The 57,671-nt window shown below is 34.4% G+C and carries 59 protein-coding genes, 3 pseudogenes and 2 riboswitches (2 of these 64 only partly in view); of the genes and pseudogenes, 6 read left to right on the plus strand and 56 right to left on the minus strand.

Annotation, left to right across the window (positions count from 1 at the left end):
* On the minus strand, window positions 1-73 hold the start of the coding sequence (locus tag MWJ95_RS09520; RefSeq protein ID WP_249073619.1) for a hypothetical protein. 353 nt of this gene lie to the left of the window's left edge; 73 of the gene's 426 nt are visible here — the first part of the coding sequence; the start codon lies at window positions 71-73; the stop codon falls past the left edge of the window.
* A 132-nt stretch (window positions 74-205) separates the two neighbouring features.
* On the opposite strand from MWJ95_RS09520, the gene MWJ95_RS09525 reads away from it, so the two are divergent.
* A complete protein-coding gene (locus MWJ95_RS09525; RefSeq protein ID WP_374110126.1) occupies window positions 206-1,177 on the plus strand; it encodes a DUF1385 domain-containing protein in 972 nt (323 codons plus the stop codon).
* Between the two features lie 100 nt (window positions 1,178-1,277).
* On the opposite strand, the gene MWJ95_RS09530 is transcribed toward MWJ95_RS09525, so the two are convergent.
* Window positions 1,278-2,186 carry an NAD(P)H-dependent flavin oxidoreductase gene (locus tag MWJ95_RS09530; protein WP_249073617.1) on the minus strand — a complete coding sequence of 303 codons (909 nt, stop codon included), beginning with the start codon at window positions 2,184-2,186 and terminating at the stop codon, window positions 1,278-1,280.
* Between the two features lie 324 nt (window positions 2,187-2,510).
* Here MWJ95_RS09530 and MWJ95_RS09535 point away from each other — a divergent pair, with 324 nt between their 5' ends.
* Window positions 2,511-3,194, plus strand: a complete 684-nt coding sequence (locus MWJ95_RS09535; protein WP_249105184.1) for a DNA alkylation repair protein — start codon at window positions 2,511-2,513, stop codon at window positions 3,192-3,194.
* 275 nt (window positions 3,195-3,469) lie between these two features.
* Here MWJ95_RS09535 and MWJ95_RS09540 read toward each other — a convergent pair whose 3' ends face one another.
* From MWJ95_RS09540 to MWJ95_RS09555, 4 genes are all read right to left on the minus strand, one after another.
* On the minus strand, window positions 3,470-4,288 hold the full coding sequence (locus MWJ95_RS09540; RefSeq protein ID WP_249105186.1) for an SPL family radical SAM protein: 819 nt from the start codon (window positions 4,286-4,288) through the stop codon (window positions 3,470-3,472).
* A gap of 14 nt (window positions 4,289-4,302) precedes the next feature.
* Window positions 4,303-4,836 (minus strand): methylated-DNA--[protein]-cysteine S-methyltransferase, encoded by a 534-nt coding sequence (adaB, locus tag MWJ95_RS09545; RefSeq protein WP_249073615.1) that lies wholly within the window; start codon window positions 4,834-4,836, stop codon window positions 4,303-4,305.
* Window positions 4,820-5,458, minus strand: a complete 639-nt coding sequence (locus MWJ95_RS09550) for a bifunctional transcriptional activator/DNA repair enzyme AdaA (protein ID WP_249105188.1) — start codon at window positions 5,456-5,458, stop codon at window positions 4,820-4,822. Before MWJ95_RS09550 ends, adaB begins: the two co-directional genes overlap by 17 nt.
* A gap of 242 nt (window positions 5,459-5,700) precedes the next feature.
* Window positions 5,701-6,414 (minus strand): 2OG-Fe(II) oxygenase, encoded by a 714-nt coding sequence (locus MWJ95_RS09555; RefSeq protein WP_249105189.1) that lies wholly within the window; start codon window positions 6,412-6,414, stop codon window positions 5,701-5,703.
* A gap of 165 nt (window positions 6,415-6,579) precedes the next feature.
* Between MWJ95_RS09555 and MWJ95_RS09560 the strand changes: the two genes are divergently transcribed.
* Window positions 6,580-7,491: a DNA glycosylase gene (locus MWJ95_RS09560; protein WP_249105191.1), complete on the plus strand. Its 912-nt coding sequence runs from the start codon at window positions 6,580-6,582 to the stop codon at window positions 7,489-7,491.
* Window positions 7,492-7,655: 164 nt separating this feature from the next.
* Here MWJ95_RS09560 and MWJ95_RS09565 read toward each other — a convergent pair.
* From MWJ95_RS09565 to MWJ95_RS09575, 3 genes and pseudogenes are all read right to left on the minus strand, one after another.
* Window positions 7,656-9,437, minus strand: a pseudogene (locus MWJ95_RS09565) (vitamin B12-dependent ribonucleotide reductase); the annotation flags it as partial.
* Between the two features lie 410 nt (window positions 9,438-9,847).
* Window positions 9,848-10,642: pseudogene (locus MWJ95_RS09570) on the minus strand (ribonucleotide reductase N-terminal alpha domain-containing protein); the annotation flags it as partial.
* Between the two features lie 452 nt (window positions 10,643-11,094).
* Window positions 11,095-11,925, minus strand: coding sequence for a lipoate--protein ligase family protein (locus MWJ95_RS09575; protein ID WP_249073610.1), 831 nt, complete (start codon window positions 11,923-11,925; stop codon window positions 11,095-11,097).
* A 282-nt stretch (window positions 11,926-12,207) separates the two neighbouring features.
* On the opposite strand from MWJ95_RS09575, the gene MWJ95_RS09580 reads away from it, so the two are divergent.
* Together MWJ95_RS09580 and MWJ95_RS09585 are read left to right on the plus strand one after the other, a co-directional pair.
* Window positions 12,208-12,591, plus strand: coding sequence for a rhodanese-like domain-containing protein (locus MWJ95_RS09580; RefSeq protein ID WP_249074084.1), 384 nt, complete (start codon window positions 12,208-12,210; stop codon window positions 12,589-12,591).
* A 574-nt stretch (window positions 12,592-13,165) separates the two neighbouring features.
* A riboswitch (glycine riboswitch) is annotated at window positions 13,166-13,242 on the plus strand.
* Between the two features lie 162 nt (window positions 13,243-13,404).
* On the plus strand, window positions 13,405-14,754 hold the full coding sequence (locus MWJ95_RS09585; RefSeq protein ID WP_249105193.1) for an amino acid permease: 1,350 nt from the start codon (window positions 13,405-13,407) through the stop codon (window positions 14,752-14,754).
* 189 nt (window positions 14,755-14,943) lie between these two features.
* On the opposite strand, the gene MWJ95_RS09590 is transcribed toward MWJ95_RS09585, so the two are convergent.
* The 9 genes from MWJ95_RS09590 to comX form a co-directional block, all read right to left on the minus strand.
* Entirely contained in the window at window positions 14,944-15,912 is a 969-nt protein-coding gene (locus MWJ95_RS09590; protein ID WP_249105195.1) for a glutaminase, read from the minus strand.
* A gap of 140 nt (window positions 15,913-16,052) precedes the next feature.
* Window positions 16,053-17,468 (minus strand): M20 family metallopeptidase, encoded by a 1,416-nt coding sequence (locus tag MWJ95_RS09595; protein ID WP_249105198.1) that lies wholly within the window; start codon window positions 17,466-17,468, stop codon window positions 16,053-16,055.
* Between the two features lie 16 nt (window positions 17,469-17,484).
* Window positions 17,485-18,711: an MFS transporter gene (locus MWJ95_RS09600; protein ID WP_249105200.1), complete on the minus strand. Its 1,227-nt coding sequence runs from the start codon at window positions 18,709-18,711 to the stop codon at window positions 17,485-17,487.
* Window positions 18,712-19,158: 447 nt separating this feature from the next.
* Window positions 19,159-20,463, minus strand: coding sequence for a hypothetical protein (locus tag MWJ95_RS09605; RefSeq protein ID WP_249074083.1), 1,305 nt, complete (start codon window positions 20,461-20,463; stop codon window positions 19,159-19,161).
* A 271-nt stretch (window positions 20,464-20,734) separates the two neighbouring features.
* Entirely contained in the window at window positions 20,735-23,602 is a 2,868-nt protein-coding gene (locus MWJ95_RS09610; RefSeq protein WP_249105202.1) for a hypothetical protein, read from the minus strand.
* A 405-nt stretch (window positions 23,603-24,007) separates the two neighbouring features.
* On the minus strand, window positions 24,008-24,547 hold the full coding sequence (locus tag MWJ95_RS09615) for an SMI1/KNR4 family protein (protein ID WP_249105203.1): 540 nt from the start codon (window positions 24,545-24,547) through the stop codon (window positions 24,008-24,010).
* A 2-nt stretch (window positions 24,548-24,549) separates the two neighbouring features.
* A complete protein-coding gene (locus MWJ95_RS09620; RefSeq protein ID WP_249105205.1) occupies window positions 24,550-25,257 on the minus strand; it encodes an endonuclease V in 708 nt (235 codons plus the stop codon).
* A gap of 143 nt (window positions 25,258-25,400) precedes the next feature.
* Window positions 25,401-27,719, minus strand: coding sequence for a sensor histidine kinase (locus MWJ95_RS09625; RefSeq protein ID WP_249073602.1), 2,319 nt, complete (start codon window positions 27,717-27,719; stop codon window positions 25,401-25,403).
* Window positions 27,710-27,871, minus strand: a complete 162-nt coding sequence (comX, locus tag MWJ95_RS09630; RefSeq protein ID WP_249105207.1) for a competence pheromone ComX — start codon at window positions 27,869-27,871, stop codon at window positions 27,710-27,712. The genes MWJ95_RS09625 and comX overlap by 10 nt, the downstream gene beginning before the upstream one ends.
* Window positions 27,872-28,339: 468 nt before the next feature.
* Here comX and MWJ95_RS09635 point away from each other — a divergent pair, with 468 nt between their 5' ends.
* Window positions 28,340-29,569: a DUF418 domain-containing protein gene (locus MWJ95_RS09635; protein ID WP_249105209.1), complete on the plus strand. Its 1,230-nt coding sequence runs from the start codon at window positions 28,340-28,342 to the stop codon at window positions 29,567-29,569.
* 316 nt (window positions 29,570-29,885) lie between these two features.
* On the opposite strand, the gene gcvPB is transcribed toward MWJ95_RS09635, so the two are convergent.
* The 38 genes and pseudogenes from gcvPB to MWJ95_RS24625 all read right to left on the minus strand — a co-directional run.
* Complete coding sequence (gene gcvPB / locus MWJ95_RS09640; protein ID WP_249073599.1) at window positions 29,886-31,349, minus strand: aminomethyl-transferring glycine dehydrogenase subunit GcvPB; 1,464 nt, start codon at window positions 31,347-31,349, stop codon at window positions 29,886-29,888.
* Window positions 31,342-32,688, minus strand: coding sequence for an aminomethyl-transferring glycine dehydrogenase subunit GcvPA (gene gcvPA / locus MWJ95_RS09645; protein WP_249073598.1), 1,347 nt, complete (start codon window positions 32,686-32,688; stop codon window positions 31,342-31,344). The genes gcvPB and gcvPA overlap by 8 nt, the downstream gene beginning before the upstream one ends.
* A gap of 25 nt (window positions 32,689-32,713) precedes the next feature.
* On the minus strand, window positions 32,714-33,817 hold the full coding sequence (gene gcvT / locus MWJ95_RS09650) for a glycine cleavage system aminomethyltransferase GcvT (protein WP_249073597.1): 1,104 nt from the start codon (window positions 33,815-33,817) through the stop codon (window positions 32,714-32,716).
* Between the two features lie 274 nt (window positions 33,818-34,091).
* A riboswitch (glycine riboswitch) is annotated at window positions 34,092-34,184 on the minus strand.
* Between the two features lie 141 nt (window positions 34,185-34,325).
* Window positions 34,326-34,844 (minus strand): shikimate kinase, encoded by a 519-nt coding sequence (locus tag MWJ95_RS09655; RefSeq protein ID WP_249073596.1) that lies wholly within the window; start codon window positions 34,842-34,844, stop codon window positions 34,326-34,328.
* A gap of 19 nt (window positions 34,845-34,863) precedes the next feature.
* A complete protein-coding gene (locus MWJ95_RS09660; protein WP_249073595.1) occupies window positions 34,864-35,064 on the minus strand; it encodes a hypothetical protein in 201 nt (66 codons plus the stop codon).
* On the minus strand, window positions 35,042-35,467 hold the full coding sequence (gene comGF, locus MWJ95_RS09665; protein ID WP_249073594.1) for a competence type IV pilus minor pilin ComGF: 426 nt from the start codon (window positions 35,465-35,467) through the stop codon (window positions 35,042-35,044). The genes MWJ95_RS09660 and comGF overlap by 23 nt, the downstream gene beginning before the upstream one ends.
* On the minus strand, window positions 35,460-35,777 hold the full coding sequence (locus tag MWJ95_RS09670) for a type II secretion system protein (RefSeq protein WP_249073593.1): 318 nt from the start codon (window positions 35,775-35,777) through the stop codon (window positions 35,460-35,462). The genes comGF and MWJ95_RS09670 overlap by 8 nt, the downstream gene beginning before the upstream one ends.
* Window positions 35,770-36,210: a competence type IV pilus minor pilin ComGD gene (gene comGD, locus MWJ95_RS09675; protein WP_249073592.1), complete on the minus strand. Its 441-nt coding sequence runs from the start codon at window positions 36,208-36,210 to the stop codon at window positions 35,770-35,772. Before comGD ends, MWJ95_RS09670 begins: the two co-directional genes overlap by 8 nt.
* On the minus strand, window positions 36,210-36,398 hold the full coding sequence (locus tag MWJ95_RS09680; RefSeq protein ID WP_249105211.1) for a competence type IV pilus major pilin ComGC: 189 nt from the start codon (window positions 36,396-36,398) through the stop codon (window positions 36,210-36,212). The genes comGD and MWJ95_RS09680 overlap by 1 nt, the downstream gene beginning before the upstream one ends.
* A gap of 44 nt (window positions 36,399-36,442) precedes the next feature.
* A complete protein-coding gene (locus tag MWJ95_RS09685) occupies window positions 36,443-38,086 on the minus strand; it encodes a recombinase family protein (RefSeq protein WP_249105213.1) in 1,644 nt (547 codons plus the stop codon).
* Window positions 38,087-38,206: 120 nt separating this feature from the next.
* Window positions 38,207-38,719, minus strand: coding sequence for a dihydrofolate reductase (locus tag MWJ95_RS09690; RefSeq protein WP_249105215.1), 513 nt, complete (start codon window positions 38,717-38,719; stop codon window positions 38,207-38,209).
* Between the two features lie 136 nt (window positions 38,720-38,855).
* On the minus strand, window positions 38,856-39,161 hold the full coding sequence (locus MWJ95_RS09695) for a hypothetical protein (protein WP_249105217.1): 306 nt from the start codon (window positions 39,159-39,161) through the stop codon (window positions 38,856-38,858).
* A 31-nt stretch (window positions 39,162-39,192) separates the two neighbouring features.
* Window positions 39,193-40,056: a thymidylate synthase gene (locus tag MWJ95_RS09700; protein WP_249105219.1), complete on the minus strand. Its 864-nt coding sequence runs from the start codon at window positions 40,054-40,056 to the stop codon at window positions 39,193-39,195.
* Between the two features lie 71 nt (window positions 40,057-40,127).
* Entirely contained in the window at window positions 40,128-40,430 is a 303-nt protein-coding gene (locus MWJ95_RS09705; RefSeq protein ID WP_249105221.1) for a hypothetical protein, read from the minus strand.
* A 1-nt stretch (window position 40,431) separates the two neighbouring features.
* A complete protein-coding gene (locus MWJ95_RS24455; RefSeq protein WP_283175737.1) occupies window positions 40,432-40,560 on the minus strand; it encodes a hypothetical protein in 129 nt (42 codons plus the stop codon).
* A gap of 34 nt (window positions 40,561-40,594) precedes the next feature.
* The gene (locus MWJ95_RS09710) at window positions 40,595-41,008 is read right to left on the minus strand and encodes a hypothetical protein (RefSeq protein WP_249105223.1); all 414 of its coding nucleotides are present in this window, start codon (window positions 41,006-41,008) and stop codon (window positions 40,595-40,597) included.
* A 61-nt stretch (window positions 41,009-41,069) separates the two neighbouring features.
* A complete protein-coding gene (locus MWJ95_RS09715; RefSeq protein WP_249105224.1) occupies window positions 41,070-42,734 on the minus strand; it encodes a zinc-ribbon domain-containing protein in 1,665 nt (554 codons plus the stop codon).
* A 222-nt stretch (window positions 42,735-42,956) separates the two neighbouring features.
* Window positions 42,957-43,394: a dUTP diphosphatase gene (locus tag MWJ95_RS09720; protein ID WP_249105226.1), complete on the minus strand. Its 438-nt coding sequence runs from the start codon at window positions 43,392-43,394 to the stop codon at window positions 42,957-42,959.
* 61 nt (window positions 43,395-43,455) lie between these two features.
* Window positions 43,456-43,692, minus strand: a complete 237-nt coding sequence (locus MWJ95_RS09725; protein ID WP_249105227.1) for a glutaredoxin family protein — start codon at window positions 43,690-43,692, stop codon at window positions 43,456-43,458.
* Between the two features lie 13 nt (window positions 43,693-43,705).
* Window positions 43,706-45,094: pseudogene (locus MWJ95_RS09730) on the minus strand (glycyl radical enzyme family protein); the annotation flags it as partial.
* Window positions 45,095-45,265: 171 nt separating this feature from the next.
* On the minus strand, window positions 45,266-46,006 hold the full coding sequence (locus MWJ95_RS09735) for an NUMOD3 domain-containing DNA-binding protein (RefSeq protein ID WP_249105229.1): 741 nt from the start codon (window positions 46,004-46,006) through the stop codon (window positions 45,266-45,268).
* Window positions 46,007-46,117: 111 nt separating this feature from the next.
* A complete protein-coding gene (locus MWJ95_RS09740; RefSeq protein WP_481817347.1) occupies window positions 46,118-47,047 on the minus strand; it encodes a glycyl radical enzyme family protein in 930 nt (309 codons plus the stop codon).
* 53 nt (window positions 47,048-47,100) lie between these two features.
* Window positions 47,101-47,604 (minus strand): hypothetical protein, encoded by a 504-nt coding sequence (locus tag MWJ95_RS09745; protein WP_249105231.1) that lies wholly within the window; start codon window positions 47,602-47,604, stop codon window positions 47,101-47,103.
* A gap of 242 nt (window positions 47,605-47,846) precedes the next feature.
* Window positions 47,847-48,605, minus strand: coding sequence for a 3D domain-containing protein (locus MWJ95_RS09750; RefSeq protein ID WP_249105233.1), 759 nt, complete (start codon window positions 48,603-48,605; stop codon window positions 47,847-47,849).
* Window positions 48,606-48,732: 127 nt separating this feature from the next.
* Window positions 48,733-49,167, minus strand: a complete 435-nt coding sequence (locus tag MWJ95_RS09755; protein ID WP_249105234.1) for a hypothetical protein — start codon at window positions 49,165-49,167, stop codon at window positions 48,733-48,735.
* Window positions 49,168-49,216: 49 nt separating this feature from the next.
* On the minus strand, window positions 49,217-49,861 hold the full coding sequence (locus MWJ95_RS09760) for a hypothetical protein (protein WP_249105236.1): 645 nt from the start codon (window positions 49,859-49,861) through the stop codon (window positions 49,217-49,219).
* Window positions 49,862-49,914: 53 nt separating this feature from the next.
* Window positions 49,915-50,541 (minus strand): Bax inhibitor-1/YccA family protein, encoded by a 627-nt coding sequence (locus MWJ95_RS09765; protein ID WP_249105238.1) that lies wholly within the window; start codon window positions 50,539-50,541, stop codon window positions 49,915-49,917.
* A 41-nt stretch (window positions 50,542-50,582) separates the two neighbouring features.
* Window positions 50,583-50,867 carry a hypothetical protein gene (locus MWJ95_RS09770; RefSeq protein ID WP_249105239.1) on the minus strand — a complete coding sequence of 95 codons (285 nt, stop codon included), beginning with the start codon at window positions 50,865-50,867 and terminating at the stop codon, window positions 50,583-50,585.
* Between the two features lie 40 nt (window positions 50,868-50,907).
* Entirely contained in the window at window positions 50,908-51,375 is a 468-nt protein-coding gene (locus tag MWJ95_RS09775; protein ID WP_249105241.1) for a hypothetical protein, read from the minus strand.
* Window positions 51,376-51,386: 11 nt separating this feature from the next.
* The gene (locus tag MWJ95_RS09780) at window positions 51,387-51,596 is read right to left on the minus strand and encodes a hypothetical protein (protein ID WP_249105243.1); all 210 of its coding nucleotides are present in this window, start codon (window positions 51,594-51,596) and stop codon (window positions 51,387-51,389) included.
* 44 nt (window positions 51,597-51,640) lie between these two features.
* Window positions 51,641-52,024 (minus strand): hypothetical protein, encoded by a 384-nt coding sequence (locus MWJ95_RS09785; protein WP_249105246.1) that lies wholly within the window; start codon window positions 52,022-52,024, stop codon window positions 51,641-51,643.
* A 36-nt stretch (window positions 52,025-52,060) separates the two neighbouring features.
* Complete coding sequence (locus MWJ95_RS09790) at window positions 52,061-52,276, minus strand: hypothetical protein (protein WP_249074027.1); 216 nt, start codon at window positions 52,274-52,276, stop codon at window positions 52,061-52,063.
* A 16-nt stretch (window positions 52,277-52,292) separates the two neighbouring features.
* Window positions 52,293-52,745: a YopX family protein gene (locus MWJ95_RS09795; protein WP_249074026.1), complete on the minus strand. Its 453-nt coding sequence runs from the start codon at window positions 52,743-52,745 to the stop codon at window positions 52,293-52,295.
* A gap of 92 nt (window positions 52,746-52,837) precedes the next feature.
* Window positions 52,838-53,071 carry a hypothetical protein gene (locus MWJ95_RS09800; protein ID WP_249074025.1) on the minus strand — a complete coding sequence of 78 codons (234 nt, stop codon included), beginning with the start codon at window positions 53,069-53,071 and terminating at the stop codon, window positions 52,838-52,840.
* 63 nt (window positions 53,072-53,134) lie between these two features.
* The gene (locus MWJ95_RS09805) at window positions 53,135-55,054 is read right to left on the minus strand and encodes a hypothetical protein (RefSeq protein ID WP_249074024.1); all 1,920 of its coding nucleotides are present in this window, start codon (window positions 55,052-55,054) and stop codon (window positions 53,135-53,137) included.
* A 12-nt stretch (window positions 55,055-55,066) separates the two neighbouring features.
* Window positions 55,067-56,071 (minus strand): PD-(D/E)XK nuclease family protein, encoded by a 1,005-nt coding sequence (locus MWJ95_RS09810; protein WP_249074023.1) that lies wholly within the window; start codon window positions 56,069-56,071, stop codon window positions 55,067-55,069.
* A 57-nt stretch (window positions 56,072-56,128) separates the two neighbouring features.
* Complete coding sequence (locus MWJ95_RS09815) at window positions 56,129-57,148, minus strand: hypothetical protein (RefSeq protein ID WP_249074022.1); 1,020 nt, start codon at window positions 57,146-57,148, stop codon at window positions 56,129-56,131.
* A gap of 11 nt (window positions 57,149-57,159) precedes the next feature.
* Window positions 57,160-57,671, minus strand: the final stretch of a protein-coding gene (locus tag MWJ95_RS24625; RefSeq protein WP_249074021.1) for a DnaB-like helicase C-terminal domain-containing protein. 955 nt of this gene lie beyond the right edge of the window; the window shows 512 of its 1,467 coding nt (coding positions 956-1,467); its start codon lies beyond the right edge, outside the window; its stop codon occupies window positions 57,160-57,162.

Genomic DNA, 57,671 nt, shown 5'->3' on the forward strand with positions numbered 1-57,671 from the left:
AGTAATGAAGTCCCTTTAAACACAATGCTAAAACAATTGCGCTGATGAGTGATGTTATACTAGCTACTTTCAAGAAAAAGTCCTCCTAACCTGTACCACGAGTTTATGTTCTAACGTAAATCATTTCCTTAATTGTACGATTAGTGTAACCATATAGAAATTTTACTATGCGTAACTCTAGAGGTTTTTCACTAAATTTAGTACAATGGTACAGTTGAAATATATAAAGAGAGTGGTGTTAGCCTTGAGCAATTCACCTGTATACGGGGGACAAGCACAATTAGAGGGTGTAATGTTCGGAGGAAAGGAACATACGATTACTGCTATTCGCCGTAACGATGATTCCATTGATTATTATCATTTCAAAAAAGTTCAAAATCCTATTTTACAAAAACTAAAAAAAATTCCATTGGTACGAGGCGTTGTGGCACTGATTGAATCCGCTGGTTTAGGCTCTCGCCATATGCAATTTTCAGGTGACCGTTACGACGTTACACCTGGCGAAGAAGAAGATCATAAAGAGGAAGGCTCGAAGCTTCAAATGATTTTAGGAGTTGCAGTTGTAGGTATTCTTTCCTTTTTATTTGGTAAATTTGCCTTTACATTAATTCCAGTATTTATTGCAGATTTTTTCTCTAAATGGATAGAAGGCAAAACTGGTCAAATATTACTTGAAAGTGGCATTAAGCTAATTTTATTACTTACCTATTTATATTTTATCTCTTTAACTCCACTAATTAAACGAGTATTCCAATATCATGGTGCTGAACATAAGGTTATAAATTGCTATGAAGCTGGTATGGAAATAACCGTTGAAAATGTACAAGCACAATCACGCTTACATTATCGTTGCGGTAGTAGTTTTATGCTGTTCACTGTGTTTGTCGGCATGTTTTTATATTTCTTCGTACCAACTGATCCACTTTGGTTACGCATTTTGGACCGTATTCTATTAATTCCAGTCGTTCTTGGTATATCATTTGAAGTACTTCAAGCAACAAATGCATGTCGTAATATTCCAGTATTACGCTTCCTTGGTTATCCAGGCTTATGGCTACAATTACTGACAACTCGTGAGCCTAAGGATGACCAAGTAGAAGTAGCCATCGCGTCTTTCAATATGCTGTTACAAGTTGAGCAACAGCCAGAAATCGCAGCTACATTGAATCACGATTAAAAAATGTATGATATCTCGGCATCATTGAGTCTACAATCGATAAGAAGTTAAAAGGCAAGCCCAACTGCATTTTGGTTGGACTTGCCCTTTTTTATAATTTTTACGATGGCTGTACAGAAGTTATTTGCTGCTTTGCTTGCTCGTATTCCTCTTCCAATGTGATGAATATTTCTCGAACGGACTCTTGTTTGACAATATTGGTGATACCATGTCCGGCTGACCAAATATCTCGCCATGCTTTGACATTAACAAGATGTGTTAAATCAACATCCTCTCTTGGCTTCAAAGTTGCTGGATCAATGCCCTCCTTTAATAAGGATGGAATTAATACATTCACATGGACACCACTAAAAGCATCGGTGTATAAAATATCAGAGGTATCACTTTCAATTACCATATGTTTATACGCCTCTGGTGCATTTCCTTCATCACAAGCTAAAAAACGTGTACCCATATAGGCATAATCCGCTCCTATTATTTGAGCAGCTAGTACGTCAGCACCGCTAGAGATAGAGCCCGATAAAATGATTGTCCCCTTGAAGAATTTCTTAACAGCAGATACAAAGCCAAATGGATTCAGTTGCCCGCCATGCCCACCGGCACCTGCACAAACAAGGATTAGTCCGTCTACACCCGTTGCAGCAGACTTTTCGGCATGCTTGACGTTCGCAACATCTGCATAAACCTTTCCTCCATAGCCATGCACAATGTCTATCACTCTCTTTGGATTACCAAGTGACGTTATGACAATTGGTGGCTGAAATTGTTCAATTAACTGCAAATCTTCTTCAAAACGTGTATTCGCAACAGGATGACAAATAAAGTTAACTGCCCATGGCTCTGTAGGTAACGCTTTTTTTATTTCTTCAAGCCACTCAGCACAAGCTGAAGCGGGTCTCGCATTTAATAGTGGAAAAGATCCGATAGCCCCTGCTCTACTAGCTTCAATAACCATCTTAGGATTAGAAACTAAAAACATCGGAGCTACGATAATTGGTAATCTTGACATACAACCTCCCCCTTTATATTTATAACATTTCGCCAATACTTCCTGAAAATCCTACTACATAACATCAATTATTAATTGTGAGCTCGCATCTTCCGTTGAAATAACTCCTACCTGCTTGTCGGTAAAGATTGTTCCAAGTAATAAACCAACTCCAACCATTAAGAGAAAGATATATTGCAAAAAAGCATTTAACGCAAATAGTAATGACCCTTTTGTTTCGATATCTTGCTGTTATATTCAATTCTTGGCTTTTACAGAAAATAATCAGTTATAGTAAGGTTGTCAAATAGGAAAGGTAAAGAAATTATACAAATAGGAGAGCCCATGGAAAAAATAATTAGAAAACAAATATTTGAACTCATTGATACAGACTATCAAAAATTTTCTGCCGCACTTATACCTACAATTAACAATGTATTAGGTGTTCGGCTACCAGAGCTTCGTAAAATAGCTAAAAAAATTGCAAAGGGTGATTGGCGAACGTACCTTAAAACTGCAAAAGATGAATATTTTGAGGAAATCATACTGCAAGGTATGGTTATTGGCTATATTAAGACAGATATTGAAGAACGCCTGTTTTACGTGGCCTCGTTCTTACCAAAAATTGATAATTGGTCGGTATGTGACAGCTTTTGTACAGGTCTTAAATCTACAAAGGAAAATAAAGAGCGTGTATGGGCGTTTTTACAGCCCTATCTTTCTTCTAAGAATGAATATGAGATACGCTTTGGAGTGGTTATGCTCCTAAACTATTATATTGAGACCGAATACATCGAAAGGGTACTCAAGCTCCTGGATCGTGTAAAGCATGAAGGGTTTTATGCCAAAATGGCTGTGGCGTGGGCTGTCTCTATCTGTTATGTGAAACTTCCCGGTCCAACAATGGAATATTTGAGAAACAACACGCTCGATGATTTTACATATAATAAAGCCTTGCAAAAAATTACAGAATCTAATCGTGTGGATAAAGAAACAAAAAGTCTTATCCGCAGTATGAAACGGAGATAAGGAGAAGTAAAGAGGTTAATGAAATTGAAACAACATGAAAAATGTACGGGTATATATCACTGCGATTCTCGTGACACGATGTTTAACGTATCCCCCTTTTGCTATAGCTCTAAGCGCAGAGGGACAATCTAATCTTCCATATAATTTACTCGGTCGATATCCACCAAAAATACCCGGTGTATTACTTTGATACGGATGTATATCGGCACCTATCAGGGTGAATGTCTTTTTTCTATTTTCAGCTACTTTTCATACATGCTATCACTTCCTATTTTTCACGGCTCAAACCCAGCCTGGCTCACATAAACTTGATTTTCCGGAAAGATTTCAATAAATCGGTTATATACTTTTTCAATTACATGTGGTCCATACCATTCTTCTAAACCAAGTTGGGCATACTTTTTCTCCATACCAAGTTTGCTTGTGCGTTTTCCACCACTGCCATCGCCCATGAAGTAGTCATCGATACATATCCGATCGACAAATGGCTTTAATTTCACAGGAAAATATTCCCCACTCGGTAAGATGGGGGCTATAGCAACTTGGGTCGGTATTCCCGCTGCTGCTAATTTTTCCAACGTCTTAAAACGTGACTGGATTGGGGGTGCCTTTGGCGTAAAATATTTGCGTATCGTTTCCGAATCTGTCTCAATTGTCATACTTACTCGAACTTTATCTTTAAAATGTTGCAGCAAATCGATATCTCGACTTACTAGCGGACTTCTAGTCTGTACTAATAGGAAGTCAGGAGGGTCTTCTACCATAACTTCTAGTAAAGATCGCGTCACCTTTTCCTTCTGCTCTATAGGTTGATACGGGTCTGTACTTGATGACATAAAAATCGTTACATTCCCTTTGGTTTTGGCGCGATGAAGCTCCTTTTTTAATAAATTCGCAGCTCCGCTTTTAACATCGACCCAATTTCCCCATTCCCCTTCTCGAAAAAGAGCTACTGGCATTTCGCGTACATAACAATAGGAACATCCAAATGAGCAGCCTGTGTAAGGATTTAGTGAATGTGTATAGCCAGAAAGAAAGCCAGTCCCTTTATTCAAAATGGTTTTCGGATTTTTATAAAATAATTCACTTTTCATGACGGAACCTCCATTTACTCATTGCTACATGAAGCACGTTTTTCCAAATCCAAGAGCAGTGTCTTCATTTCTAATCCACCCCGATAGCCAGTTAATGAGCCATTCTTTCCTATTACACGGTGGCACGGAACAGTAATTAATACCGGATTAGCCCCAATAGCTGCGCCCACAGCACGAACAGCTGCTGGTTTATTTAGATCATTGGCAATGTCAGAATAGGATTTCGTCTGTCCATAAGGAATTTCACAAAGTGCCTGCCACACTGCTAACTGAAATTGCGTACCTACATACTCAAATGGAACAGTAAAGGTTTTTCGCTTTCCTTCTAGGTACTGTGTGATTTCAACAACATAGGGTTCAAGCTTTTCAACATCTTCAACAAATGGACTTCCTGGAAAACGTTTCTTAGCCCATTCGAATAATTCCTCGAATGGTTTGTTCTGTGAACCTACAAACACAAGCCCTTTTTGAGTGCAAGCAAGATAAAAATGCCAATCTTTATACTTTAGTAAAGACCAATAAAGGGTAGGTTTATTCTTTGTTTCCATTGTACTTTTCCTCCAATTTACTCATTTGACGAAATTGTGCCGGTGTCTGTCCCGTTTTCTTTTTAAATAACGTGATAAAATAAGGGGCATTAGCCATACCCACACATATGGCAATATCTGCTATCGTTTTATTTGTCTGAATCAAATACTTTTTAGCGGCGTTTACTCTAACTTGTTGTATATACTCAACCGGCGTAATGCCTTTAATCTTTTTAAATGTTCGATGCATATGATACGGACTTCCATGACAAATAGTTGCTAACGATTCTAGCGTTAATTTTTCTGTGAAATTTTGATCAATGTATTGTGTAATTAAATCAACCCACTCGCTATCAGGCAAATTTTCATTAGTAGGCTTGCAACGTTTACAAGGGCGAAAATTTGCGCGAAGAGCTTGTGCTGCGTTTGGAAAAATGCATACATTTTCTTTTTTCGGAACGCGAGATTTACAGGATGGTTTACAGAATATCCCTGTCGACTTTACAGCGTAGAAAAATTGATTATTGTACGCTGCATCATTATTTAGTATGGCTTGCCACTTTTCATCTGTGATCATTTCAACATCATTCAACATTCTAAAATCATGACTCTCTTTATGTCCATTTTTGATACTATCCGGCATTTATCTCACCTCTTCTTCTTACAATATACTTCCTATGAATTCAGAATGTATAGTTCTGGGAATGAAATAGCAAGATATTGAAGTTTAATTTTTATCCCGCATTAACGGGCTGTAAAACTCCAACCCCAAAACATAGAGAAATCGGAGAAGTTTAGGGGGAGATAACAGCCCGTAAAAGCCCGATTGGTTTAACTAATGATCAGTGGGGGATGAAGAAAACCCCCACTGATCAAAGTTTCACTTTACTTAGAATCGTGAAAAATGATTCCAAGACCGTATCGTTCTCCAGCTGTAACCGTGCTTACTCCATGACGAACCGTATTTTTGTAATATCCTTTTTTACCCAGAACAGGTCTGTGATTAGTAGGAAAAATCAGCGCACTGCCTTGTTCTAAAGTAATGACATGGCCCCTACTCTGAGCACGAGGAATTTGTTCCACTAATAGAGATTCTCCACCGCAAAAGTCTTTATTTCGTTGGTTTAAAACAAATACTACTTGAAACGGGAAAAATACGTCGCCATATAAATCTTGATGCAAACAATTAAAGCCGCCTGATTCATACTTTAATAGTAAAGGTGTCGGTCTAGATTGTTCATATTCTGCACAGGTGTTCAAAAAATCTTGAAGATGAGCTGGAAACTGTTCTGTTTTCTTAAAAAAACGCAACCACCGATTGGCTGTTTTGGCCAATTGTAGATAAAAAGACTCTCTTAAACTTTGGATGATTTCAGGTAATGGATAGGAAAAATATTTGTACTCCCCATTCCCAAAGCGATATCTCGTCATATTGATGGTCGTTCTGTATGGCTCTTCCTCACAATACAAGTCTATGAAGAATTCACATTCCTCTTTTGTTAAAATTACTGGAAGCTTTGCAAATCCTTGCCCATCTAATTCATTTTGAATAGAATCCCAATTTAAGTTTTCAACACGTGTTTTTATATCTTCGATCATTTTTTCAACTCCTAATCAGCATTCTTGATAACTAACACTATAACCTCATAATTAGAAAAAAATAAGATGTTTAGAATGTAATAGCAAGATAACAAAATTAGGTAAGATTATTTTGTGATAAATTAAAGGTATAGAAAATCGTAATACGATGAGGAGAATGAAAAAGTGAAATGGCATGAATTTAATGATGTTATTGTCATTACATTACCTGACAATTTCGACATGAATGCTAACCTAGGCTATCTAACAAGGGAAAAAAATGAATGCATGTATGAAATAGAGAACGATATTATGACAAAAGCTATAGCCATTGGGGAAATTCCGTCCTTAGTACAGGTAAGCGTAATCAATAATAAACAAATGGTTGTTCAATTCCTAAATAATACGAGACCTACGGAAAAGTGGAAACGGGAAGAGATTGTAAAATATATTTATGAATGGTTTGATCTTGATAACGATTTAACGCCATTTTATGAAATGGCAAAAGCAGACCCATACCTAAAAATGCCTGCCCAAAAATTCTATGGATTGCGAGTGATTGGCATTCCCGATTTATTTGAAGCTTTATGTTGGGGAGTTTTAGGACAACAAATTAACTTAGCCTTTGCGTACACCTTAAAGAAGCAATTTGTAGAAGCATTTGGCGATGCCATCGAATGGAATGGTAAAAAGTATTGGGTGTTCCCACAGTACGAACGAATTGCACAGTTAACACCTACCGACCTAGCAGATATTAAAATGACGGTAAAAAAAAGTGAATATATCATTGGAATCGCTAGATTAATGGCAAGCGGAGAATTATCCAAGGAAAAATTAATGAAAATGAACTTTAAAGATGCTGAAAAAAACTTAATGAAAATAAGAGGAATTGGTCCTTGGACAGCCAATTATGTTTTAATGCGCTGCCTCAGGTTCCAGAGTGCTTTTCCAATCGATGATGTGGGTCTTATTAATTCGATAAAAATAGTACGTAATATGGACCGAAAGCCTACAAAAGATGCAATTTTAGAAATATCGATTCCGTGGAAAAACTGGGAATCATACGCTACCTTTTATTTATGGCGTGTCCTTTACTGATCTTTAATATTAAACCAAGACGGATACCACTGCTGCCATTTCCTACCCCTCGTTAATCCACCTATCGATTTTTTTCGACACAAAAACGCCCCTTTAGATAATCATATCCAAAGGGGCAAAGCTTTACGAGTTTATTTTAACATCGCTTCTTTTTTATAATCGGCTTATAGGCCACATTTTAACTGTGCAGCACAGTTTGTACATGTATTACAGCCACCGATTTCTTCTACAGTTCCTTTGCGGCAGACAGGGCAAGTATTCCCTACATCCGAACCAATAACTGTTGTCGATTCTAATGCTTGGATTGTATCTACTAATACAACCGGACGCTTTGTTGGTACTTCTACTAATTCTTCCTCAAATGATAGTTGATCCATATCATTTTCTTCAGCTTTCAGTGTCAGTACTTGTGAATCACGGCTACCATCCACATAGACCGTACCACCTTTAGCGCCACCTTTATATAAGCGCTCGTACACTTTTTCAACTTGTTGTACTGTATAACCTTTTGGTGCGTTTACAGTTTTTGAAATAGATGAATCAATCCATTTTTGGATGATACATTGTACATCAGCATGCGCCTCTGGTTTTAACTCCATCGCTGTAACGAACCATTCAGGAAGTTCATTTTCATTTGCTTCAGGATGACGTTCTAAATATTCTTGTACAATCTCCGCTTTTACTTCGATGAACTTACCTAGACGACCAGAACGGTAATATGTGAACGAGAAGTAAGGCTCAAGACCAGTTGCCACGCCAACCATCGTACCAGTAGAACCAGTTGGAGCTACTGTCAGTAAATGTGAGTTGCGAATACCTGTTGCTAAAATTTGCTCTTTGATGTGCGCAGGCATTTTTTGCATAAAGCCTGTTTCAGTAAATGCTTTACGTAAACGTGCTGTCTCTTCCTCTGTTGCTCCTACAAGGAATGGGAAGCTGCCACGTTCTTTTGCTAGCTCTGTTGACGCCTCATAAGCAGTCTCAGCAATCGTTTTAAAGATTTCATCAACTAGCTCATTACCCGCTTCTGAACCGTATTCTTTCTCACAATAAATTAGTAAGTCCGCTAAGCCCATTACGCCCAAGCCAACACGACGCTCACCAAGAGCTTGTACACGGTTTTCTTCTAAGAAGTATGGTGTAGCATCAATTACATTATCCTGCATACGAACACCAACACGAACTGTTTCACGCAGTGCTTCGTAATCAATTGTTTGATCTTCTTTATTTGCAAACTGTGCTAAGTTCACAGCTGCTAAGTTACACACAGAATATGGTGCAAGTGGTTGTTCACCACACGGATTTGTCGCTACAACGCTTTGACCGTAAGCTTTTGCGTTAGTCATGTCATTGGCGTTGTCGATGAAGAAAATACCTGGTTCTGCAGAGTACGTTGCACAAACGTTGATTAAATTCCATAATTCCTTCGCTTTAATCGTGCGGTAAGTGCGTACTTTATAGCCCATTTTCTCCCATTCGCGCACATCTCCAACTTTATGCCACTCATTGTTGTAAATAGCCATTTCTTCTTTTGTATATTCTTCAACAGCTGGGAAACGAAGCTCGAATTCAGCGTCATTTTCAACTGCTTCCATAAATTCTTTTGTTAATGTTACAGAAATATTTGCACCAGTTAAAAACTCTGGATTGTGAACAGTGTAAGTACCGCCATCGCGAAGTTTGTTCTCTGCTTCGCGAATAATAGCTGTATCAAAACCACCTAAGCCTTCGATACCTTTATAGTTAACAATACCTTGGTACATCGCTTCCTCTTGAGTTGAAAGAGGTTTAAAGTTTAATTTTTCTTTTGCTAGACGAATAATTGTTTTATCCGTTGTATTTTCGATTAGGTATCGTAGAATACGTGGATTTTGCATTTTCGAAATAATAAATTCCACGATATCAGGATGCCAATCTGCCAGCATAATCATTTGTGCCGATTCTCTTACGCGGGTTCGCTATACCCACTCTCTATGTCACCATAGAAGTTGAGACCATATCTTACATCTTATTAGATGTCCTCGCACTTCGGAGTGGCTTCACTCCTACTCTACTCACTTCCGCTAACATAGCGTGCTTTCGATGGTCGTTGAACCTTCCTCTCTGAAAGAGGCTTGGCTGCTGATTGTCTTTATCCCACTGCTATTTTCAAGCATTCACGCTTACCGTTTCCAGTTACGTTGTAGCTAGCAGTGCATTTATGATTTATTGTAAAACCACATATTAAACATGTCTGTGGCTGTTTCGCATCATAAACATCCATATTTCCCACCTCGATTAAAGTGACAATATTTCCGTTAAAGAGTTCCCAGCAATTCACGAGGTTTGTTTACGCAGAAGCACTTAGATTATGTTTACCTCTGCGCGAGCCACCTTGTTCGACAAGATGAGTCAGTTTCGCAATATCATCTAACCATGAAACGGAACCAGATGATTTACCATTTACACCACGTGCTAAAGTGTTACGCGGACGCAATGTCGAACCATTTGTCCCTACACCACCACCGCGGCTCATAATTTCCATTACTTGCTTACGGTGATCACTTATTCCTTCACGTGAATCTGCTACAAATGGCATTACGTAACAGTTGAAGAAAGTTACATCCGTTTCAGATCCAGCTCCGTAAATAACTCGTCCAGCTGGAATGAATTTTAATGATACTAACTGCTCATAAAACTTCTCAAACCATTCTTGGCGTTTCTCTGGTGTTTTTTCTACAGCAGCAAGCCCAGTAGCATTTCGTTTTGCGATTTGTTCATAAAATATTTCAAGAGGCTTTTCTAACACATCAATTGAACGTGTAATCACACCCGTTTCTTGCTCTTTTGGATCATCTATAGCACTACGGTAATCTTCCTCGATCAAAATTTCTGCTGTTTTAGTAGACATATCAAGCTTTTGGATTGTCCCTAAACCACGTGCAGGGAATTTTGGATCTGCCTTCACTGTTAAGACGACGAAATCTCCGGCTTTTAACGTTTTCTTTTCCGTATCCTTAAACGAGTAGCGATCGATCATTACAAGTCTTGATACACCTTTATGTGTAATGTGCATATCAGGCGTTACAGGATGAACCTGTGGAAATTGTTCAATATCTTTGTTTAACTGTTCAAATTTGTTTACTTCGGGTTGATGATTTGTGAGTACCATCGTTTTGCCTCCCTTATTTTCTGCTTTACAAAATATAAATACACAATATCATGTGTCTTTAAACACTACATATTGTGTATAACTCTTTTAAAAAGATACTATATATAGTTTTTTAATTCAACTCTTGCAATTTCGAACAGAATGCGAACTGCTTGTTATCACAAGGATTGAATGATAAAAAAATATTTTTCTTATACTTTTTCAGGCGTGACGATCAACCATTTTTATCCACTCATATTAAAAGACGCTGATCTTTGTTACGGGCTTCTTGTTTTCTCGCGGGCGAGGTCGAGTCGTTTCCTCCACTGCGCTCCGTGCAAGGTCTCGTCTGTCTCCCTTTCCCGCTGGAGTCCAATAGCTCTTCACTATAAACAGCTAAAAATAGAGATATAAAAGTAAAATCAAAATCCTTTACCATTAAATAGAAAAGCAATATATAATACTATTTATTTTTATTTTTTGAAGTTCCAATCATCACATGCATATTTTTTTTCTTCTAATTCATGTACATATTCTAATTGCTCCTCAGAAAGTGTAAATGGTTTTAAATCAATTTGCAACGATTTTGCAAAACCATCACGGAAAGCTGTCACACATTGGTCAATAGTCACAGGTTCTTTCACAAGGCTATTGATAGCAACCGCTTTTTCTGGTAGCTTTCTACGCATTCGTTCCTTCGCTTCTTCACTAGAAAAATTAAAAACAGACAATAATTTCTCCTGATCTAAATCCAGTAAAATGGCTCCGTGCTGTAAAATAACACCTTTTTGACGAGTTTGTGCACTACCAGCTACTTTTTTACCTTCTACAACAAGCTCATACCAGCTCGGTGCATCAAAGCAAACTGCACTTTTAGGTTTCTTTAAGTCCGCTCTTTTTTCTTCTGTATCTGGCACACTAAAATAAGCATCCATACCTAAATTATGAAAGCCCTGCAAAATCCCTTCACTTAACACTCTATAAGCCTCTGTCACTGATTCAGGCATATTTGGATAGCTTTCTGTAACAATGATGCTATATGTCAACTCATGTTCATGTAATACGGCTCTACCACCTGTTGGTCGACGAACAAAGCCTAAACCCTGTTGTTGCACAGCCTCAAAATTAATGTCTCTTTTCGCCTGCTGAAAATAGCCAATCGAAAGTGTTGCTGGCTCCCACTCATAAAAACGAATGACTGGTGGAATTAAACCTTCACTATGCCAATCAAGTAATGCTTCGTCCAATGCCATGTTGAAAGATGGGCTACATTTCCCTGAATTTAGAAAATACCAAGTTGTCATATTTTCATCTCCTACGAATATTAAATTAAACCTTGGCGAACGTGTACAAAATATGTTTCTCAAAATTTTGACACTCTGCGTTTAGTTCTATTCTTTATTGAATAATCTCCACCCAAGTCTAAGAATGGAGTGAAATGATTCTGTGACCTTTCACTAATAACATCCATCAATAAAGATAGATTAATTCTAGCCACAATCTAATTAATTTTATCAAACTCATTGGACTATCGCTAGCGCATCTTTTATAATAATAAAGAAGATAGAAAGGGGTAAGAAATTTTGTTGAACACACTTATCACAATCGGTGTTATTTTAGTAGTCGTCATTGCATATATCGGCATCAATGCCCTACGACTAAAAAAAGCCGTAACAAATCTAACACAAGAACAATTTATTGAAGGCTATCGTAAAGCACAGCTGATCGATGTACGTGAGCAAAAAGAATTTGATGCAGGTCACATTCTTGGTGCACGTAATGTTCCTTCCACTACTCTACGTCAACGTTACAAAGAAATCCGCCCAGATTTACCAGTATATTTATACTGCCAAAATACAGGCCGTAGCTCACGTGCTGCTCTATTTCTTAAAAAACGTGGCTACAACCAAATTTACCAACTTCAAGGCGGCTTCCGTACTTGGACAGGTAAAATAAAGTCAAAAAAATAATAATAAACGAGCGTTAAGACATTCGTGACTACTTTAAATCCATTTACTTCGTAAATGGATTTATATAGACCTATCTCACTATGTTTTAAACAAAAACAAACCATCTCAAATAACAATGAGATGGTTTGTTTTTTGCAAAAAATTCTGAGTTTCTACTATATTATAGTAATTGTTTAACGTCTGACAAGTTAGTTTAAATAAGGGAAAGCAACGTGAGTAATTTATGCCTATTCCCACTCTCATATTCCCTTGCCAAATGAAGCCGCTCCCCTAAACACTTTATAAGCTCATGGTTAATTTCCGTTCCGGCTTTTATGAATATCCTTCTCATTTTTTGGTTAAGAGCCCCGTTCAGATCAGAAATCAAAAATCATCCACATATTAACATATGCCTAAAAATACTATTTTTCGTAAAAAATTTACCTAGACGAACTCCAATCTTCTTTTTTCTGATAAATAACTAAAAATTTATCCTTGAATAATTTTGGTAGCACTGATAGGATGGATAATATCTTAAAATAATGTCATCAAGACATACAATACAAGCTATGAATGCTATGGATAACACTATAGCAGGAGCAGTTCTGGAGAGAGCGCATTTTGCGTCGCCGAAGGGTTCACTATCTCAGGCAAAAGGACAGAGGAGTAATATCAACTTTCAGCATGAAAGCTATACCACACGAATGTTTTCTTTTTTACATATAACATCCGCAATCGGTATTTGTTATTCTGACGTTTACGAGACTAGTGTCACTACTAGTCTCTTTTTTATTTTCCAGTCATAGTTTTTACAAATCTTTGAGGGGGATTAACGTGGAACAACAACAATTAAAACGTGATTTAAAAAATCGCCATGTGCAGCTCATTGCGATTGGTGGAACAATCGGTACTGGTTTATTTTTAGGATCCGGGAAAGCAATTGCTTTAGCTGGACCATCCATCATCTTCGCCTATCTAATTGTCGGAACTGCCCTATTTTTTGTCATGCGGGCATTAGGTGAACTATTATTATCAAATGCTGGCTATACATCATTTACTGATTTTGCATCTGAATACATAGGACCTTGGGCAGGTTACATCACTGGTTGGACATATTGGTTCTGCTGGATCATGACCGCTATGGCAGATATTATTGCTGTCGGCGTGTATGTACAATATTGGTTTGATATACCACAATGGGTGCCTGCTATTGGCTGTTTAGTACTGTTATTAATTTTGAATTTATTAACTGTTAAACTATTTGGCGAACTAGAATTTTGGTTCGCCCTTATAAAAGTCATTACAATTGTTGCATTAATTGCTATTGGACTATTTATGTTATTTTCAGGTTTTCAAACAAGCACTGGCACAGTTTCTGTTGAAAATCTTTGGGCCCATGGTGGGTTATTCCCGAACGGCCTGCACGGATTCCTAATGGCATTCCAAATGGTTGTTTTCGCTTTTGTTGGTGTCGAATTAGTTGGGGTATCTGCAGCAGAAACGGCCAATCCTAAAAAAAATATTCCTTCTGCCATTAACAAAATTCCAATACGTATTTTATTATTCTACGTAGGGGCGTTATTTGTTATTTTATGTATTAATCCTTGGCATGAAATGTCTGCCTCAAGTAGTCCATTTGTACAAGTATTTACACTAGCCGGTATTCCAATTGCCGCAGGTATTATCAATTTTGTCGTATTAACATCCGCTGCTTCTGCCGGTAATAGTGGGTTATTTTCTACAAGCCGCATGCTCTTTAATCTTGGAAACAACAAGCAAGCATCACCAGCGTTTGCAAAGCTCAATAAAAACAGTGTACCAAGTAACGCACTCGTTGTGTCTGCAATTGTTGTATCCGCCGGTGCATTACTAAGTAAATTAATGCCTGAAAACGCCTTTAGTGTTGTTACGACGATCAGTGCTATTTGCTTTATATGGGTGTGGAGTATTATCTTAATCTCTCATATCATTTATAAACGTAAAAATCGTGCCCTTCATGAAGCATCGATTTTCAAGGCACCTTTTACTCCGTTCGTGAACTATTTAGTTCTGGCCTTCTTTGCATTTCTATTAGTAGTGATGTTCATTTCAGAGGCAACACGTACTGCGTTACTTTTAACACCAATTTGGTTTATCCTACTACTCATTATTTATAAAATGAAACGAAAGAAAGCAATACGCTAAGGTGAAGTCCTGGATAGTGTCACTTTGAAAGCAAGTGACTCTATTCAGGTTTTTTTATTGCTAACGGTATACTCAAGAAGCGGGGCTCATTGCCTCCCTCATGTTGAAACAAAAAAAATCGTCTCTCAAAATGAACAAATCTACAAAAAAAGATGACTCCATTTTCTGAAGTCATCTCTCTTTAATTCACTAAAAAATATTCATATTCCACTCGGTAGCTAAATGCTTTAGCAAATTCACTCCGGCTACACTGTTCCCGATGTCATCAATTGCTGGTCCGTAGATGCCAATGCCGCAGCCAGCAGGAAAAGGTGAATCTAAGCCTGCGTGACTTGGCACGGCCGCTAAAATCGCACCAGAGACACCACTTTTAGCAGGTAACCCGATAAATGCAGCAAATTTACCAGAAGCATTATACATACCGCAAGTAACCATCAATGCCTTCGCTAATTTTGCTACTTGCTTCGGAAAGAGCTGTTTATTTAATAGAGGGTGATAGCCGTCATTGGCGATTACTAAACCAATCATCGCTAAATCCGAAACATTTACTTCAATAGCACATTGTTTCAAATAAACTTCCAACGCTTCCTCTACAGGACAGTCTAAAAAGCCAGAATCCATTAAATAATAGGCTAATGAACGGTTTCGATTAGCAGTTTGCCATTCCGATTGATAAACCTCTTCATTCACCTTCAATTCCTTGCCAACCATTTGTTCTAAAAATTGCAGGATTTTAGAAACCTTCTCTTGCGGAGAATTTCCGTCAAGCATTGAGGATACTGTAATGGCTCCTGCATTAATCATTGGATTAAAAGGTTTGCCAGGTTGATGGCTTTCTAGACGAATGATCGAATTGAAGGTGTCTCCTGTAGGTTCAACATCTACTCGTTCTAATACATAAGGTAAACCTCGTTCCATACACGCTAAAATAAATGTCACGACTTTTGACACACTTTGCAGCGTAAATAATTCTGCTGTATCTCCAGCTTTCATTTCGTCATTATTAGTTCCGATAATCGATATTGCTAATTGATTTGGATCTTTTTCCGCTAAAGCGGGAATATAGCTCGCGCATTTCCCTTCTTTTGCATAAGGACGAAACTGCTTCACCCATTCTGCCGCAAGGTGATTATTATGATTGATATGTTCTGTCGGCATTTTGTGATCTCCTTTCAAAAAACGGCATCTTCTGCCATAGCTACTCAAGTAAGTACACGTAACTAAGAAAATTCTTACTAATAGGCAAAAACAGAGCCTCCATAGTTTACCCTACGAAGACTCTTTTTGGTATAACTTTTTTAAAATTTTGGAGGCTCAGTACCTTCTGGAATTAGTGAAATATAAGGCTCCCCATCCAGACGTTCCTTCCATTCTTTTTTAGCTTCTTCAATAAGTGACGGATGATCGATTAACTCAACTGCCGTGCAAGCCATAATTTTTGCTGCCTGTAGCATCCCTTTATGGGCTATCGGCATAACCCCCTGTGATACAACTTGCCAGGTATGTAATGGTGTACCTAATGCCATACATACCGTTGTACATTGAACAGTTGGTACATTCCAGCTTACATCACCAACATCCGTTGATCCACCTAATATAAATTCAGGTAGGACACTTGGGATATGGTTAGCAATAACTTTACCCTGCAGCTGTGCGGCATCCTCTTTTTTTAGACCCACTAATGCTGATGCCTGAATTTCAGGAGTAAATGTATTAAAAATAGCTTGGGCATGCTGCTCATCTTCTAGTGTATAAGGTGGCATTCCTAGATCCAGTATTTGTTTTTGCATCACATCATAAAGTACTTTATTTGGAATAAGATTTGATGCCGCTCCCTCAAAGTCAATTTCTAACGATGTTTCAGTCATCATCGTTGCGCCTTTAGCAATCTTTTCAACACGTTGATAAATCTCTTGTACTTGATGCTTTTTAGGAGCCCTTACTAAGTATGTCACCTCTGCATAAGGTTGAACGACGTTCGGAGACGTTCCTCCTGAGTTTGTAATCGCATAATGCACGCGAGCTTCTGGAATGATGTGCTCACGTAAATAGTTTACCCCAACATTCATCAGTTCAACTGCATCTAATGCACTTCTTCCTAGATGCGGCGCTGCTGCTGCATGTGCACTTTTTCCTGTAAACTTAAAAGTAGCTGCATAGTTTGCTAGGGAACTGCAAGTCATTACAGTTGTATAAGTACCAGGATGCCAAGAAATTGCAATATCGACATCATCAAAAATACCAGCCTTCGCCATATAAGCCTTACCTGAACCATTCTCCTCCGCTGGACAACCGTAGAAACGAACCGTAGCCGATTGATTATTTAGTTCTAGGTAATCTTTCACCGCTACAGCCGCAGCGAATGCGCCTGTCCCTAATAAGTTATGACCACAACCATGGCCACTTCCCCCGGCCTCTAATGGCTCATGATGCGTAGCCCCGCCTTTTTGACTCAAACCAGGAAGTGCATCATATTCACCGAGAAAGGCAATAACTGGCTTTCCAGATCCATACGTTGCAACTAGTGCTGTATCCAACCCTGCAATTCCTAGTTCCGTTGTAAAGCCCTCTTTTTCTAAAGCAGCCTTCATATATTGTACAGATTTCTGTTCTTGAAAGTGAAGTTCAGGTACTGCCCAAATGGCATCACTTAATTGAATACTAGCATCCCTTTTTGATTCGACTAATGAAGAAATTTTTTCATGCACACGCATAGTTTCATACCCCCTATTAAGAATTCAAAAGACTTCCTTTTTGATCATTTAACGTTAAAAGTGAAATAATACAAATAACCGCAAATCCTATTAACATCCAAAAGGCTGCATCGAAGGAACCGTTAAAAGCATCTACCATAAAGCCGATTGCCATTGGCGTTACAAATCCAGCTAATTGCCCGCCTGTATTAGCAACCCCCATTGCTGAACCTGTAATAGATGAAGGTAATTTCTTTAACACAATGGCAGGTAGTAATGTTACAACAAATGCGATAAATAAAGTTACTACAGTTTGATAACTAATAAACATCGTCACAGACTCTGCTTTAAACATGAAGTACAACAAAATACCAATAACTCCACACGAAATTGAACCCAAAATCTTGTCCATTCCTCGAGGTAACTTGTCAATAATATAACCGCTACCATAAATACCAATAATAGTAGCGATAGCTGGAATTGTTTGTGCCCAACCAATGGACATTAAATCGAGTCCACGATTTTTTTGAAGGTACGTTGGAATCCAAGAAACTAATCCCCAGTTCACTGCATAGATGCAGAAATACGCAATAATTAAATTCCACATAAGTGGTGTTTTAAGTAGTTCCTTAAAGTTAACTTTTGTAGAAACATTTTCTTTACTATTGCTATTTTCCTCCGCGTCATCTTGTGGAAGTTTGATATATTTCCAATATAAAAATGAAATAATGGCTCCGATAGCACCAATGACAACAAACATTGTACGCCAACCAATTGTTCCTAACAGATAAGCTGCAAGTAAAGGTACGATTAACGAAACGATCCCCCCAGAAGAAAGCATAATTGACATTGCTCGCCCTCGTTCCTCTCTTGGGAAAATCGTCGCAATAATTTTAGAACTAGATGGCTGAAACCCACCTTCCCCAATACCAAACAAAAATCGAATGATAATCATGGCAACTAAAGACCAAGCTAGCGCTGTTAAACCTGTAAATATCGACCACATGATTACTGAAAACAGTAAGATTTTTTTAGCACCAAATTTATCAGCAAGCCATCCACCTGGTATTTGCATAATCGCATAGCCTAAGAAGAAAGCGCTTAAAATAATTCCCGTAGAAGAAGCATCTAATTTTAAATCACCAGTAATCGATACCACTGCATAGTTCATAATGTAACGATCTAGATTTCCTAAAGACCATCCTAAAAATAAGAGTGCTAGGATTAAATTTCTGGATTTTTTTGTTACTTCATTCGTTGTCATTAACATCCCTCCCATGTTTAAACTACATCGCTGCAATTGATAGTAATAGGAAAAAAATTTTAACATCTGAAAATTGCGACATCTAAAACTCCTATTCTTCCATTCCGATGTCTTTTGTAACCCCTATAAAATATTTTTCATCTCTCCCTATCTATTTCCTTTTATATAACGACAATTTCGTTATTTATTCGTATAATAATCGACTTTTTATGAATTGACAACATTTTTTTGAAAATTTCTAATAGATAATCGCACAGAAAACGATGCATAAATTAGGTCACAATACTAGGAAACCGTTGATTTATCTACATTTTTCAAATATTCAGCAAAACCAAAAAAATCACTAAAATTTTCGGCATCCTTCTATTTACATTAAGCTTTCTACAAAACAAAAAATGCCCCAAAACCATTTATTGGTTCGGGACATTTATATTTCATGTGGTTGACCTACATCACAAGCTGATATATTTTTATTGGTCTGCCACGTGTATGCTGTAATTCTTCTCCATAAATTTCCGCCAAGCCTACACGACATAAATCAGCCACGATTCGCTGCGCATTTCGTTCACTCATTTGAAGTTGTGTGGCTAAATCCTTTGTCGTAAAATGCTTCCAGCGCATTTTTTGAACGAGCGCTTGTATTTTTGTATAGGTTTTAATGCTAACGTTACCTTTTTTTAACCTTTCAAGGATTGTAGGATCCTCTGCTCTATAAGAATATGTTAGCTCCTCGGTATTTCCAACAGATTCAATTATTGTGCCATCATCTTGAATCATGACAATATCGATTGATTCATTTTCTTTCGTTTGACGTAAAGCTCTATGCGCATTTAATTCGGCATTAAATACCGTTTGCGCAAAGCCAATTCCTGCTATGACCTTTGCTTCCATTTCTATGGATAGCTGATACATTTTTTCCTTGATGAAATAAATCTGCCCTTCGATCGCTCCACGCGTACTAAAAATTGTATATCGGCCATTCCCTTCCTCGATTAAGGACCCATCAATTTGTTCACATAATTGCAATAAGTTTTCTTTCATGCGTAATTCTAGATATTGAATACGATATCCTTGCTTCATTCTTTCCTTCAAGGAATCAAAATCTTTTATTTCGAGCATAACAGCACTAATTTGCGTTTCTTTATAATACGACGTTTTAATTTTTTCAGTAAAGAGCTGAACCGTATGATAAATCTCAGTTTTAGTAGGTGATATCCAATAGGACGGAACCCCCCTCTTCTTCAGCTCTTCGTCAACTGACGGGTAACATGTAATCGCAAAATCGATTTCCCCTTTCAGCCATAGGTCATAATGGAACGTAAATAATTCTTTTGGATTAATCGCAACATCAAATTCCTTTAAATAGATCTTCCTTACATTTTTCTCTATCTCAGTTATCCCTTTTGATGCGTTATATGCTGGTGATGAGATAATATCAATACTAACACGATCAACAATTTTCCCCATTTTATAGGACTGCTCAAAAAAACCTTTGTAAATGGCCGCTTCAGAAAAGAGGATATGTGCTAGCTTTTCCTGCGAGACACTCGTCTGACTAGCAATTTTATAAGGTATGTACCCCGAAAATAACCAAAAGTCAACATCTTGATTATGTGTTTCTACAAGATGTTTTGTTTCTGTAGCAATCGAATAAATATAAGGAATAAAGTCCATCTCTTTTTCGATTTCATGTGCTAACTCGATAATTTTTTCTACGGATTTTATTGGGCCAACAACACCTATTTTATACATCACAAGTTCCTACCTTCTGTGTCAAACTACCTTTGTTATAACAAAAAATTCTCAATTATTATGCAAATTAACTATAGTATAACGAAGAATTGATATTCTACACAATTAAAAAAGATAAATTTAACCAACAGGACCTTTTTAATTAAGGGCGTCTATTAGAGCTTTTACGTTTTATCATCCAACTTTTAATTTTTATCTTCACGCGCATGCCAGACACGTACACTAAACCCCGAATAATTTTGGTTATTCGGGGTTTAGGTTTTATACAATTTTATAAATCGGTTGGATACATTTTCTTATATAATATTTCTAATTTTTTCGAGAGTTTACCGTATGCAGTTTGCCAAGCTTTACGTTCTGGTGCATTTTCGCCTGTAGAAGGTACGTAAAGAGCATGAACCTCTGCGACCTTTTTCAAATCATTCTCGGCCTGGGTAAGGTTAGAATAATTTTTAACGACGCTCTTTTCAGAAGCACTAAGATTATCATAGGCTGCACGAATTTCTTTTACTTTCGTCTCCAAATCATCAATATATTCACCATTTACAAGCAGTAAATTAATCGATTCTACTAATTTCAAAGCAATTTCATTAGACTGTTGTTGATCTTTATCCTTATCGATAATAGCTTGTCGTATTTCTGGGCTAACTAAACTCATTTGTTTTGATGTTAGCTTTGCAAAAGCTTTAATGACAGTCGTTGGATTACTAATAAATGATTTTTCATACGTCTTCATAAATGATTCTACTTTTTTCACATCAGCAACCGCTGTTGTTAAAATAGCAGCATTCGTAATTCGCTTTTTATCACTCGAGCTCAGCTTATTATATTGCGTTGAAAGCACCTTAATTCTTTCCATTGAAACTGTATACGTATCATTTGAGACAATGCTTGCAATTTCATTATTTAAAGTTGTGATATCCGGTGCATTACCGTCTTCTAGACGATTGTTTAGCAAATCTTCATATTGCTGTTTTGCCAAATATTGCTGATTTGCCGGTAATTTAGCATAAGCAGTTTCTACTGTTTGAATTTTTTTTGCTTGTTTCGCAGCATCTGTTTCTTCTCGTGCAGTTTGTACTTTTTTATGGAATGACTTCACACCAGAAAGATCTTTACTAGCAGCTGTTAATAAATAATAGTTTGTGACATACTTTCGTCCAGCCGAAGATAGACTTTTATATTTCGTTGTTGCTGCATTTACAGCAGTTTCGAATTGTGCAAATGTATATTTCGTTACATTAGCAAACTTATCAATATCAGCCTTCAAAGCCAATGCAGCAGCTTTATCAGCAGGTTCCTTACCATTTACATCAACTGAAATAGTCGGCGTATTTAATAAAAAATCGTTTACATTATAAACAAGTGATTGTTGTAAACTAGTTAACTTATTATAAGCTTTCAATACATTCGTGTAGTTAGTTTTCAACTTACTTTCAGCTACCCCTGGCGTTTCTGAAAGCTTTTGATAGGCATTCATGTCCTTAATAATTTTATCAGCTGCTTTAAAATCTTTTTGCAACGTTACAATTCTTTCATAGCCGACAATTTTAGCAGCGGAATTTTTCGTTAAGCCCTTATATTCATTTATAATACGGTTTACATTATTGACATGGCCTTGCCAAGAATCTACTGACGGATCTATCGGGTAACTGTCATCCACATCACCTACATAACTGTCAATTTCTTTATTTAATCTTTCTATTTGACTGTTCTCTGCGTTTTCAGCTTGAAGTAAGGTATGCATATAATTTTTTTGTACAAGCTGTAGTTGCTTATACGTTAACTTTTCATAAGCGGTACGTATTGATTTTGCTGTAGTCACCTGTTTGCTAGGTGAATCATTTTGTGACAGCTTATCGAAAAGTTTAATAAATTGTTCAACCTTTTTAATATCTGACTTAGCATCACTTAAAATGGTTTGATTTTGAACAGTTGCTCGGTAAGTTTGAGACAGTTTTGCTATATCTTTTTCAATTGTTTCAACTGCTGTTTGTAAAGCTTCGATGCTAGTAGGTACATACGTAACAAAGGAATTTTCATGTTTTAATAATTCAACAATTGCCTGATTTAGTCTTCTAACTTCTTTAAATTCATCGATATCTGTCGGATCTTTCAAAATGTTTTTAATGCTATTGTATAAAGCATCGTTCAGATCTAAGCTACGTTGTAATAAATCCAACTTATCATATGCCTCATCGATTTCTTTTAAATATTTTGGTAGATCTTTTTCATTTACCTCATTAACTTTATCTACTTTTTCATTTAACTTGCTTATTAATTCTACATCAGCCACTGCTCGCTTTAATACATCATAATTTTTCACATTCGCCTTTGCTGCAGTCGATAATGCTTGATATTTACCTTCTAATGCCGTTACTTCAGCCTGAAAAGATTCTAGACTTGTTGCATTATACTTGTTGTCATTTATTAGTTTTTCAATTTCTTGAATCATTGAATCCGATGGTTCGTTAGAAATAGTTTTTACATCGGAAACATCAGATTCTACGAAAGAAGTTCCTACCTTTGCCTGTACTCTAACCATAATATCTGTGATACCATCTTTTAAAGCATTATTAGGAATTCTGTATGTATCGCTAGTCGCTCCCTCAATAATAGTGGCGTTTTCACCAACTTTATAAAACCATTGATAGCTATATGTAATTTGATTGCTTTGTAACTTTGCACCTGCTTCGTCAGTTACAATTGCACCCGCTACTTGCACCAATTCACCAGGTACTGCATAGTTTGAACTACTATTAATTTTAGGTGCAGTAATTGAAAGATCTAGGTCATTGATCGTACGGGGTTCACTCTTATACTTATCACCTTTCGTTGTTGTCGCTTCCACGAAAACTGCTTTGCCTGCCGCTTCTACTGGTATTGTAAATGAGGCTGATGTTGCACTAGAGATTGGTTTATTCTTTGAATCATTGGAACCATCCACATAATACCATTGATAAGCATTGACAATCGAATTCGCTGGTAAGTTTTCAATAGAAGCTTTTAAAGTTTCATTTACTTTATTATTCCCTGAGACTGTGACTAAAGCTGTATCAGCACCCACCGCTCCTGCAACTGTTGGTACCATAAGGGCTGCTGGGATTGCCGCAGCTGTGAAAAATAATTTTTTATTCAAATTTTCTTACCTCCTCTATCATCTATTGGATTATATCGGCTACATCTTTAATAATTCTCTTCATTTTATAGATTAATTCTAAAAAGTGTATTTTCTCCCTATTTCAACATGATAAATGATAATATTATGATTTTAGACCGTTTTTTATAATATTTATTTCTTTCTCTTGTATTTACAATAAATAGTTGTTAATTGCGTAAATAAGCTTCAAAACGACTAATAAACGCATTTAAAGAATGACATCAAAGAGGCATCTCAATTGATTGATAATTGGGATGCCTCTTCGCTATGTATACTTATAGAAACAGCTAGATATTGATGCCAAATTATCACACCAGAAATTTTGGAAAATCAAACGTTCGTGAAAAAGATCTTTTAATCAAATAACGTCATTTATCTCCTTAGTCAACTATCAGCATCACTTTCTTCATTTAAACAGGTCTCTATAAATTCAAAGAGACTCTTGGCATCAATTGTTCGATCTCCCCAATCATGCCAAAAATACAACACCTGGCCCACTACTCCTTTTTCTGTTGGATCTGTATCAACACAGAGATAATCGCCACCACCATTTTCAGCAATTGGAATCCATTTTTTATTCCAAAGCGTTGGTTTAACCTCCTCACCATACTCTATATCTGGAAGCAAATCATCTGGATCAAACTCCTTCTGTAAAAACTTCCAATTTTCTATAATTTCAGAAATAGGGGAAAGTGTTAAATTTCTAACAAAAGGCTGTACTCCAGGCGACCAGTCTTGCCCATTAAATATACGATAAAAACTTTTCATCTCGTCAGGAAGAGTAATACCCAAAGTTGTTTCGATTAGTTGAAATTCTTCAGCAGTCGCACCGGGCTGAAGGTTTAATGCTTCTCTACCATTCACCTCCAACTCCGAATTTTTTTCTATTAAACGATTCCATAAAATTTCAGCTTCACTTTTCATTTTCAATCCCTCTTATTTATCATAATATCTCGTCGTAATTTTCTTGCATGATGAGTGGCCAAATCCGCATATCTTGTAGGGATTGGTAAACGACTATCTTTTTCAATAAAGTGCATCGTTATTTTGGTTGCTGTATCTAAATCAATCTCGTTCCCACATGAAACAAATATCGGTTTAACATCCTTTCTACTTCTTAGAGCACGACCGTATACTACCCCATCAATCACAATATCAGTATACGCTCCAGCTCTATTTTCCGGCATTATAAAATCTGTGTTCTCTATTTTATAATACGTTTTGGCAACGCCAATTGTCGGTTTTTCCAAGAAGAATGAAGCATGTGTAGCAATGCCCATATGACGACTATGTAAATAACCATTTCCATCAAACATGTAAAGGTCTGGATTTATCTTCAACTTTTTAGCAGCCTCTATAATCAGAGGTAATTCGCGAAAGGCTAAAAACCCGGAAATATACGGAATGGTAATTTCATTTATGTACTCAACCTGTTCAACTAACTTTTTGGAACTAAAATCAATGACTTGAATGCAACAGACCCCATATTCTTTATTATTTTCATTCCAATAGGCAATATCTACTCCGGCAACGAGTTTAATTTGATCAGCAGAAAAATTGTTTTCTAATGAAATATGCTTCCTTAAATCATTTTGTTGCGATGTATAATTCAAGATCATTTCTTCTATTTCCATGAAGATATCATCTCCTCTCTATATGATTATACTACCAAGATTTTGCAACCAAAAGCACCCCCAAATCCATACATATATAGATTAGGAGGTGTGAAAATGATTCATATCTTTTTTTCTCTTCATATATGATCCTCTGCTATAAGTTAGCCTTCCAATACAAGTATCGTATCCATAGGAATCGAAGTATGATCCCCTTCATTTACCTTAATTCGAATAGACATTCCTTCTCCTACATTGGTATTGATAGTAAACTGCCCATTAAAGGCTTGTACCCTATCTTGCATTCCTCTGATCCCCATTGAATCAGCCAGAATGATCTCATCCATTTTACATCCTACACCATCGTCAGCATAAATAATTTCAAAGCCATCTTCCGTTTCTAAAAGATGAATTTCGACAGTGTTGGCATGCGAATGTTTTAATGCATTGTTTAATAACTCTTGGAAAAGTCGATAAATCATCAAGTTTAAACGTTCATCTTCTAAATATAGCCGATCAATTGTGTAAATCAAAACAAAATCAGCACGCTTATGAACTTTGTGAATTAGCTTCTCAAGCGCAGCATTTAAGCCCAAAGTGTCCAGCAATGGCGGCTTCAAATTTTCACAGTACCCTCGTAAATCATTCAATGACGCAATCATATGATCATGAATCTTAGAAAGGTTCGCCTGAATATCCTTTGTCTTTGCATGCATAAATACATCCATTTCTCGAGCAATATGGAGCTGCTCTTGTAAAACCGTATCATGAAGCTCTTGCGCTAATTGATATTTTTCTTGTTCAAATCGTAGCCAAAGAAGCTTATTGAGCCATGGTAGCTGATTTTTATCAGCCTCTTTCATATGCTTTAACTGTTCTAATAGATCTTCCACCATTTTCGTATTTTCTATAAAATTATTTACATATAAAAGCAATAATTCAAGCCATAATAATTCCTCATCCTTTAGATAAATAGATTTATTATGGTCTACAACTAATATTCTTTTAAAGTTAATATCTTGATGGATAAAAGCAATATAAAAATGCTCTGTCTTCTTTATATCACCTAAGCGAAGTTTCTCAAGCAATATTTCGTTTATTTGATTTTGGGTATATTCTTTTGATGTATTAGTGGAAGTTACGTGATGTGTTTGTAAATCATAGGTTAATACGGAAACCTGTTTAATCTCAAGGTGTAAAGCTATTTCTTGAACAAATTTCTCAAGCAAGTCTTCTATCTTTACGACCCTTCCAATACTATCAACTGTCGTATACAACCGGTGGATATAATCCCCTTTTGTCGAATATAGAATTTTTCGCTTATGATAATCTATTTTCTCTTTAATATAAAAAAGTGCTATTAAAGACAAGAACGTAAAAAAGAAAATTTCGGTCATTCTTGAAATAGATAAATCAGTAAGCCAATAAAGACCCATTAATAGCCAAATGGTAAAAACAAATGAAAAATTAAAATAGTGGCGTAAACGGGTAATAAAGTACTCCATATCAAATATACGTTCAGTGAGCTGTGTACAAATAAAACTGTATGGGATGAGCATTAAGAATAAAGAGCATACTTCACCAGTGAGTATGTGAACTTGAAAAATAATTTCCGGTACAGCAAACAAAAAAAGGAATGGTAAGAAGGGAATAATAATGCTTAACAAAAACATTTTTAATTGAGGGGTTTTATATTTTAAATAGCCTATCCCTAAAACACCAAAAATTATTATTAATAAAATAAAAAATAACCATAGAGTAAAATTAGAGAATATAGGATTCATATATGGATAGATAATACTACAATAGCTAAGAACAGCTATAATTAAAGGTACTACATATATTATTTTAATGTTGTAAATCAATAGCCAATTTAAATTTAAGAATAAAAAATAATTTCTTAAAAAATGAATCAATAGAACAAGACAAAGAATCATGCTACTTCGATTCACAACAGTTCCAACACTATCTAACATTCCAGACGCACCCATACTAACATAAGCCAAAGATACTGTAAGAATAAACAAAATAAGTATATTTATCAAACTCGAATTCTTTTGCTTATAATATAAGAGGATAGAAATAATTAGACTTAATAAGTAAAAACTTGCAGGTACAATCAATAAATACAAAAGCTGTTCAGGAATGTTAAATGGATCTATATGTATATGAAGTAACTTCTTATCTTGCTTCACCAACGTTAATTCTTTAGCAACTCTAATTACAGGATCATATTTTATATTATTTATTTTATTAATATTTTTTCCATCAATTTCTAAAACAATATCCCCTGGTGAAATTCCTTGATCATTTGCCCATTTCTTAAAATATGGTTCACTTATTAACCATTGTCCATTCTCTTCTTTTAACTTTATTGCTAAAAAAGGCGTGCTATAAGTAACATAAAGTAAATAGCTTCCCAATATGAGATATGTACTTATAGCAAGCCAAAACCAGTTATTTTTTAAAGATTTTAGAACCAAAGGCCACTACTTTCTAAACGTACCTCTTCATCAAAAGAATCCAGAATTGCCTTTTGTTCAAGTTCTGTAACACCAAGTAGAGAAGCTTTTTTTTCTTTTAACAAAGTTACCATCGACGGATTTTGCTCTAAAAATTGAATCGCGTTAATCATAAAATCTCCTCATTTCATTAGTTTTTATAGTTACACTTTCTGGATACTCATAACATCGAGCGTCAACTTATATTTACCAAATATTTTACAAGGAATTAATAACCATAAATGTAACTACACCTTCATTATACTATCACTTTACATTTAATCAACAGAATTTTCTATTAATCGCTAAAAAATAATAGATTATGTATCATTTTCCGCAAAACATACTAATTTTCGTAATACTTCGCCTCATCCACTTTATGAATTTCTGTCAATAAATTCACAGAACTATATCAGTTTCGATTCTTCTCGTTCACTCAAATGGATGAAGAAAGAAGAATTTATTTTTATAGATGTTCCATATTTTTTTCCTGTATCCCCTTATAAAATCCTGATAATTATAATTTAAAGTGTCATTAGCAAAGTTTTTTCAACAACGTAGAGACTTGTTGAAAGAACAATAAAAATAAAAAGGATGATTTTATGAAGCATAAGCTTTCACCCATATCTGCTAATGAGCGGATTGAAACACTCGATGTATTAAGGGGATTCGCATTATTAGGAATTATATTAGCCAATATTGTTTGGTTCCTTTATCCGGCTTATATGCAAGAAGATCTAAGTTTTAAAAATGAATGGACTTCTTTTTGGAATCAAGCCGATTTTACAGTTCATACTATTCTTTCTATGTTTATCGATGGGAAATTTGTTATGCTGTTTTCTATGCTGTTCGGTTTTGGAATGGTCATTATGCAGGAAAGAGCCGCTGCAAAGCAACTAAACTTTTGGGGAATTTATTTTAGACGACTTATTGCATTATTTATTTTCGGTTGTATCCATGCATATTTCATTTGGTTTGGGGATATTTTAACAGACTATGCAATCTTAGGGTTATTACTCCTTTTCATGCATAAGTTAAAACCTAATGCTATGTTAATCATTAGCCTAACTTTATATAGCTTACTTTTTGGATTAGTAACGTTAGGAGCTCTATTCTCCGATTCTACGATGATGTCAATGACCATGTCAGAGGAAAGTCATCAACTTATGCAATTAACGATAGATGCCCATCAAAATGGGAGTTTTCAAGAATTAATGAATGCTAATTTTATGGAAAGAACTTTTTATACAATGCGTAATGGACTATATGTTCTTTCTCTAGGAAACCCTATATTATATTTATTTACAAATCTTCCGTACTTACTAATGTTCTTATTCGGAGCAGCTGTTGCGAAGAAAAAATGGATTCATCGTTTCGAGGAATATCGAAAAGGCTTTTTCATTACATGGTTACTAACATTGATTTTTGGTGGAATATTGTGCTGGATATTACCTTTCCTTTTAGAAAACTTTTCAGCTGTTCAATCTATTAGCTCACCACTCCTAACAATCTTTTATGCTATTAGTTTGATCTTTATTTATCACACGGTTAAAGGGAAGAAAGTTTTACAGTGGTTAGCGTTCCCTGGAAGAATGGCCTTCACAAACTATATCGGCCAATCTATCATTTGTACATTGTTATTTGGACCATTTGCATTTAGCGTATACGGAAAACTCCACTTAACGACAGCCATCATCATCGCTATTGTCATTTTTGTTTTCCAAGTGATTTTTAGTAAGCTTTGGCTATCCAAATTCCGCTACGGACCATTAGAATATATTTGGAGGTCATTTACTTATTTAGGTATTAACAAGGAATCTGAAAATGCATAGGTAGGGCAATTAGGAATTTCTCGATAAATTTGGATTCTTCTCTATAGAACTAAGGGGCTACAATTAGGTAGCCCCTTACTTTGAACTTTAAAATAGTAACGTATGGTTTTATCCATGATTTTTTAGTTCTATTCATCACTTTGACAGTGCTATCCGCACTCTGCAGGTCCTATTAGGCCCTACTTCTTCTATCCATTTTCTGAGAGCCTAATCTACATTCCGCCTAAATTGAATCCGCATCTATTGCATTTAAAATGCCCCCAAAATAATAAAAAAAGACGCCCAACAAACTCATTGGACGCCTTCTAGTAGTTATTTATGCTTTTTGGTAACGTAGCACAGGTGTACGAGCAGCGCGTGTTTCGTCTAAGCGAGATACGACTGTAGTATGCGGTGCTTCTTGTACGATTGATGGATTTTCTTCTGCTTCTTTTGCAATTTGAATCATAACATCGCAGAATGCATCTAATGTTTCTTTTGATTCTGTTTCTGTTGGCTCGATCATTAATGCCTCTTCCACATTTAATGGGAAGTAAGTTGTTGGTGGATGGTAGCCAAAGTCTAACAGACGTTTTGCGATATCTAAAGTACGAACGCCAAGTTTCTTTTGACGACGACCTGATAATACAAATTCATGCTTACAATGACGGTTATATGGTAGATCGTAGAATGGCTCTAAGCGACGCATCATATAGTTTGCGTTTAGTACAGCGTATTCTGTTACAGCTTTTAAGCCATCTGGACCCATTGTACGGATATAAGTGTATGCTCGTACGTTGATTCCAAAGTTACCGTAGTAAGGTTTAACACGTCCGATTGATTGTGGACGGTCGTAATCGAAGTGATATGTTCCTTCCTCCGTTCTTACTAAAACTGGTTTTGGCAGGAATGGAATTAAATCTGCTTTTACACCTACTGGACCTGAACCAGGGCCACCGCCACCGTGAGGACCTGTAAATGTTTTGTGTAAATTTAAATGGACGCAGTCAAAGCCCATATCACCAGGACGTGCTTTACTCATAACTGCGTTTAAGTTAGCACCGTCATAGTATACTTTACCGCCAACAGAGTGAATAAGCTCTGCCATTTCGATAATGTTTTCTTCAAATAGACCAAGTGTATTTGGATTTGTTAGCATTAATGCAGCTGTATCAGCACCAACTACTTTGCGTAAATCCTCAATATCTACTAAACCATTTTCATCTGATTTAACAGTGATAGTTTCAAAGCCTGCAACAGTTGCCGATGCTGGGTTCGTACCGTGAGCAGAGTCAGGAACAATAACTTTATTACGATGACCTTCACCGTTTGCCTCATGGAAGGCACGAATCATCATTAATGCTGTCCATTCACCATGTGCACCTGCCGCTGGTTGTAATGTCACTTCATCCATACCTGTAATTTCAACTAATGAAGTTTGTAGATCATAAAGAAGCTCCATTGCACCTTGAACAGTTGATTCATCCTGTAATGGGTGAACATTGGCAAAACCAGAAATTCGTGCAACAGCCTCATTAATTTTAGGATTATATTTCATCGTACAAGAGCCAAGAGGGTAGAAGCCTGAATCTACACCGTGGTTTCGACGAGAAAGTGCAGTATAGTGACGCATAATATCAAGCTCAGAAACCTCTGGTAATTCCGCCGCTTCCGCACGTACTAAGTTTGCTGGAAGTAAATCTGCAAGATCTACCTCTGGTACATCAAGTGCTTCTAAGCTGTAGCCTACGCGACCTTCTTTGGAAATTTCAAAAATGAGTGATTGATTTTCGTTATGCATTAAGAGCCCCCATTTCTGCAACTAGTGCATCAATTTCTTCCTTCGTGCGTAATTCTGTTACAGCAATTAGCACGTGATTTTTAAGAGAGTCATATGTTTGACTTAAAGGATAACCACCGATGATACCTTTATCAATTAAGCCTTTATTAATTTCTTTCACACATTTATTTGTTTTCACAACGATTTCGTTAAAGTGTGCACCTTGGAATGCTACTGTGAAGCCCGCCGCTTCAAAGGCATTTTTAGCATAGCGAGTTTTCGCGATATTTTGCATAGCCATTTCACGAACACCTTGCTTACCTAGGGCAGTCATTGCGACAGAAGCAGCAAGTGCAAGAAGCGCTTGGTTCGAACAAATATTTGATGTTGCCTTATCACGACGGATATGTTGTTCACGGGCTTGCAATGTTAAAACATAACCACGACGACCTTCACCATCTACTGTTTCACCAACAAGACGACCTGGAACTTTACGCATTAGTTTCGTTGTTACTGCAAAGAAACCACAGTGCGGACCACCGAATGCTTCAGAAATACCGAAAACTTGTGCGTCCCCTACACAAATATCAGCACCTAGCTTACCAGGAGGTGTTAAAACCCCAAGTGAAAGTGGGTTTGAAGATACGACAAATAGACTTTTTGCCTCATGTGCAATATCGCCAATTACTTGTAAGTCCTCTATCTGACCAAAGAAGTTAGGATATTGTGCAATTACAGCTGCTGTATTGTCATCAATTTGCTCTTTCAAAGCTTCTACATCTGTCACACCATCTTTATGTGGAACAGTAACAATTTCAATGGATTGACCATATGCATATGTAGCAACGACATCGCGATACTCAGGATGAACCGTTTCAGATACTAAAATTTTCTTACGACGTGTATGCCCAGCTGCAAGCATACCTGCTTCAGCTAATGCTGTTCCACCATCATACATAGAAGAGTTTGCAAGATCCATACCTGTAAGCTCTGCAATCATCGTTTGGAATTCAAAAATTGCTTGTAATTCCCCTTGTGAAATTTCTGGTTGATATGGAGTATACGCTGTATAAAACTCTGAGCGAGAAATAACATGGTCTACGATAATTGGTTTATAGTGGTTGTATACGCCTGCACCTAAAAATGATACGTTAGCATTTGTATCTTTATTTTTCGCGGCAAGTGCCGTTAATTCTTTTAATAAAGCTGATTCAGATTTTGCATCTTTAATATCATATAGGCCTTTAAAACGTACTTTTTCTGGAATATCCCCAAATAACTCATCAACTGAGGATACACCGATTACGTCTAACATTTCTTGTTTATCTTGTTCCGTCATTGGTAAATAACGATGTTTCATAAATGTAGGTCCCTCTTTTCAACTATTATTTTGAACGCTTGTAAAACGGTGTTTCTACTGTTACTACTTTTAAGTGCTTACCACGAATTTCAATTTCCAGTTCAGTTCCGATAGTTGCGAATTGACTGTCAATTAAGGCGTGACCAACATTACGTTTAGAGGAAGGAAGCTGTGTACCTGTTGTCACTTCACCGATTTCCTTACCATCCTTAAACACTTTGTAGCCATGACGAGGAATTCCTTTATCGATCATTTCAATGCCTACAATTTTACGTGACAGTCCACCTTCTTTTTGTGCCACTAATGCATCATGACCATTAAAATCCTCTTTATTTAACTTCACAGCAAAACCGATACCAGCCTCAAGAGGTGAAATTGTCGCTGATAACTCTTGCCCATATAATGGAAGACCTGCTTCAAAACGAAGTGTATCACGGCAGCCTAAACCTGCTGGAACAACACCTTTGTCTTTTCCAGCATCCAAGATTTTACTCCATAATGCTTTAATATCTTCCGGAGAGCCGTATAGTTCAAAACCATCTTCTCCTGTGTAACCGCTACGAGATACTAATGCTTTATGTCCTGCAACTTCAACATCTGCTTGGAAACGGAAGTATTTAATCGTTTGTAAATCAGTATCTGTTAATGTTTGAAGAACCTCTTCTGCTAATGGACCTTGAAGGGCAATTTGTGCATATGCATCTGATTGATTGTCGATTGTCACATCATATTGATGTTGATTTTCCATCATCCAGTCATAATCTTTTTCAATATTTGCTGCATTGACGCACAATAAATAATGATTATCTGCTAATTTATACGTTAATAAATCATCGACAACACCACCATCTTCATAGCACATTGCATTATATTGCGCTTGACCTGTTGCAATTTTTGAAATATCATTTGTCAAAAGATTTTGTAAAAATTTTAATGAATCAGGTCCAGTTACTAAAATTTCACCCATATGTGAAACATCAAATAAGCCAGCACGATTACGTACTGCGTCATGCTCTTCTTTAATAGAAGAGAATTGCACTGGTAATTCCCACCCACCAAAGTCAATTGTTTTACCATTATGCTTTGCGTATTCTTCAAATAGAGGTGTACGTTTTAATTCATTCGTCATTGTTTTTGCCCCCTTACAGTTTCATTTTTTACTGGTAGTAGTTCGTCTGTTTTTTATCTGTACAGTCATGCTTTCCATGTTAGTTCATCCATTAAAGATAAACCATCAACTATAGGTAAGACATTTTGACACAAAAAAAAGACAGACGAACCCCTTTTCGGGATTCTCTGTCCTTAAACCTGAAAGTTACACCAGACTGGCTCGCATACCTTCAATGCCAATCAGCCGGCTTTCCCCTTTGGTGGCTGTTGTACCACAGCTCTCTCCAGAGTTGCGTCTTATACGAGTCCTTTTACCTGAGAGATTCATAACATTTTGCTATTTGCTCCTTCGGTGACGTCTACACGTGCTCTCCCCGTACAATCATCCGCCCAAGATTCATCTTGGTACTATTTAGTATTCAATGAACATTTAGTTACTTATTTGTCTATATCCTAACATTAATCACATTGAAAAGGCAATCATTTTTTAAATTATAATAAAACACGAACATTCTTTTTACACAAATCTACAATAGTTCGCCTTTTAACCTTTTAACTTGGAATACTAAATACTCAAGAATTTGACGGATTGTTCTACCCTCTGTTAAAACTTGTATATGTCCTGCCTCACGATAGAACTTTCTTCTGTAATGATACAGCTTCTCTAGCTCCTCTTTCGTTGAACTCTGTACAATTGGCCTGTTTGGATCATGCTGTATTCGTTTGTAAATATCTTCGAATGTCGCATCTAAGAAAAATACGAGTCCACTGCGTCTCATTATTTTTCGATTTTCAGCATTCACCGCAACTCCACCACCAGTTGAAATAATACAGGCTTCGTCTCGGAATTTTTTCAAAAATTCTGTTTCTATTTCTCGAAAACGTGCTTCTCCGTACTTTTCAAATATCTGTGGAATTGTCATACCTTGCTGCCTAACAATTTCACGATCCATATCATAATATGGCATCTTTAACAAATAGCTTAAACGTCTTCCTAACGCACTTTTTCCGCAGCCCATAAAGCCAACTAAATATATTTTTCGCATTCGAATCACCTTCTTATAACTACGATTCTACACTGTCTGACAAAATTTGTCCTAATAAATTTATCGTAGCTCGAACATTCAGCTTTTCTATGCCATCATATGTTCGAAACTGAACCTCATAAGACGTACAATACGTAAGAACAAAAGTAGTTACAAAAAATAATAATGCAATTGCGATTAAAAAAATAGCCCCTCTGTCATTTTTCATTAACTGGAACATAGAAAGACCGCTCCTTTTTAATACCACTCGGAAGTTCAACCGCTACTGTTACCATATCTTCTTCATATATGAACCGGCATTGATTAATACCAATCAGCATAGGTACATGACCACCATTTACTTGATCACGAATAATATTGCTATAACAATCAATATTATGGATAGTATCTGCAGTCTGAAAGGTTATTCTCTTTTGATCATTTCGAATCGTAAATGATGAAAGATCATTGAAATACAAATTCAAATCATAAACAAAAAGCTCCCACTTTGACTGTTCATCAGATAATACCGTTGTTTTCATTTCAGCAAACCATAGCATAATGAACACAGCAAGATGGGCAATAAGCACATAAACAACTAATTGAAACAACGCTTCTAATAATGTATAGCCTCGCTCATTCATCGACTTCTCCTGTCTGTTGTATACATTTTTTGCGTAATTCTCGCGTATTTTGAAAACTAACACATATCCCTTGTTCGTTCATAAACCATCGAAAATTGACATTCTCAATAGTTTTAGTTCCTTCCGTTTGCTGTAAATAGCGGTATTGCTTTAAACCTTCATAGGCGGTTTCAGCTGCAATTACCTCTAACTTCTTGTTGTAAAGAGTCGTTTTCATAGTGTAACTAATAGGTATTAATGTCATGCATAATAACATAACAATGACTACTGATAAAATCGTTTCTACAAATGAAAAACCAGATTCATTCAACTCTCGATCTCCCTCGTCCTAATGTAATGACAACTTTTTTTATACCTTGGGGTGTTTTAAAGCTAAGAGTCCCTGGAGTAATGACGTTTCCATTAAAGTTGTATATAATCGTGTTAATCGAACTCGAAGAAGGCAAGAACTCAACCCCTTTCGGAAAAGATCGTTCAAATAATTCTGTAAAAATATCCTTCTTAATGATGTATCTGTTTGATGAACTCTCAAACTTTATCGAAATATAATCCCTTTGGTCCATACTATAAGTTTGGATATATTGTATATCTAATTGAATTTGTGTAAAAAACTGCTCAAGCTCCCTATTTTCCGCTGCTTTTGCCGAATACCTTACGACAATTGCTGACAAACACATAACAATAAACAATACAATTAATATTTCGATAAGCGTGTAACCACGCTCACTTTTTATATCATCCATCAGTTACCAGAACCGGAATCAGAAGGGGCCTTCGCCAATCGAACCTCGCCATCATTTGTTATCATAATCTCTTCTTTATTAGGGCAGGTCGTTTCATCCTTCTTTAAATAGCCTTTTGTTACTAAATCATTAATAGTTGGATAAGCCATATAATCTACTCGATAAGCCTCTACTTGCCCCTGTACCATAGAAATATACGCTTTAAAAAACATCCTATGTATTTAAATAAATCTTATCGTTCAAAACAATAAGGCATATGAACATTAGTTTGACACGGCATTACGAATTCAGTTCCTTCTACTAGTTTGTTGAATGCGTCAAATTCTTCTTGGTAAGCTATTCTATTAAGAATTATTTCAACATTAGTTGAACCTACATATATACTGTGCAACATGTCAATCTTGTCTTCAAAAGAATAATCCTTCTTTCCATATAACTGTTTTATCAACTGTTTTTTCTTTTTAATTTGCAGCAACAAATCATCAAACTCTTTATTATTTATATCTTCCTTCTGTTTGATTAATTTGGTTAAGTTTAACTTGTTCTCTTCCATTATTTTATTTAACTCTATTTCCATTTCGGGAGAAGCCGTTATGAACTTTCTTGTAATTACACTTATTTCATTTTCTAAATTATTTATCTTATTATCTAATTCCCCCTCAATTGATCCCATTCTTAATTTTACAATATCAATCCTTTCAATTAATGCTTCAACAAATCTTTCAGCAAATGTATCTGTCTGTTTTATCTCACATTGATTTATAAAATTCACTAATGTGTTATAAGCTATACCCTTACAATCACATTCTGTTTTAGTGTATTTTCTTCTTGTATAACACATGTACATCACCTTTTTCTTTTCCCCTGAGTGTCTTACAAACCTACTATTACACTGCTCACAAAATATTTTTTCATAAAATATATCATCTTTACCTACCTTTTTTCCAAGTAGAGATTTTTCATTTGTTCTTTCCTTTTTTATTTTTTGTAATTCATCAAACTGTTTTTTAGTGACTATTGCAGGTATAACATTAAATAACTGTATTTTATTACTTTCTTCGGCTTTTTTAAAATGAATGTCGGTCACATCATCTTTAGCCCACTTTTGAACAATAGGTGAGCCATAATAAGCCTCATTACTTATTATTCTGTGAATTTTATCATTAGACCATTTTCTTCCTAGTTGAGTAGGAATACCATTTGAATTCAAAATATTACTAATTGTATGACCACCATCGATACTGTACCTGTCATATATAAATCTGACAACCTTCGCCTGTTCTTCATCAATCACTATCTCTTTATTACCACTAGTATTTAATACTCTTTTATATCCATAAGGAAGCCTTGAAGGAGTATACTTTCCTTGTTGAGCTAAATGGCGTTTACTAAATTTAATGCGTTGACTTGTATTATGTGATTCATTTTCTGCTATTGTAAATAGTAATTCAAGACGCATTTTATAGTCTTTATCAGAGGTATCAAATCCTGCGTTTACAAAATAAACAACAATTCCATTATTTTTTAACTCTTTTATAACTTGCATTGCTTCACTACTGTTACGTCCAAATCTAAATATGTCTTTACATATTATATAATTAAATTTCGGCGACCTATCATTGTTTATTATAAAATCATCTGTTGATTTGTCGTTACGTTTTGAAAAATCAATACCTGCATCATAAAGCATAGAAATAAAACCTTTTCGTTTCCTTATACGTGTACCACTAGCTTTATCACTATAAGTACCAATAATTTCAATATTTTTTGATTTGCAAATAACCTCCAATGCCTGCTCTTGTATTTCTAAGGATGATTTTTGTTCGTCTTTTGTTGTAGAAACTCGAACGTATAAGACTCCTTTGTTTTTATCCATAATTACCTCCTAAAACATATTTTAATTAATAAAATACATAATATAATTATAACTAAAAATCCGTTAGTTGTCTAATTTAAATAACAAAATAAAAAAGAGAGCAAAATGCCCTCTAACAATTTATATCTTTCTTACATAATCAATAAATTCAAATTTCAACCCATCTTCTTCATGTTCTTCTTTATGCATTTCTTTAAAATGTTGTTTTACTTTTTCGTAAGGAAAGAATGTATCACCCTTTTTATTATCATGTATGTATGTAATATAAACATTATCGGCATATGGTAATGTTTGTTCATACAATGAATTCCCACCGCAAATCCATAAGTCTTTGTCTTGGCTTCCACTATGCAAATAATGATTTAACACTTTGTCAAATGAAGATTCAACAATTACACCTTTTGGAGCTTTATAATTCTTATTTGAAGTTAAAACTACATTCAAACGCTTATCAAGTGGACTTGGTAACTCTTCAAATGTTCTTTTACCCATCAAGCAAATATTAGGATGTACATTGTTACCAATCGTAAGTTTTCGAAAACGTTGAAGATCCTTTTTAACTCTATACAGTAATTGCCCATTCTTTCCTATAGAGTTTTCTTCGTTAATTGCAGCAATGATGTTGATTCCCATGTATTCCTCCAGTTTAAATTTGACTCAATTTGATGCGTAGTTGTAATATCAAGATGTGACGACTAAACCGAATTTTCCTGATTCACAACAAAGTCACATACATGAGTGAATGTCCTTTATTGGTATTTCACTCTTTTCATTTAACCTTCTTGGCATGAATGATTTTCTTGTTATCGTATACAGTAACTACTTCCCATCCATCAGATTCTAATTGTTCTACATCACTGTAATTTTTGTAATTGTAGTAAATATGTTTTTCTTTTGTTGAAAATGAAGATACTAATATTGCAAAAACTAATATTCCTATACCTATGTAAATATTTATTTTGGAAAAAGCATAATCTTTAAAATAAACACTCAATGGGATTATTATCATTAGCAATAAAACTGCCACTACAACTGTCCATAAGTAAGGATTAGCTATCCATTCTTTAATTATCAATTGATACTCCTTCCTTTTTTTGTTTGTATGATCACACTGCTAATTCAAATTTAAGCTGTGGTAAAATTGGGTTATAGTCAATCAACTCAAAATCCTTTTCTGAGATGTCATAAAAATTAGTACCGTCAGGGACATTTAGAACTAACTTAGGTTGAGATTGAACCTTTCTAGATTTCAATTCTTTTACTCGCTTCAACATTTCTATAGCATTATCAGAGTGCTTATCGTATACATGGAGGTTTTGAGTTAGCATATTAAACTTCCCAACTTTCATTGAAGTGTGTTTAGCTATCATCATTTGAAACGCTAAATATTGCATCCTATTTATGTGTCCTGCTGTTAGGTAATCACTGCTACGAGATGTTAATGTCATATCTAAGTAGAAATCCTCTTTTACTTTTCTTACTGTAAACATAGTACTGTAGCAGCATGGGTTCAAACCATCCGATTCCTTAAAATCCTCATTCTGCCACATGGATAAGATATGTCTACGACCAAACTTGTTATTCATTAAACCTTCTAATAAATTATTCATTAAGTCATATTTCTTTACAGTTGCACCATATCGAACACCTATTGAATCGTCTCCGATATCAAATTCATCCCACCAGTTAATATTGTAATTGTCACGGAGTAGCTTCAAATCGTTACTTTGATCTTTATAAATCCATTCAATTTCTCTAATGGCACTCTTAATTGCAATTGGACGCAATTCTGTAATAGGAGTCTCACCTTTTGAAATATCATATGTTTCAAATACTGGACTGATAAATGCGCTATATGCAGGAGTTCCATCTTTCCATTTAGGTCTAGGATTATCGTCCATACATCCTTCATTAGCCAATCTAGTTAAGTTTTCAATCAGATACTTTTCTGCTTTATTTAATTCTGTCAACCTAATCTCACCTCTACGTATAAAAGTAATGAGAGTAGAAATTAATCCACCCTCATATAAAGTTATGTATTTTATTTATTAAAAAGTTTCTTCATTGCCTTTTTGAACTTACCATTTTTCTTCTTTTTAGGAGCTTCTTTTACTAACTCAGGTTCGATCAATTCAACTTTCTCTTCTTTAACTTGAACTGGTTCTGCAGTAATTACTACCTCTTCAACTTTTTCATTAAATTTCACAAATTTGTTATTGAATCGTTCTACACCAGTACCATAGAAGTCTTCAGCAGAAATTACACCATTTCCATTATATTGAGGTACAAATGGTGCTCCATTTTGTTTAGCTTCTAATTTACGTTCTTTACGTGATTTCATCATCTTAGTTAGTCTCCTTTTTACCTGTGATATGACCTTTAAAGCTTGCATTACCATATTCATCAATTCTAATTGTTTCATTACCTTCTGAATCATAAGCCACAAATACCTTATTGTTAATGTTGTTTTTCATTAATTCATTCTCCTTTATTTATGTATTTGTTTATTTAAAACAACTGATTAAACTTGCCATTTTTATATTCTTGATACTTATAGTTTTCATATCCACTATCTGCTGTTTGTAAAAGTCCTAATTCCATAGATAGCATTTCTGGACACAGTGAATTCTCAATAAATTCAGCATCGAAACCATGATAAATAATGTAATCGCTAGTCGTACCTTCTTGAGTAGACCAATCAATAATTAAGTTACGATTAGTATTCAATACTTTTGTTAAATAATCATATCGTTCACCACTAATTCCATTTACAATATCCTCAACATCACAATCTCCATATGATGAGAATAAGAATAAATTATTATTTACTTCATCGTAAAATAAACTTTTCTTTACACTTAATCCAAAACGTTCATATTCATTATTTACTCCATTTAAATTAACGTAATTCAATTCTTCCAAATCAATCATCTCCTATTTTATAATATTTTAATTTTATGTAATTAACCATTTATTATATGTATTACGCTAATTGTTTTTGTTCTTTTATGTATTTTTCATAGTCTTTTTTATACATCCATTTAAAGCCATATGCTGATTTACATCTACCTGTACAAGAAGATGAGATAGGCTTATTACTTACTTCGAGCTTCCTACTAGCTTCAGTTGCACTAATCCACTCTTCGATATAATTGTTATTCAAATCCAATTGTACAACTGCCTTACTTCGATTCTTACCAGACAAACTACTAGCTAATCGTCTTACTTCATTGACATTGTAATCACACCAATTTAATTCAGCTCCTTGCTTTAAATATTTTCTAATCGTAGTACGACTCAACTTCATTCTTTCACCAATTTCAATAACATTTCTCATACCACTATTCCATAAATCGCAAGCTATTTTAACAAACGATCCTAATGACTTACTATGTATATCCTCCCAATCTATTTTACTTAAATTAAATAATTCATTCATCTTGCTATTCAGAATAGAGTTCTTAATCCAATCTAATTCGCTATTTCTACAATCAATTACGATATAATGTATAACATCATTTTTTAATGCTAAGCTCTTTTTATATCGATCATTTTCTTGTTCTTCCTGAAGAGTACGTCCACCAACAGCTTCAAACCCTCCTTTCTCGTAATGCTGACCACCATGAGTTTCTATGATGCAACTTAGATTATCTAAATAAAAATCATATCTTTTACTGTTAGACCAACTTAAAGTAGTATCATATTCAAAATTAATACGTAATTGTTTTAACAAATTCATCATAAACTTTTCTGGATATTTAATTCCATCGGAACACTTAGGGCATGATAATCCATAACGTTTTATACTATAAATATCCTTATTTTTAATTATTTCACCGCAATCAGAACATCTCCAATCTACTTTCTCACTGCTCCCTTCAGTATATTTATATCCATTTTCGGGACTAAGAAGCAAAAATCCTAATTCTGGATTAGTTGTCCAAATATCATTGAAACCTTTAAGGGCTTTTGGATTTTCTGCACAATAAGGACAGTTCGTACCATTCTCTTTATTTCTATTCGAAATAATAGCATCCCATTCATGACCACAAGTACCTAACCACCAAACCTTCTCATTTGATTTTGGTAAAATATTAAATGGCGACTTGTCACCATTCTTTGTCGGATGCCACTCAGACGCTAGTTTTGGATTAACTGAGGCTAAACATGTTTCATTCGTTGCACTTCTGCTAGAACAGTATGGGCAACTTGCACCATTATTTCTACTAGATACTACCGCATCCCATTCATGCCCGAATTCACACAACCACCATATCTTAGAGTTCTTATTACAAGTTATGTCATGTGGACTCAGATCACCATTCTTAGTTGGATGCCATTGAGAAGCTAATTGAGGATTTAACGAAGCGAGTGAGTTAGTATAATTAACGCGTAATCCTCTACAGTATGGACAATTTTGACCATTCACTCTATCTTTAATAATGATGTCATAATTACTATTACATTTCAGACAAATCCACCAAGCTTTCTTATGCATTCCTTTTGTTACCTCACAAATGTCCAATCCTAACTCACTATTCTTCTCAAAGTCCCATTCATCAAATAGCTCTGGTCTAACTTTTAACATTGCATTGTCTTTCAACTCAATACTCTTATCAAACTTAGGTCTTACATATGTATTACACACATCATTTCCTCCTCGTCAGGAGGGTAGCTACCACTTCATACTGCACAGTCATCCTTTTATTATCATTTTTCATTATGTATTTTATATATTAAAATAATCACCTTTATTCACTTTTCAATAATATCCATGTTTTATTGAAAGTTATGTATTAACCATATGATATAAACGTCATTTTTCTAACAAATATATCATATGGTTATCTTGTTTTTAATTTACTTTACATCAATTCATTCCGCTAGATCCAAATCCACCACGACTTACTTCATCTAAGAATTCTGTTTCTAAAATTTCTGTTTCTCCCATAGATTTAATGATACGGAATTGACAAATACGATCATTTTTATTAATGATAGTGTCTCGCATAGCTAATGCAGGCATTTTCCATTCATCATTTTCACCTGAATATGAATTATCGATAACGCCTTTACTGTTTGTTTGAATGATTCCCCAGTTCTTATAAGTTGATGAACGTGGTAGCACATGAGCTTCATAACCTTCTGGAAGCTTCATTCCCACTCCTAAAGGAATTAATGCTGATTCAAATTGTTTCAATTCAATAGTTTCTGCTGCACGTAAATCAATCCAATCGCCTTTTGAAATCTTCTCCAGTTTATCAATTTCCTTATCGAAATATTTAACCTTGATTTGTAGTTTACTCATAATACAAATTCTCCTCTATGTTATAAAATTAAGGGCTACAATTAAGTAACCCTATTTAGTTTTAAAGCTTCTGAATCAATTGATGAAGTTTAGGTATATCATAACCATGAACACGCTGTATTTCTTTTTCTCCATCAAAAAGTATAGTTACAGGAGTACCCATAATTCCGTATTTACCTGTGATTGATTCATCTTGAGTAATGTTTAGATAATCATAAAATACACCCTCAGCATCCAATAAGTTTTTTACATGCTTACAAGGATTACATCCATCTTGACTAATTAATTTAATTTCCAAAATATCTCCTCCATTAGCGTACAGGACAAACTCCTGTATCACAACTTTCCATTGTAGTTAAATCTGATTCGGTTTCTCGTTTCTCTAGTTGATGCAATAAGTCAACATCAAATGGTTTCATCGTTGATCGCAGTTCTTCATATTGTTCTTTTGTAATTGCTTCATAAGGCGCTAATTGATATGTACCACCATCTAATTGTAAGAATGATACTCCTACAAAGTCATCCCATTTATCCCATACAATTTGTTCTACTTCCTCCCATTCTTCAGGACGAACTGTAATTGTATTAGATGAATTGTGTTCTGTGTAGTGTTCTTGGAAGTTAAAGTACGTTTCAAATTGACGTTTAGCTGATACGTCCTCTTTAGTTTCCAACGCTCCTGATTCAATAGGGAAATCAATTACCCATGTATTTGCATTGGCTAATCGCTCTTCTTTTGTCTCTCCTACTGTTCCTACTTCTGCATTTACATTCCATCCTAATTGTAATGCTACTTGAGCCAACGGATCATTAGAGTTAATACGAATACGACGAATATAATAAGGTGAATGCGACCAATGTAAACCGCTAGACACACCACCTGCAACTTGAGAAAGAGTACCTTCAGGCTTAACTGCTGTGACTAATAATGGTGCTACAGTTCTTAAAGTCTTAGAATACAAATCAGCCTCTGTACGTGCTACATCACTTAATAATTTCATTAGGCTTTGTTCTTCTTCTACACTATAATCAATCATCGCCATCGCATCTTTCCATCCAGTTAAAGAGCAGCCAAGTAGACCGTCACGTTTCTGTGTTCTATTCCAATGTTCTAGTTCTAATTTTGCTAATGTCATACGTAGTCCTGATCGAGCTGATAACTTTTGAGCTTCTTTTAATGAGGAAACATCTAACCAATACTGACCATCTTCTAACTTATGTACAAATGCTTTAACGTTAACAGTAGTTAAGTTGCATACGTTATATGAATATAAAATGATTTCGACACAAGGGTTTAATCCAATGAGTGCCATAGTCTCTTCTAAAAGTTTTTTACTAGGATTATCAATCCCTTGTGCTTTTAATACTCTTCGTGCTGCTGTCTCTAAATTTACAAAACAAGGTTCCCCTTCGCCTTGTAACATTAAAAATTGTAAAGCGTGTTGTTCACGAGTAGGCTTTTTAGTAAATGCCACGCTATTATTTGACATTCTACGATGATTTAAATTAAATCGACCATGACCAATTTCACTAATGTCATCAAACCACTTAGGTTTAATTCCTAGCTTTTCTAATTGCTCTCCTACTTTTTTATGATGTTCTAACTGAGATTCAGTCCAAACTCCATTGATTCCGTATTTAGCCATTAAACACTCTGTATCGTCTACGTCAAAGAGGAAAATTTCTGCAGTTCTTCTTACCCATCAGTTCAAGTAAAATCGCTACACTTTACTCCGTATTTGATTATCTCTCGACAATTTCTCATACTGCTTACAGTCACCTGTAAGAGCAGACTATATCTTAACTTGATTTATTCAAGCTCTCCCTGTTTCCACCGCCAATCGCTTGCGATGTACTCTACTCACTTCCATCTAGTCAGATGTGCTTTCGATAGTCGTTACACCTTCATGTAATTTATTCACTCTTTCGATTAATGTACCTTCATATATGTCATTTTTTGACTTCTTCTTATAATGAATTAATCCACCATCTTGAACCCTCATAAAGGCTATTCCAAATTTCTTTTCGCATTGTTTGAAAGTAAGATATTCAATCTCATTGTCTTGGTAAGTAGCTTTATACATCTTAGAATTAGGATGATCGAATCCTGTGCGTCCAAACATAGGATTGTCTTTTCCTTTAAAGCCTTTGCCATACATTGGATTATCATCTCCGAATCTAGCTCCTTTGCCCTTTCTACTGTTAGAGATTTTAAACTTAGTTTCTTCTGAGTGAGTTTTGCCATAAAATCCGTTGCTTTCTCCAAAAAGTTGAACTCCATACATACCATTCTTCTTTCCTGTTGGAGGGTTTATTCTGTTTGGATTCATATCTCCAGTAGAGAAACCGGTTCCACCATATGTGAAATTACATCTAGCTTTACCCATAGACTTCATTTCTACAATTCTCTCTATTTCTAAGGAGCAAGCTTCTTCGTTTGATAAATATTGATAAACTACTCTCACTGCACATTTATATTTGTTATAGATACTTTTAAAATATCTATTGCGATTATGAGTTTCAAATCTTCTATTTCCAGTTCCTTTGCCGACATAAAATACTTCAAGAGTGTCCACTATAAACCATTCATAGACATATAATTTATTACTCATTCACATCACCTCAAAATTATTTGGCGAATGAATTACATGCTTGGCTCGGTATTGTCTCATTGAGAGTTTCACCGAATTTAAGGAGTGTTTTTTAATTGGAGGCATAAGCTATTAATTCTTAAGTTTACCACCAATAACTACATTTGCTCCTATTAAATTCGCAATATCTAAAATGTGAATAGGTCTAACTTGACCATAACCTTTCTCATCAACTTCAATTGGTGCTAAATGCTCGTCGATTTTATTTTTAAACACCTTCTCAATTCCAATAAACATCTCTTTAAGTGACTCGTGTCCTGAAGCTGTTCCACCAAATGTTTTTAGTCGTTCTCCTTTTGGTCTAATCGAGTTGTAACTAATTTTAACAGTATGTATATGTTCTTTTTCTGGATTAGTTAAGATATCTAGATATTCAGTTAAAGATGAAACCCATCCCTCTTTACTATCTCCCACGTAGATCTTAGCGAATCCGTTATCAAAGAAGGTTACTTTTGTATGTTCTAATCGCTGATGCATTTCAACAGGTTCATATTCAGAATGAAGCAATGTAGTATTAATTCTGATTTTATCCATCTGAGAAGCCATTTTCTTGGTTGATTTTAGACCTACTCCTGTTCCCACCATCAATAAGTAAAAACAATCACCCAAATCTTTCCAATTAGTAATATTTAAGAATGAACAGTTGAAGTTACCAAGTACAAAGTTTTTATTAACTTTCTCGTTAGCTCCACCAACCCAGAGAGTACGACCTGATAAAAATTGTTTTGTTTCATACATGTTCTTGAATAATTGATTAGCTTCTTTACGCATATCCTTCAAGTCTGGACTATATCCTAGATTACTTAAATGATCGTATGATAGATTCATATTGTAGTTAACAGCTCGTTTACATGTTTCATGCCAGAACTCTCTTCGTTTTTCTTGGTCTAACCAACGTGAATAAGTTCGATAATAAACAAATTCTCCTAGTTCATTCATCGGTTTTGGATTTTCTTGAAATACCTCGTTTGCATACTTGTCTGTGATAAATTCGATTGCCAAAAAATCTCCTCTTTCCATATGTATAATTTATTTAACTTATGTATTTATCAATATTAATAATGTAATAAAATTTGTTCAACAATTTCCTTAGTAGTCATTTTACCAGTATTAAATTTCACTACTTCTAAATGTTTAATTTTATGTATTGCTTCTTCATATTTACGTTTAGCATACTTTAACTTTTCTAATGAAACATAATCATCACCACGACTATTGAAACGTTCCTCTAAAACTTCATCATCTGCATACAAGTAAATGATTGTTGCTTTATCCTTCATTTCACGCTCTATGTATCTACGTTGATCATCAGATAACATTGCGAAGTCATCATACATTGGCGAATACACTTCATTGCAGATATGGAACCTATCAAATATAACTGCATCCATCTTAGTGAACTCTAAAAACTTATCAAATAACTCTTCTTGTGTACATTTACTGTGTTCGAAACTTGATCCCTTCACTACTTTAAATTCTGTAATGTCTGAAAGCATATCCACTAAACTTGTCTTTCCACTACAATCTGTACCAATCACAATATAATTTATAATTACCACCGCAATCTTTATGTATTTTGATAATTTTGTTTAACTACATCCAATTCATTCACCTAACTCTCGTTTAAGGTATTGCTCAAATGTAATTCCTTCACTTTCTAACACATTGTTATTAACAAATTTAGAACCATAATACTCTAGTTGTGAATCGCTGATGCTCATGATCTCAACTCCTTTACTTGTTTATAATAAAATTATATCATTTAATTTTATTTATTCAAGCATTTTATGTATTTTATTATTTAATTTTTATTAGGAACTTTTAAAACTCTAATTTGAACATTATGTCGTCCTAATTTATTTGCCTCTTGCTCGGAAGAAACTAGTACATCAACTTTATTACCCTTTATAGCACCACCTGTGTCATATGCAATAGCTCTAAAGGTTTCATATGGCGTTTTAACTTCTACAATTGTACCTAACTTAATTACTCTTGGATCAGTAGCAATAATACGTAATCCATTATAGTAAATTGTATTCGATACATTATAACCTGTCGCTGTAGTACCTGTGCAGCCTTCTGGACAGTACGCAGTATAATATGAAGCATTAAAGGTCATCCAATTGCTGCTCACGCTTTCATTGCTACCTCTACTAACACTTTGTCGCTGCTTCTTGCTTTCATTTGCTTGTGCTATTCTAACTTGTTCAGCTTTTTTAGCTTCAGCTAGCTTTCTTTCCCTTTCGATCCTAGCCAATCTCTCTTGTTTAAGGTTAGCCTGTCTTTCATTTTCTAATTTCTCTAAGCGTTGACGTTCTAATTCTTCTAATCTTTTTCTCTCCTCTTCTTTCAATCGCTCATACTCAGTTTGGATATTCTTAAATGATGACTCAACCTGATAACCAATCGAGTTCTTTTTGATATCTTCTATAGTGTACTTTTGGACATCTTTATCATCTACTTTATTATTCTCTTTAATAGCTATTGATGTGAATGTACACCAAGCTAATGTACAAGTGATGATTGTAGGAACAGTCAAAGATTTAGTGAATTTATTCATGTGTGCGCTTATTATCTACAAATGTATCTCATTCGAATCTCAAAAGACAATGTGTAATTGTGCGATTCTCTTGCAGAAATAAACTCCCTCCATTCTAATTTTATGTATTTTGTTTATCTAATATGTATTACTTTACTTTGTCATGAAGTGTAATATGATGTACGTTATCGATAATCTTAGATGAAATAACGTATCCGCTCTTTAACAATATATTCTGAGTATTTTCAGCATCATATTCATCATTAATTTCTAAAGTAAACATACCTAGTTCGTTTTCAATTGCTTGCTCCATAGTGTTATAGCATACTTTATTATCCTCAGTTTTAATTACATCACCATTTTCAGCTAATTCAAATCCATTTTCAAAGAGTTGTTTTGCAAATAATCTTGCGTACTCATTATCTGATCCGAAAATAATCTTTGATGGTGAATCTGACTTGAATCGTGAAAACAGTTCTTCTGTAATATTTTCATAATATGTATAGTACTTTACAGATACATTTCTAATTTCTACTTTCACATTCGACATATCGTCTGAAGTTAAGACGGTCATTATTGTCATATAAGCACTCCTTCTTTATGTATATTCTTAAATAATATATGGTTTTTAATTAAACTGTGCAACCGAGTGTAGAGTATGTTTTTCGATAGCTTTCTTTGATTTTCTGTAATAATCGAACATTAATATCTAATGCTTTATACTCACTATTAGCTAGGCTTTCTTCAATTCTACTCTCCAGAATTCCTTCGATACGAGTTAACTCTTCCCCTTCCTTACTGAACTGAGCAACACCAGAAGGCTTAATACTCTTAATAGTATTTAAAATGTGTTCAATTTCTTTACTAGATGTATCATTGCTCACTTTTGTTAGAAGTTGCAAAGGGATTGATTTAAGGTTAAATTCTTTTTTGACTTTTATAGGATCCGCACTTTCAATATGTGAAATGAAATCACCAATAGTTTTAAACTGATATTCTTTTGGTGATAAATCCTCTGCTAACACTTTTATTACTCCGAACAGTTGCGCTTCTAATAGTGAATTAAATGTATAGTCATAAATCTCATCATAAGCAAATCCATCGTACTTACTATCTTTTAAAACAACTTTAAGTTTAAAGTCTGTGCCAGTTAATTTCGCTTCATATCTATTACTACTGATTTGATGCAATTTGTCACAAGGCACATTTAATTTCACTTGAGCTACTACATCTTCAATTACCTTTGAATTTTCTGCAATTATTAAAATATTTTTCATATTACACTACCATCCTTTTTTAAAATTTATGTATTTTCTATAAAAACTAATACTTAGTCTTCCAATAACTCTTTCAGATAATAAACTAGTCGTAATGCCTCTAAAATCAAATTCACTAAATCAAGATATAAATTTAAAGCTGTGATTGGTACTTCATTATCTTCTACTCCTCGTTGTGCAATTTGATTGAAATCATAAATTGTAAAACCTAAGAAGATCATTACTCCTAACCCTGATACAATCACCATAATTAAATTACTAAATCCAATAAAGATTGCAATGAATGAGAAGATTACTAGTCCAATTAAGGCTACAAATAAAATCATTCCCCATCCTTTAAGATCCTTTTGCATCTTGTATCCAAATAGACCTAACAGAGTAAATGTAACTGTACAAGTACCAATAACCAGTACAACTATTTCTAATCCTAATTCACCAACATAAAATCCTATTGAACTGTACAGTGTAATTCCAATTAAAAATGAAACTAGATACGCTAGAATGCTACTTGCCATTTTACTTTTAGCTGTGAACCACATTCCAATCACTAATAGGATTGTAATAATGGCAATTGGTAAGATGTATTGTACTGGAATGAACTGCCCTAAAAACATCCCTACCCCAGTTAATACCCACATTAAACCAAACATCTTTAATACTTTGTCTAAATTTTTATTCAAATAATCCACTCTTATGTATTTTCTTTTATAAAATCAAAATATTATTTAACAACTATACAATCATTATCATTGTCTACTGTTAATAGATTTATTTGTTTACCTCTCACATACCCTGTGAATATTTCAGAAATTATCTTGACCTCTTTAAACCCATATTTCTCAATCATACCTTTCACGATATCATCTTTGTCTATCAAGGAATTTTCTTCACCAACTACTTGATTATACATACCTGCAAATTTGATGTTTTGAAAGTGTTTTTCATGCATCAATATTACCTGATGATAATCATCATAGGTTCCATCTGATATACTGTAGAAATACATGTAATCAATCCTTTCTTAAATAATATTGTCATTTTATTTGCTACTTCTCTATTAACTCTAATTCAAAGTCATCTGATGTAATTGCAAATACATGTGAAAATTCACTAACCTTATCCAAATCAACGTTGATTCCTACCACAGAAGTTAGAATTGATTTATCAATGATAATTTTAAATTCACGTGATACTTCGCCTAGCGCATTATATAATTCACCTTCAGCGATCAACTTGAATTCTTTGAAATTTGTAATTGAGTTAGTCGTTTTAAATTTTATCTTTGTTGTCTTAGGTGCTAATTCTTTTTCAAAATCAGACATAGCGTCATTATCTTTTACTTCTCCAATAGCTTTCATCAACTCAATATCAAAATCAGCAGTTTTAATTGCAAAATATGAATCTTGCTCAGTATGTACTAACGTTCCTTTTGTAGCAGCACCTAATTTCGTGATGAACTTACCTTTATCATCAAACACCTTTAAATCCATTACATTAAATAAATAATTCTTCATTATGTTTCCTCCTACTTCCTTCTAATTGTATTTTTGTACTTAGGTCTACGATTCTCTGTAAGCTTTTCATACTTAGCTTTCCAAGTGTTGATCACACGTTTAAGATGTTTGATCTGTTTATTTTTGTTTACGAGTTGTTTCTTGAGGTGAAAGTTTTCTGCTTCCACCTTTTTATAATATTCCCATACAGTTTGTTCAGTTAATGTTTCCCAATCTTGCATAAGAATCATCTCCAATTATGTATTTGATAATACTAGTCTTTTATTTAATACAGTAAAAACCTTGGTTCATAGAATTCTTCTGATTTATATTCATTTTTCATATTGTAGTCAACCGTTGATGGTATAATTCGATCCATGAAAAATTCAATCCTGTTGTCTTCGCAGAATAATTGTTTATCAATAAATGAGTAATGAACTTTGTATCCTCTAGCTGATTCAGTCATAGGTATTGCAGTTAATGCTACTTCATATCCATCCTTCTCTACAACAACCTCACAATGATTTTTATATCTACGTTCACTTAAAACGTTTTCGTGAGTCTTTAATTTATCGATCAAATTAACAGCTTTTTCAAAATTAATATAATAAACTCCTACTGTAATTGGACGACCTTTTTCTACAATATGTGTATTTACGAAGTTTAACATCCTCTTCATCCCTTTTTTATAATAGTGTGATTTTATTTAGTCATTTTTAGTTTCATAGTGATTTGTCAAAATTACTCCTTTTTCGTTCATTTCTTCATATTCTCCAATTTCAATATCTAAGTCATAATCCATATAATCTTGCTTCAACTTACCTTCTGCTTCTTCGTATGTAGATGCTAATACAATTGAATTTGAATAAATAGTTCCGTTCATAAATGAAATTCTATATACTTTTAGGTCATTCATAGTCATTCCCCCTTTAAGTTGTTTATTTCAGCAATTCTTGGTTTTCATAAACATTACCGACTACTTCTAAATTATTTGTAAAATCTAAAGGTGCATAAATCTCTTCTTTTCGACCTTCTAAATGTTTTTTAGTTTCATATGTAAACCAAGCACCTTTAAAATCGACTACGCCTAATTGTGAAAATCCGTCTCTTTGGTCATAATCTATAATTCCACCACCACTATCTCTGTTTGGGATATGTTCAACTTCTTCCCAAGTACGTACAATATCCCCTCCAAAGATTTTCTTACCATTCTTGTCCTTTACTCCTGTATACTGACATTTTTTATAACGTCTATCAGCGCCTATGGAAACTAAGAAAATAACATTCATTCTTTTATCCATACCTAGTACCTCTCCATTAGGTAAGAGAACAAAATCTTTTATCCATTCTTTATCATACAAATCGAAAACTTTAAAATTAATCTCTCTCATGCTGCCACCTCTCTCTTTTTCACAATTCTCATATTCATTTTATTTTACTAAATATGGTATAAACTCTTTATTTATTGTATTTCTGTGTTTATTTAAGAATTAAAATATAATAAATCATAATTTTCATGTGATACATCAATCCAGTATGTTTCTACTTCATCTTTGTAAATATTAAAATCAGTCAAAGCTTGAAGATAACCCTCTATTCTTTCGTTAATTTTATTATGATAATAGTCGCCACTCATAATTACTTTTTTACTTTCTAAATCAAATAGCGCCCTTTCCTCTTCAAAATCTTCATTTACATAAATAACTAACTTTAACATGCGATCACTCCTATTTTATATTCATTAGATAAAATTTAATTTTTATTTAAACTTTTATGTATTTTATTTTTTAATATCCACCTTGTCTGCTTTTTTCTTTCGATTACTGATTCCTAAATATTGATTAACTCTTTTTTGTGCAAGATCGATATAAAATTTTCTATCTAACTTATCTGGTGTTAATTTATCTGTAACATCGTCATTGTCAATAAAGCATTTGTCAGGAGTGTTCGCGAATTTCTCAGGATTCTTACCTTCTTTACGTTTAAATAATCCACCGTCATTATCATCAGTTGAAGCAAATACTCGGAAAGTTTTATCCTTTAGAATTTCACCATTCTCATCCCATGTTGTTTTTTTATTCATTTTACCAGTCAATTCGTTTAATACTTTCTTCTCAGAAAATGTACAGTCTTTCATTGCGTATTGATAAGCACTTGTTAGCTTTACAATCTTTTGAAACTTATGTAATGACGTACAATTATTTATTGTTTCCTCTACAGCTTGATTTTTTAAGAAGTAATTTTTAATAGCTTCATTTACGATAGGTAAGTCATAATCAATTTCATTTAATTCTTTAACATAAGACCCTTTAGATTTGTATCTTGGTTTTCCAGAAGGATAATACAAATCACCCTCTGGTACAACAATATAATTATTTACGTCCTTTTGAATTATTTTCTTGTACTCCTCTAACTCTAAACCTAATCGAGTACGACTTTCCCACTCTTCTTTAGCTTCCATGATTTTTTTAAAGTTATAATCATGATTATCTTCATCAACATAGAAGAATACACCGTCAGTATTTAAGTTGAATAATGTACAATAAGGTTCTATTTTCTCCATGAAATCAGTAAGTAATAACTGACCATGTACACACACTGAATACATCATTCTCTTATCGCATAAGTTATTATACTGATCACCAAACGTACCGTAAGTAGTATTAAGTATGAGTTTAAGTGATTCTTGTAAAGAATTACCCTCTTTTTTCAATCGAACACGTTCACTTCTAACATATCTGAATTTTTCATCTGACTCACATGCTCTACTCATTAAACCATACTCTAAAATCAATGACGGATAAAGGCTGGTCACATCTAGAGAATAAATTTTACCTTCGTGTATTAAATTTGGTATCGCACCATGTAAACCACCTAAAGCGTATTTAGTAGGTACTCCTGAAATTTCTAATTCTACTTCGATTTTAGGTTTACCTTTTTCAAATTTAGTAGGTACAAATGTCCCGTTTTCTACACTTCTAAAAAAGTCTAAAACCTCAGTGTACTTTTCCAATTTTAAAGTATCTGGATAAATAAATTCAAAGTCATCATTTAAACCTTCTAGTTTCTTAGCTTCTAAAATATCAGCAGTTAATTGAGCACCAGTTCTTGATATTTTATTAAAAGGTAAATCGAACATTTCTATTAAATTGAGATACGCTGTAAATGTATTTTTAGTTTTTTCAAAGAGTTTAATGTTTTCTTTATTGTCATGTAAACAATATCGCATTAATTCCTTCTCTTCTTCTTTAGTTAAAGGTCTATCTATGTCCCAAGCAATATCCGCCTCTTTAATTTCACTTCCCATAAAAGCTTCTAATTGTTTTAAACCTTTGTTTAATTGAATTGTATCAAAGTTGTTAATTGGATAAGTCCAAGCATTAGGTACTACTTGATACCCTTTTTTACCATGAGTAATTAATTGTTCAGTAATATAACCTGCATCCATACCTAACATTAAACCTTTAAAAATGTACTGATCGTATCCTCTTGAGTTATATCCTATAAACACATCCTCTTTAGTTGATTTATAAAATTCTCTTAACTCTTCAACGTCATTTTTAATCAGTTTAATTTTACGAGTCTCGTAATCAACAAATATAACAAACCAATATTTCATACCTGTTTCTGGAACAACTAATTTAGATAAAACTTCAAAGTCGTAAAAAATTAATCTACGACCTTTTAATAATTCACTCAAGTATATCACTCCTTAGAAACTTTTCTTGAATGGATTTTCTTTGTTGTATTGAGTAATGAACTTGCACGTTTTTCTGTGGCTGCATAAAGTATTGCAATAGAAAGTTCCTTCTTTATCGAAATCTAAAGGTTTCCATTCATTTTCATTATGTATATCCTTACTTTCAATTTCTTCTATAGTGTTTACTACGTAATCCTCTACTTCTTTTATTACTTCTGCCGTTGCTTCATATTCAACAAAGCAATCTTGTAGCCAATATTTATCACTAATTATTTTAGGTAAATCTTTAAATGAATTATTTGATTCAGCAAGCATCAAAATCATACCTACTTCAATTTCATCCATTCCAGAATTCAACATTTCTTTTTCAAATGTATTTTTCATTTCTTTAATTAATTTACCACGATTGACCATTTTCTTTTTGATGTTGCCATTCTTCAACTTCCAACAAACATTTATGTATTTAAGCATCGCCCATTTGATTTCATTAATTTGGATATCTGAAGTACTTTCAAGACCAAGTTTATAAATTACTAATTGTCTTCCTGCATGTTCTAATTTCGAACCTGTAAACTTTGATGATGTCTTCCAGTCAATAATATTAATTTTTTCATCTAGCTGCTGAATAGCATCAATATACCCAAGTAAATAATATTCTCCTATTTGACTAACAAACATTTTCTCTAATGTAAAGCTTCCATCCAACTTATTAAAATTCTTTGTAAAGTGATCCATATCTTTTACAAATGAATTCTTAATTACTTCACTAGGGAAATCTAAATCCATTATTTCTAATTCCAACAATTTATTATGTAATTTTTGATTGAAATCAGATGTGTCTGTGATGTTCTCACGATATACATTTTCAATATAATCGTGCATTTCACTTCCAACTTCACCGTAGCAATTACTAATTCCTCTGTTCTTTTTTATGTATGTATTATAGTATTCAAAGTTACATGTATTCATTGTATTAATGCGTGAAATTGAATAAATTGTTTTTCCTTCGTCTCTCAACTTTTTAACTAACTCTTCTTCTACTTCATTATTAATTCGTTTTATATAAATTACCTCCTATACCTTCTTACTACATTCCACTATTAACTTTCTCATATCCTCTAAAGGTAAATCTGAAGGACTCATTTTTGAACCTTTAGGTAAGTATTTATTTTCTGCATCATATATGTATCCAACTTCATTTTCAAAGAAAGTATCTATTTTCAATTGTTTAGCAATTTCACGAGAAATATCTTCGTCTAATCCTTCATCCATGCAAACCAATATCCTCTTAGGAAATAAAGATTTTATGTTATTTGCTTGGAATTGACTCAATGAACTGCCTCCAAGTCCCAATCCTAAATCTATACCTTTTGACGACAATGTCATTGGGAATTTTTCAGACTCACCTATCATCGCAAAACTAGCATGTTGAATAGCATTATAGTTTTCACTGAACCCAAATAATGTCTTACTTTTTGTGAAAGGTATAATGGGAAACCACTTATTTTCATACTCCTCTATTTTATCTTTATTGAGCCTACCCATAATACCTACTAACTCACCAGATAAGTTTCTCCACGGAACAATAATCCTTCCTGTGCAAACATCATATCCAACTTTATATCTTTCTTGTATGTCGCAACATATCCCGTCATTAAGAAATCTTTCAGAAGGTAAAATTAAGTACTCATTTAATATAGACTCATCATATGTTTGAATATCTCCATTATCATCATCAACTACACTTAATATCTCATTGAAGAATCCACCAAAAGGTAATGATACTTCGACATTTACATCCTCATAATTAATGATCTTTGATATTCGATTCAATGCTTTCGAAAGCGATATATTTAATTTTTCTTGTACAAGAGTAATGATGTCCCCTTTGATTCCTCTTGAAAAACAGTTTGCTGAAAGAGTTAATTTGCTAACTCTAACTGAGGTAGGATTACCTCCTTCTTCCCAAGCACATCTGAATTCATTACCTTGATTAAATTCATCGCTTATATCAGTGAAGCCAACATCTTCTAATATTAGGTTTATTAGCTCATCATTTTCCTTAATTTCTTCTTTTAAATTATGTATGTTCAAATATTCACACCCTATCTATTCTGGTGCATTGGCGTACAATAACCTATTTCTTTCCAAGAGTTCCAAGCTCCATCGAACCTTGATATTACGCAGATATCGTCATCGTCGTTACGTGTTTTATCTAAGAACATAATCCGATATCTCTTTTCTGGATCTAATGTGAGGTATTCTTTACTTCCTGTAATTTTACCATTTGAATCTCTAATATATCTCCAAGGTTTAACGTCATATTTCTGACCACTATATTCATCGTCCCATAATTTACGCATGAGGATGACTTCCGACACTACTTCTTTTACTGCCTTGGCACTAGACAATGTAGCAGATGTTAAATAGCGTGTATTTTCCATATAAATAGCTAACTGCATTGTAATTGTGATATTTACATTTTCTTTTTCCGCAACTTGTAATAATTGTTTGGATGCTTCAATTAATTCTCCTGTAACATTACTTGATGAAGCATCTTCTGATTTAAAAGTATCGAAAATGTTATAGTTAAATCCTCTTTTAGCCATTTTTCTAA

Origin of the sequence: Lysinibacillus sp. Bpr_S20 (assembly GCF_023337835.1) — a bacterium.
Classification (GTDB): domain Bacteria; phylum Bacillota; class Bacilli; order Bacillales_A; family Planococcaceae; genus Lysinibacillus.

Excerpts from the sequence above, each read along its gene's own strand:
- MWJ95_RS09720 (WP_249105226.1), bottom strand. The coding sequence starts at position 43,394 with ATGAGTAAACTACAAATCAAGGTTAAATATTTCGATAAGGAAATTGAT.
- MWJ95_RS09655 (WP_249073596.1), bottom strand. The coding sequence starts at position 34,844 with ATGCGAAAAATATATTTAGTTGGCTTTATGGGCTGCGGAAAAAGTGCG.
- MWJ95_RS09770 (WP_249105239.1), bottom strand. The coding sequence starts at position 50,867 with ATGTATTTCTACAGTATATCAGATGGAACCTATGATGATTATCATCAG.
- MWJ95_RS09615 (WP_249105203.1), bottom strand. The coding sequence starts at position 24,547 with ATGAAAAGTGAAGCTGAAATTTTATGGAATCGTTTAATAGAAAAAAAT.
- MWJ95_RS09685 (WP_249105213.1), bottom strand. The coding sequence starts at position 38,086 with ATGGATAAAAACAAAGGAGTCTTATACGTTCGAGTTTCTACAACAAAA.
- gcvPA (WP_249073598.1), bottom strand. The coding sequence starts at position 32,688 with ATGAAACATCGTTATTTACCAATGACGGAACAAGATAAACAAGAAATG.
- gcvPB (WP_249073599.1), bottom strand. The coding sequence starts at position 31,349 with ATGCATAACGAAAATCAATCACTCATTTTTGAAATTTCCAAAGAAGGT.
- MWJ95_RS09600 (WP_249105200.1), bottom strand. The coding sequence starts at position 18,711 with ATGACAACGAATGAAGTAACAAAAAAATCCAGAAATTTAATCCTAGCA.
- MWJ95_RS09530 (WP_249073617.1), bottom strand. The coding sequence starts at position 2,186 with ATGTCAAGATTACCAATTATCGTAGCTCCGATGTTTTTAGTTTCTAAT.
- adaB (WP_249073615.1), bottom strand. The coding sequence starts at position 4,836 with ATGGAAACAAAGAATAAACCTACCCTTTATTGGTCTTTACTAAAGTAT.
- MWJ95_RS09790 (WP_249074027.1), bottom strand. The coding sequence starts at position 52,276 with ATGACTATGAATGACCTAAAAGTATATAGAATTTCATTTATGAACGGA.
- comX (WP_249105207.1), bottom strand. The coding sequence starts at position 27,871 with ATGATTAACGCGATTCAATTTTTAGAGCAAAATCCGTCGATGGTAACT.
- MWJ95_RS09575 (WP_249073610.1), bottom strand. The coding sequence starts at position 11,925 with ATGACAACTTGGTATTTTCTAAATTCAGGGAAATGTAGCCCATCTTTC.
- MWJ95_RS09620 (WP_249105205.1), bottom strand. The coding sequence starts at position 25,257 with ATGGAAATAGAAGAAATGATCTTGAATTATACATCGCAACAAAATGAT.
- MWJ95_RS09595 (WP_249105198.1), bottom strand. The coding sequence starts at position 17,468 with ATGCGTGTGCATGAAAAAATTTCTTCATTAGTCGAATCAAAAAGGGAT.
- MWJ95_RS09680 (WP_249105211.1), bottom strand. The coding sequence starts at position 36,398 with ATGGTACAGGGGCAAGTAGAGGCTTATCGAGTAGATTATATGGCTTAT.
- MWJ95_RS09590 (WP_249105195.1), bottom strand. The coding sequence starts at position 15,912 with ATGCCGACAGAACATATCAATCATAATAATCACCTTGCGGCAGAATGG.
- MWJ95_RS09735 (WP_249105229.1), bottom strand. The coding sequence starts at position 46,006 with ATGAGTAATAAATTATATGTCTATGAATGGTTTATAGTGGACACTCTT.
- MWJ95_RS09800 (WP_249074025.1), bottom strand. The coding sequence starts at position 53,071 with ATGTTAAAGTTAGTTATTTATGTAAATGAAGATTTTGAAGAGGAAAGG.
- MWJ95_RS09780 (WP_249105243.1), bottom strand. The coding sequence starts at position 51,596 with ATGCAAGATTGGGAAACATTAACTGAACAAACTGTATGGGAATATTAT.
- MWJ95_RS09540 (WP_249105186.1), bottom strand. The coding sequence starts at position 4,288 with ATGAAAAGTGAATTATTTTATAAAAATCCGAAAACCATTTTGAATAAA.
- MWJ95_RS09660 (WP_249073595.1), bottom strand. The coding sequence starts at position 35,064 with ATGTTCCAGTTAATGAAAAATGACAGAGGGGCTATTTTTTTAATCGCA.
- MWJ95_RS09535 (WP_249105184.1), top strand. The coding sequence starts at position 2,511 with ATGGAAAAAATAATTAGAAAACAAATATTTGAACTCATTGATACAGAC.
- MWJ95_RS09550 (WP_249105188.1), bottom strand. The coding sequence starts at position 5,458 with ATGCCGGATAGTATCAAAAATGGACATAAAGAGAGTCATGATTTTAGA.
- MWJ95_RS09755 (WP_249105234.1), bottom strand. The coding sequence starts at position 49,167 with ATGACAATAATGACCGTCTTAACTTCAGACGATATGTCGAATGTGAAA.
- MWJ95_RS09525 (WP_374110126.1), top strand. The coding sequence starts at position 206 with ATGGTACAGTTGAAATATATAAAGAGAGTGGTGTTAGCCTTGAGCAAT.
- gcvT (WP_249073597.1), bottom strand. The coding sequence starts at position 33,817 with ATGACGAATGAATTAAAACGTACACCTCTATTTGAAGAATACGCAAAG.
- MWJ95_RS09760 (WP_249105236.1), bottom strand. The coding sequence starts at position 49,861 with ATGAAAAATATTTTAATAATTGCAGAAAATTCAAAGGTAATTGAAGAT.
- MWJ95_RS09775 (WP_249105241.1), bottom strand. The coding sequence starts at position 51,375 with ATGAAGAATTATTTATTTAATGTAATGGATTTAAAGGTGTTTGATGAT.
- MWJ95_RS09635 (WP_249105209.1), top strand. The coding sequence starts at position 28,340 with ATGAAGCATAAGCTTTCACCCATATCTGCTAATGAGCGGATTGAAACA.
- MWJ95_RS09795 (WP_249074026.1), bottom strand. The coding sequence starts at position 52,745 with ATGAGAGAGATTAATTTTAAAGTTTTCGATTTGTATGATAAAGAATGG.
- MWJ95_RS24455 (WP_283175737.1), bottom strand. The coding sequence starts at position 40,560 with ATGAAAAACAACATTAACAATAAGGTATTTGTGGCTTATGATTCAGAA.
- MWJ95_RS09690 (WP_249105215.1), bottom strand. The coding sequence starts at position 38,719 with ATGGGAATCAACATCATTGCTGCAATTAACGAAGAAAACTCTATAGGA.
- MWJ95_RS09555 (WP_249105189.1), bottom strand. The coding sequence starts at position 6,414 with ATGATCGAAGATATAAAAACACGTGTTGAAAACTTAAATTGGGATTCT.
- MWJ95_RS09785 (WP_249105246.1), bottom strand. The coding sequence starts at position 52,024 with ATGTTAAACTTCGTAAATACACATATTGTAGAAAAAGGTCGTCCAATT.
- MWJ95_RS09605 (WP_249074083.1), bottom strand. The coding sequence starts at position 20,463 with ATGTATAAAATAGGTGTTGTTGGCCCAATAAAATCCGTAGAAAAAATT.
- MWJ95_RS09705 (WP_249105221.1), bottom strand. The coding sequence starts at position 40,430 with ATGATGAAATCACGTAAAGAACGTAAATTAGAAGCTAAACAAAATGGA.
- comGF (WP_249073594.1), bottom strand. The coding sequence starts at position 35,467 with ATGAATGAGCGAGGCTATACATTATTAGAAGCGTTGTTTCAATTAGTT.
- comGD (WP_249073592.1), bottom strand. The coding sequence starts at position 36,210 with ATGGATGATATAAAAAGTGAGCGTGGTTACACGCTTATCGAAATATTA.
- MWJ95_RS09750 (WP_249105233.1), bottom strand. The coding sequence starts at position 48,605 with ATGAATAAATTCACTAAATCTTTGACTGTTCCTACAATCATCACTTGT.